Raw genomic sequence first — 57671 nt, 5'->3', positions numbered from 1 at the left:
TAAACGATAATCAAGAAGAAATTTTCTTTGAAAATATTGTTTTGGATTTTAATGATTTTGATGACCAAGATTATCTTTTAGAGATAATAAAAAATGTAATCAACAATACCTTTAAAACAGTTAATGCTTTATTTATTCAAGAAAGTGAAGATGATTATTCATATGTAAATAATAACGATACTTTCGAAGATATTTTTGAAAGAAAAATAGGAATAATGTCATATGAAATAAATGATATTTTTGATTTCTTTACTATTAGTTTTATTTCTGTATTAGAGAAACATAAATTAAGAAATGGTAATAAAAGATTTTGTTTTAATTTTTTAATTAATTTATTAGAATTTTTTGGTTTCTATTTTAAAAATAGTAAAAAAAATAATAAAATTTTTGAAAATCACAAAGATAAAGAAGAAGAAATTTTTTGTTTTGTAACAAGGTTATCAAATAGAACTTATGAAGATTTAATGTTAAATTCAGAAGATGAAGAATTTAAACAAGATAATTATAAAAATCAAATATATAAAAATTGTTTCAATTTCATAAAAGAAAATGACAAAGATATTGATTATAGAGATAGAAAAGAAAAAGTTAAAAAAGAAATAAAAGAATGAATAATAAAAAATACTATTATTTTAATTTAAAAGTAGTATAATATAATAATAAAAATAGAGAGTAGGTAAAAAAATGAGTAGAACTGAAAGAGATACATTAATTAAACAAGCTATAGAAAACTTAAAAAATAAAGACGTTTTTAATTTACCTGAAATTATGGAAAGAAATGAAAAAGGTTCCTGAAAAAGAATGCAAGAATGCATGAAAAACTTATCTAAATTATAATTTATTCATAACTAAAGAAAAGATCTCCAATATTTAATTATTGGAGATTTTATTATAAAATTGCAAAAAATGTATATCATAATTTAAATAACTTTTGAAAAATATCAAGTAAAAAGCTTAAATGAAAAACCTAAAATTCCTAAAACAAGGAACAATCGGTTAGTTTTGGTTTTTAACTGGGAAACAAAAAAGTAAGTAAGAGAAATTTACACAAAATTTCTTATATTTCCAGAATTAAATTAAAAAAGTCTTGAAAAAGAATTAGGATGTATGTAACTTGTATAAGTGTTAATTAATAAAATAAAAAAAACACACATTTCCCCGACAGGAAGAGTGTTTTCGGCTAAAAATAGCAGTTACCTATTGTTTTTATAGTGCCTAGTATAGGTGGAGGGTTGGGTCCAAATCACTTACTTACATTCTATCAGAAAATTTCTTGATTTTTATACAATAGTATAAAATTCTTTCAGATTTTTGATTATTTACCACAAAATTAACAAAAATTGAAATAGGGACGTATATATTATTTTCTATTTCTTTTAATACAAAACTAATTTTTCTTTTCTTATCAAAGTTAAAATTAATAAAAGAATCTCCATTTACTTTGAAAAAAGCATATTTAAACCATTCTAATTTAATCTCTTTAGTTTCTATAAAAAAATTCATAATCATAAAAAATGAAATAAATCTTATAATTAAATATTCAAAATCTACTTTTTTTATTTCTTTCCTACGTTTTGCTATATTATATTGTTCTTGTATCTTATCCAAACCTGTTTCTAAAATTATTTTTAATAAATTTTGAATATTATGATTTTTCAGTTTTAAAAACTTTTCAAAATAGTGCATACCAATTAAGTGTGGTATGTTGTTATATTTAATGATAATATACCTTTCTTTTCCATTGTCTAAAACTTTAAGATATATTTCAATTTCCTTTAAATCATCAATATTATTAATATTTTGCTTTAAAAGATTTGTTTTATATTTTTCACTTTCTACTTTTAGTTGTTCACTTAATTGGTATAAATTACCTTTCATTTTAACCTTATATTTTCTTTTGTTTTTTAATTAACATGAATAAAAAAATTAGCCATTATCCCCGACCGGAAAGCTAATTTTCAGTTCTATACCGTATTGTTTTTATAGTGCCTGGTATGGGTGGGGGGTTCGGGCCCAAATCACTTACTTATATTCTATCATTAAAATTCACTATTTTTATAAAAAATATTAAAATTTCCCAAAAATAAGGGTCAGTCAGTTAGTTTTAGTTTTAACTGGAAAATTAAAAAAGCAGATAAGAGAATTTTAAAAATATCTTACACTTACACTTCAAACACTTCCCCTGCACTACTTTTTCTACTACTTATTTAATTTATAAATTCTATTTTTATTAGAACCTTCTTTTATTAATAATTTTTCTTCAATCATTTTAGTTATTATTTCATTTGCTCTTGAATATTTTATTTTTAATATTTTTTCTACTTCGCTAGTTTTAAAAAAATCTTTGTTTTTAGCATAATTAATAATTAATTGATACTGTTTTTCTTTTTTATTAATTTTTATTTTTTTATCTCCGGTTTCTGTGCTTATCTCCGGTGTTTTGTCAGATTTATCTCCGGTTTGTTGATTTATCTCCGGTGTTTTGTCAGATTTATCTCCGGTTTGTTGATTTATCTCCGGTTTTATTAAGTTTTTGTTTTTTTGTTTATAATCAATTTTAAAATTTAGATTTTTTGTATTTTCCTTATATTCTTCTATTTCAAAACCTTCAATATTTTGTTTATAATTTAAATTTTTTAAAATCACAGTAAATCTTCTATTATCTGATTTAAATTCCGGTTTTAACTTTTGACTATAATTTTCTTCTTTTTGGTAATAATCAAATATTTTGAGTAAACCACTACCACGTCTTTCCATTAAATTTAATCTACTAAAAAGATCGGCAATAATTGGATTTCTTCTTTCAGAATTGATTTCTTCAATATTTTCTTCTTGTATTAATTTACCATTATACATTCCACCAGGTGAAGAAATTTCCATTCTATCATCAAAAATGTTTATAGTTACTTCAGCTCCTTTAATTGAATAATCTCTATGAATTAAAGCATTAACCAAAACTTCTTGGATTACCTTCATAGGATAATCAGGATAATTTTTACGACCAAAATCTATCTTTTTTCACATATTTTTGGAATTTCTGGAAATGAATTTAATTCCAGAATCTAATAAATATAATAAATTACCACTAAATTCTTCATCGTCTAAAGCTTCTGCAAGTGAATGTGTTTTTGTTAATCCATTTCATCTGGTTGCAAAAATTCTTGAATGTCTTACTATTTGACCATCTGCTAATAGTGCTCCACTATTATTTAAATAATTATCATTTGAAACTAATCCAAAGGATTTAAAGTCTTTTAATGTAAGTTTATGTTCTGTAATTTGATAATAAAATGAAATTAAATAACTAAAGGAAGAAACATCATAGCTGATATTGGTTTTAAAACTATCTCAAGTTTCATTAGAACCTTGAAGAATTAAAGTTTTTAAATCGTTTCCCTTTATGACTACACTTTGATTTCCTATTCTTCTATAAGCAAGGTAACTACCGCCTTTATTTAGATAATAAGGAGTTTGCTGACCTTTTTTTACATCTAAAACTATAAATTTTTTGTCTTGTTCTTCATAAATCTTTAAATCAAAAGATGGAAGTGGTTCCATAACATCTTTTATGACGCTACTAATATAATCAGAGTCTTTGTAAATATCTGTTAATCCCACTAATTTATCACTTTTATCTTCTATACCAAAAAAGATTTTTCCACCGTTTGTATTAGCAAAAGCACTTACTGTTTTTAATCAACTATAGAAATCCTTTTTTTCTATTTTTTCTTTTTTTTCATATTCAGTTGTTTCTCCAAGATATTTATCTAATTTCATTTTTATCCTTTTCTTTTATACATATTAATATTATATTACATTGTTTAATAAAATATTTTTAAATAATAAAACATTACTTTACAAGATAATATTTTTTATTCAAAAAAAATTTCTACAAAAAAATTGAATACATTGCCAAAAAGTGCTATAATAATAGTATAAATACATTTTCACAATCCTAATTAATTAAGTTCAACTTAATTAATGAAAAAAACTCCATTCCCTTAAAATGGAGTTTTTATTTAAGGTTAGTGGAAAATGTATTAATTATTTTAAAATTTAATTAATATTAGAATTATAATTATTAAAATTAAAATTCGCTCCACTTTTGAACCTTTATTTTAAATACATTTTTCACCTCCTTATGTGACTAAAGTGTTAGTCACATTTTAATATTACCACAGAATTTATTTTGTTACGAAAATACGGAAAAAATTGGGATTTTTGGTTTATTTTTCCTAAAATTTTACTCTATATTTACGATAATTTTAGTTATTTTTAATTTAAAATAATTTAAAAAATAGTACCTTAAATATGACTATAAAAATCTTCATCTTTTCTTTAAAAGAATATCGCAATTTAATCTTGTTTTTCTAAAATATTCTACTAATTTTTATTTATAATTTATTTTGATTTTAGTTTTATAACATTTTACAATTTTCACAAAGTATTTATGGATATCTCGTATATCAATGTTGTTATAAATATCTAAAATTGATTTTTTCTCCTTTCTTTTTTTTATATCTAAGTCCAATACAAGGCAGGAACCTTTAATGGACAATTTGATGCAGATAGAAAAGAAGCAGAATACGAAACAACTAAAAATAAGGCAACTGAAAAATTTGAAGAAAAACAAAATACAGCTAAAACTAGAGTTGATGGTTTAACTCATTTAACTCCAACACAAAAAACAGAATATAAAAATCAAATTGATGCAACTTTAACAACTGAAAATGCAGATATTAATTCAATTAATAGAATTGTTGGTAATGCAGAAGTTAAAAACAGAGAAGCAGAAGAATTAGCAAGCGCTAAAGCATCAGCTCTTGTAGTAGCTAATAACTTAAAACCACAAAATGAAGGTGGTACAAGAGAACAGGTTGTAAAATATATTGAAGCAGCTACAAAAGTTTCAGAAGTAAATACATTAAAACAAAATGCACAAACTTTAATTGACAATTCTAGAAAAGCAGCAAAAACTAAAGTCCTTAAACTAAGGGGGTTGGATGAAGGTAATGATCAAACTTATGATAGATACAATACCAAATTAACAGAAGCTGGTAATAATCAACTAAAACTAGATAGACTTAAAGATGAAGCTGAACATAAATTTAACACTGTAGCAAGTGTTACTGAAGGTAAAATTAATGGATTACCAGATGGTGAAGACAAAAACAATTTAGTAAGAAAATGACAACAAATGTTAAATGGACCTGCTGATGATAAAACAATTACTAAGGTAAAAGAAATTGATGCTGAAGTAACAGCAGTAATTAACAAAATCGACAGAGAAAGAGAACTTCCTTCACTTAAACAATATATAGATATGTTACTAGATGGAAATGCTATTAAAAATAATGCCAACGAATTCTATAATAATGCAATTAAACCTAATTCAACTGCAACAGGAAAAGATGTTAGAGATGTTAAAGGTCAAATAACTAATGAATTAGAAAGATTAAATAGAGAAGCTCAAACATATATAACTAATAAATTAGCTGGTGATACTAGTGGAACAAAAGAAACTTTAATTGCAGAACTTAATGGACATGTATTAAGTCAAGCTGATATTAAAGCTAAAAAAGCAAGAGCAGATGAAATATTTAATACCAAAAAAGAAGAAGTATTAGTATTTGCTGAAAAATTAAGCGAACAAAACAAACAAAATACTATTGATAAAGTAAATGGTACTTCTGATGGATCAGTACAACCAGCAGCAAGCATTGAAAGATTGGAACAAATTTTAGCTCAAGCAAAAACATTAAAACAAGAAGAAGATGAAACTAAAATACAACCTGCTTATAATGCTGCTAATAATTTTATTAAGAAAATAAAAATGAGTCTTCAAGATAGTAAAGGAAATTTTGATTATACATATTATAATAAAGGTGTTGCATTAGAACAAAGACTAAAAAGAGCAAAAAGTGAGCAAAATCTCGAAGAATTACAACATATTAAAGAAGATGCAGAAAAAATATGAAATCCTATTAAAGATGAAGTAATTGCTCAAGCTTTAAATATTCAAAATTCTATTAAAAGAGAGGAAAGAATTAATCAAATTAATAATGCATATAATATTAGTGAATTGACACAACAAATTAATTATACTAAAAATGATGTAACAAATGAAAACAAGCAATATGCTGCTTTAAGACAACCGGCAAGAGATGCAATCGCTAAACTTAATGGAGATGAAGCAGATAAAGATAGATTAACAAAACTATTAGATTCAACAATTGATAGTAGTGAAATAGAAAGAATTAAAAATGAAGCAGAAAAAATCTTTAATGATAAATTAATTGCTGTTAAAGCAAAAATTACTAATAAAAATGATTATAGTCAAGATCAAAAAACTGCTAAATATAATGAATTAAATAGTAAAACAGATATTGAAGGAATTATAAGTGTTGAAAAAGCAGTTGATTCATATAATCCAACAAACGTTCCTTTAACAAACGAAAAACAAGCAATTATAGACAGAATGTATACTCAAGGAATAACTCCACCAAGCGGTTCTTCTTCTTCTTCTTCTTCTGTAATATCTTATGCTTTACGTCCACAAGAAATTGAAACTTATATCAATAGAGTTAAAGAAGCTTCAACAATTGAAGAAGCTAATGCTATTGAACTTGAATATGCACTTAATTCAGTATTTGATACAAGAAGACTTACACATCTTAAAAATAAAGTTACAAGCGATATTAATGCTAAATTAAGTAGTAATCAAGTTGATAATTGACGTAGTTATTGAAGAACAGATATTTTACCAGCACCATCTATTAATGAACTTGGTAAAAAATATGTTAACTATAGACAAAATAATAATATAGGTAAACCAGGAAATCAATCAAGTGAAGAGTTTAGAAAAGATTTATTAAGAGATTGACATAAATGAGCCCAAGAACCTGCAATTGAATGAGCAAAAGGACTTGTTAAACAATCTACTAATATGACAATAGAAAGAAAATACACTGCACTCAATGAATTAAGTCAAGTAACATCATTATTTGACTTCACAGATTGATTGAGTAAAAATCATCCTTATGACAATATTATCCCTAATTCACTTCCACAAAATACAAATATTAGATTCTACGATGGACAAAATTATACAGAATTGAAATAATATCCAAAAACACAGAATAAATCTGTGTTTTTCTTTATTTATATATTAATAAATATTAAATAATTAAAGAGTTATAGATTTCTATACTAGGGGTTTTTAAATATTTTGTTTAATATATAAGTAATAATATTTATATCTTTATTTAAGTAAAAATAAGTATTAATAATTTATATACTAATATTTTAATTTAAAATGCTATAATTATATAAAATAATATAATATTTAGGTGATAAAATGAGTAAAGAAGAAAGAAATTCATTAATAAAAAAAGCAATAGACAATTTAAAAAATAAAGATATTAATGAATTACCACAAATAATGGAAAGAAATGAAAAAGGTTCCTGAAAAAGAATGCAAGAATGCATGAAAAACTTATCTAAATTATAATTTATTTATAACTAAAGAAACATCTCCAATATTTAATTATTGGAGATGTTTATTATGAAATTGCAAAACAAAAAAGAGTATGCAAAAATGTATATAATAGCTTAAATAACTGTTTAAAAATAGCAAGTAAAAACCTTAAATAAAAAAACAAAAATCCCTAAAATAAGGGATAATTGGTTACTTTTTGTTTTTAACTGGGAAATTAAAAAGTAATCAAGAGAAATTTACACAAAATATCTTACACTTCCGAAAAACATCTCAACAATTTGCTGAGACGTTATAAAATAATGTTAAGTTTTTGTGTTCGTGTTTATTTCTCCTTTAAAACCATTATCTAACAACATATTAATATTTTTAGCATAAATATTAAGTCAAACTGGGAAAGACGGGAAAAAATATTTGAATTTTTACTTTATAAAAAATAATGAAATATTTTAAAAAAAATGTTATAATTTAAGTACATAGATTTTAAGAATTCAATTAAGAATAGAATGAAAAAACCTCCAACTGCAATTGGAGATTTTTATTTTTTTAATTTTCCTTGAATGAATTTCTTTAAACTATTTTATATTTTAAGAACTATTATTAAAATTATAATTAGTTTTAAAAATTTCATAGATTTTCAGAATTCAATCAAGGAAAATATGAATATTTTTCTTATTCATAATTTAATTATACTTTTAAAACAGAAATTTTTAGTTTATTTTTATAAAATATTAATCTAAAAACTATATAATTATAAATAAAGAGGTGAAAAATGACTAATGAAGAAAGAACAAAAATTATTAATGATTATATAATGAGATTGAAAGAAGAAGGAATTGATAATTTACCTGAAATTATGGAAAGAAATGAAAAAGGTTCCTGAAAAAGAATGCAAGAATTCATGAAAAATTTATCTAAACTCTAATTAAAATAAAATAAAAGCACAATTTTTGTGCTGTTTTCTATATAAAAAAATTAGCCATTATCCCCGACCGGAAAGCTAATTTTCAGTTCTATACCGTATTGTTTTTATAGTGCCTAGTATAGGTGGAGGGTGCGGGTCCAAATCACTTAATTATATTCTATCATTAAAATTCACTATTTTTATAAAAAAATTTAACATAATTACTTCTTTAATTTCTTAAAATTAAGACTTAAAAAAGTTTATATTATAATTTAAATAAAACAGGAAAAACTAAAAATCACTAAAACAAGGTAAAATAAGTTAGTTTTAGTTTTTAACTAGCAAATTCAGGAAAATTTATAGTAATAAAAGTAAATATGTTAAATGCTAACTTTTATTACTCTATTTTAAATTCACTTGCTTATTTTTAATTAAAATCCTAAAATAAGGAGTTTTGCCATTAATAACTAAATCTTTATTATCATCCCCTTTTCTAAATTTAATAATTTCAAATTGATTAGGATTAAATTTATGCAAAAATGTTAAAGGTACACCCATATGACCTTTATAATCATAAGGAATATCTTTTGTTTTGTTAATATTAATAGCATTATAATTATCATATTTTGGATAATCTTGTTTATTTTCTAAATAAGATTTTTCTAGTAATAAATTTTCATTTCTTTTATAATTGCTTAAATTAGTTAATCATAAACAATTATTTGCAGAAATTATCTTATTTCCTTCTTTATCAATTTTAACTTCTGTTCCATAAAGTTCATAATAGTTAGGAACAATAAAACCTGAAATCGCTCTTGCAAAATTTATTCCAAGTCATATTTTATTTTCTTGGATAAGACTAAAAATTTCTTTATAAGTTATTGCATTAATATTAGCAATAACTAAGAACTTTTTATTATATTCTTGCATTAAATTTATAAATTTTCTAAATAAAGAAAAAGGAGGATTAGTTACAATAATATCACTTTGCTTTAATAATTCAATGCTTTCTTTACTATTAAAATCACCATCATTTTTAAAAAAAGTAACTTCTTTGATATTTGGAAATTTATTTTGATTATTTTTATTTTCATATACATAATAATAACCTTTATCATTTTCTTTATAGCAAGCTGCTATTAATTTTTTAAGACCTAATTCTTTAAAGTTTTGAACAAAAAATTTATAAAAATTACTTAAAAGTGGATCATCAGTATTACAAAAAACAACTTTGTTTTTAAAGTGTTTTTTATAATACTGTAGTTCATTTTCTATATCTTTATAGATTGTATAAAATTCATCGTTTTTATTCTTTTTTGCTTTTCTTAAAAAATCATTTTCATTTTTTCGCATTTTTTATCCTTGTAATTTTAAAATTCTTAAAGAAGTAAGTGCTATTTTTAGCATAATTGAATACATTTCTTTATAACTTCAGTTGTTAGTATCTCCTTTTGTATAAATTGAAGGAGATTGAAGCATAATATAATAATTTTTATGTTTGATAAATTTATTTTGAACTAAATTTTGATTAAAAGGCATTCCAAAATTTGCTGCTGTTAATTTATCTAATCTATTTATTTTTCCAGATCTAAAATTTAAAGTTACTTTAGTTCTATTTGGTTTTTTTATAAAAACATTTTTTGTTAAGAAATTTGAGCCTTCAAGAAAAATCACATAAGGAAAATGTTTTTCTTTTAACATATAATTAGATATTTCTTTAATGTTTTTATATGCTCTTTCAATAGCATTTCCTGCAAACATTAAATCTTGATTTTTGCTTTTACCTACTAATTTACCTAAATGTATATTATTTACATCCTTTCCTTGAAATTTTGCTTCTGAAACTAAGATAATTTTTCACTCTAAATTAAAGTCTTGTACTTCTAAAATACCTCCATCAGGTTTTATTTTAGAATTTAGAACAAATAATGTTGTTCCAAAATTAGTGCTTATGTTTTGAAGATAATTATTTATTTCTTCTTTAGTTATATATTTTCTAAATCTAAACTTAAGTCTAGGATATTCTTTTTCTAATTTTTCTTTAATTTCTAAAGTAATATTTTTCATAAAAGAATCGTTCTTTTGAGCCTCTTTGCTAAAAATCCCTTTTACTCCTTTAGATTTTTTGTGCTGTTTTGATAATCTATTTGATTGATTGTTTTTCATTTTTCTCCTTTTTATCATTTTAAAATAAAAGGGAGAATAAATTTTCTTATTTTTATTTATTTTTCCTATTTTATAAAACTAAAATATTTCATTTGCTAAATATTGCTTCTAATATATTTATTAATTAAAATATTATAGTTTTATTAATATTTAAATTATATTCTAAAAAAAGAAAATACAGGAATTTTCCTGTATTTAATTTGTTTATTAATTAATTTCAGTTCAATTATGTCCGTCATAGAATCTAATAGTACTGTTTTGTGGAATTGAATTTGGAATATTATTATCTGCATTATGTGCAACTTGTAATCAATCAGTTAAATCAAATAATGAATAAATTAATACTAATTTATCAATTAATTCATATTTTTTATTTCAATCTAAATTAGAATTTAAGACTAATCCTTTTGCTCATTCAACACCTGGTTCTTGTGCTCATTTATGTCATTCTCTTAATAAGTCTTGACGATGATTTTCTGATGTTGAACCACCAATAGCATTAGTATTTACATATTGAACAAAGTTTCTTCCAAGTTGTTTGATTGATGTTTCATTTTCCAATGTATTTTTAAAGTAATTGTATCAATTTGTGAATTTATTACTATCATTTGAAACTTTTGGTGTTACATAGTTACGAATTTGTTGTTTTAATGTAACAATTCTTCTTGTATCAAAGAATGTTGTTTGAATGTATTCTTTTTCGATTCTATTTACTTCATCAACTGAAGTTGCATTTCTAACTCTTGCACTAAATGTTTCTATTTGTTCTTGTGTTAGTATATATATAGAAGAAGAAGAAGAAGAAGGCGCTCCAGCAACAGTAGATTCTCCTTTTTGTTTCATTCTTTGAATTGCTTCTTCTTTTGCATCTCTAATTGGGTCACCAACATATGAATAGTTGTCTACTTCATGTTCAATAGTATTCAAGTTTTCAATTGTTTGAGCATCTTTAATTCTTTGTCCTAATCTGTCTCTTTCATCTTGTCTTGTGATTTTTGGATTACCTGTAACTTTTCCTTGAACTTGAACTTTTTTGTATGCAATAATTTGTCTTGCTCTTTCTTCTATTTGATCGTATTGTTCTTGAGTTGTTGCTTCATCAAGTTCTTTAGTTAATTTCTCTTTATTGTAAGCATCACCTTCAAGCTTAATAATCATTGCTCTAGCATTTGATTTTTGAGATTCTAATCTTTCTCTTTCTTTATCACGTAAATCGACTGCTTGATTTTTAGCATTTTCTATATCTAACATACTTGAAGTTGGATCATTAATTTTATTCAAGTTAGTAGTTTTAGTAGAAGCAGAATCTGGAATTTCACGGTTAGCTTGTAATGCTTCTGTTTTGAGTTTATTATACATACCTTCTGCTAAATCCTTAATTTGCTTAATTCTAGCAATAGGTGTATTTGGATTATCAAGTTCTTTTCTTCAAATTTTACCGTATTGTTGATCTCAATTTGTAAATGAAGCATTAGTAAATTTATCTACAAATGGATTTGCTTGATTAATATAATCTTGTCTTTTTGCATTTTCTTCTTCAGTTAACTTTCTATTTGCTTCATCAATAGCATTTTGAATATCTTGCACTGTTCTAGCATTAGCTTTAGCAGTATTAATTGCTTCTATATGAGCTGTTTGTGTTAATTTTTCTTTAATTAAGTTAAGTTCTGTAACTTTATTAAATGCTTCATCAGCTCTTTGTTTAATATCTTCAATATTTTGTTCAGTTATATTTGGTGAATTTAATTGATTAGATAGCTCAGTTTTCAAGTTTGGTGTTTCATTACCAAATTTATCACTAATATAAGTTTTAGCTTCATCTCTTAATCTAATTAATGCATCTGTTATACGACCTTTAGCTTTTCTAATTTGACCTGTCGATGAATTTTCACCATTAATTATTTTGCTTTCAGTTGTTTTTAGACTATTACCATCTTTAAGTTTTGCTAATTCTCTTAGTGCAAATTCTTTTTCTTGATTATATTGACTAAGTGCAGTTTCTGCTCTTTGTTTAATACCTTTTAATTTACCTACTTTATTATTTGTTTCTTTTAAGGTACCTTTTGTACCTAATTCAGTTATGAAAGGTTTTTTCTCTGCATCATTTGGTAAGTTATTAATTGCAGTTTGTACACTATCAAAAATATTATCATAAGCAATTGTCATATTAGTTATAAGTGTATCTAATGCTTTCTCTGTTGTAGTTTCTTTTAAAATATTATCAACTTTAGCAGCTTCAACATCATAATATGCTTTAGTTTGATTACCACCTTCATCTAAACCAATTAATGTATCAAGTTTATTTTGTACTTCATCAATTTTAGGTTGAATAATACCTTTTACTTGTTCTTTTAATTTTTCTACTTCTGTTTTATCAGATTGATTATTAATTGCATCTACAAATTCTTCTTTTCTACCATCATCATTTCTTGGTTTTAATTTATTAGCAATAGAGATAGCTTCTAATTTAGCTTGTGCTAATTCTTCTGCAGTAGTATTTTCAGCTCTTGCATTACCTAAAATAGTATCAATAGATGAAATATCATTGTTTTCATTTTCATTAGTTAAAGTAGAATTAATTTGATTTTTATAATCTGTTTTTTGTGCTTCACTTAAATAACTTAATCCTTCAATAGTAGTTTTAGCTGCATCTTGTTTTTCTTTAAATTTCTTAGTTGCTTCAGTTACTGTTGTTTCATATTGTTCTTCTGTTCTACCATCATCAGATTGTCCATTAAAGGTTCCTATTTTGAAAGATTTAAGAAATTATAGAAAGAGAGAAATAAAAATGAACATATGAAAATTAAACGAAGTCTTATTAGAAAGAGCAATTGGTAATTATAGACGTTTAATAAGAGAAAATAAAGTAGTTGCAGAAGAAAATTGAGAAAAAAAAGTAAATAGTGCTTTAAATGAGGTTGACTATTTATGACCAAAAGCAGCAAACGAGAAAATGATTAAAATAATGAAAGAAATAGAAAAAATTAGTTTTTATAAATGACTTAATTGAAATCATAAACAAACAATAAAACTAATGATGCTAGGAGGACTTGGGTGCCCAAGCCTTCAACAAAAAACAATGGAATTATTACCAGCATTAATTGAAGCAGCAGAAACAAACGATATTCAACCTATTATAGAAATGTATATTTCAGTTAATTTTGGTGATTTATATATTTTATTAGAAACAGAACAAGGAGAAAAATAAAAAAGAACACAGAACAATTATATAAATGACTATATAACGAAGCAGTAGAGACTTATAAATATTTAGTAGATAATTCTAAATATATGACTGCAGAAGACAATTGACAAGAAAAATTAGAGCAAGAAGGACTGAACTATTTATGACAAAAAGCAGCAAACGAGAAAATGCTTAAAGTAATGAAAGAAATAGAAAGTTCTAGTTTATATAAAAGAAAGTTAGATTTTGACGAAAAAAGACTAATAGAAGTAATGCTCCTAGCAGGTATAGGTGACCAAGAAAGACAAAAAACAATGGAATTATTACCTACCTTATTTAAGCAAGTAGGGTATGAGAAGTTCGACTCCATTATAAGTATGTATGTTGCTGTTAATTTTGACTTAAATATTGTAATAACTAATAATTTTTAAGATTATAAAATTAACCCCTTATTCGACAATAGCGAAGAGCAGTTAGTTTTTAAATATAGAGACCAAATCGACAAGAAGAGTTGGAAGAATGTAAAATATGATACAAAAACAACATACTCAATACCAATAACAGAGACAAAAGGAAAACTGGTAAGTTCATTACCTTACGGGCACTTTAAAATTATTTCAATACCCCAATTAGAGCAAATAACAAAGAAACCTTACCTTTCCTTAATAATAGAAAAATAGTAAAAATAAAAAAAGTAGCACAAACTACTTTTAAAGTGGGACAATTTATTGGGACACATTTTACCAGTGATATCACTGGTAAAATTTTTTTACTTTGAAATTCAAGAATTTCAAATTTCATTTGGGGTTTTTCAATTTAAAATTGATTGTGGTCTTTCTTCATTATATCAATTTATATAATTATTAATCATTTCTTTTAAATTATTAAAAGTTAAATTTTTAATTTTAATGTGTGATAAACATTCGCTCTTTATATTAGAAAAGAAATATTCAATTTCTCTATTATCTAATGAATTACCAACTCTTGACATTGAAATTATTCCATTATTTTTTTCAATAATTTCTACAAATTTATTAGAAGAATAAACGCTTCCATGATCAGTATGCATAATTCATTTTTCATTAAAACTTAAATCTTTATTATGTTCTATAACCAAATTTAAATCATTATTTCTTGATAAATTTCAAGAAACAATCTTTTTAGTTTTGTGATGAATTGTTGCTGAAAAATATACATGATTAGAATCAAATACATCTTTAGGAGAGATTATATAAGAAACATCTGTTGCAAAAATATTGTTGTTTTTTCCTTGAAAATCTCTATTAATTATGTTTTCAAATTTTACTTGAAGTATTTTTATCTTCTCTTCTTTTGGATTTTTTTCTAACTATGCAAAATAAATTTAATTTATTCATAATTCTACCTATTTTCCTGTAATTTATCTTTATTTTATGTTTTTTTTTCGATAAAAACTTCAAGTCTTTTTCTTCCATACAAACAGTTATTTTCAGTAAAACCTTCATAAATCAATTTTTCTTCTTGATTCAATTCTTTTGCTTCAACATTTTTATTCTTGTTTCTGTAAAAAGTTGATTTAGAAATTTTCATAGTGAAGAGAAATTTTCTAAAATTTCTTGCTTCTTTTTTTTTCTTTTTTGCTCTTCTTCATGTTCTTTTACAACACGATTAAAAATCTCATCAAAAACTTCTTTAGGTAAAACATCTTGATAAATTTTTATGGATTTAATTAAAATTTCTCTTGGGATACTATCCCAAATTTTTTTCTCTTCTTCTGGTGTTAAGATTTTTCTTTTTCTTCCAACGCCTTTATTTTTCTTAGGTGATTTTCCTGTTTGAGATTCTAAATTCATACCTAAATTATAAAGTTTAACTTTTTCTTTAAAAAACATTTTTTTAAAATTAGTTGGTTCTGTTTTTCTAAAATGAAAATATTCGGTTCAAAATAAATCTAAATTTCTCATTTTCTCACAATTAGCTAAATATTTTTTAATTCAATATTTTCATTCTTCTGGTTTTAATTGTTTTGACATTTTTCTCCTTAAATAAAAACATAAATTTGGTGTCCCAAATTTATGTCCCTGTTTATTTCTAACAAACTTATAATTTTTAAATAACAATAAAGGACTAATAATGGTAATAGAACCTGAAATTGCAAGAAAAGTACCAAGCACTGCGTTAATTGTTATAAAGTTATTAGTCATTACAATTTTAAAAGCATTTAGCACTTCTACACTATCTTTATTTCTTAAAATATCTTCTAGTAAAGAGTAGTCAATGTTGGTGAATACTTGATTTCCATATCTATCCCTAATGATTGAGTTATTTTCTTTACTTTCTTTTATAAATTTCTCTATTTTTTTATATATTTCTTCATTAAGTATATATTTAATGTTTTCATTAGTTGCTATGTATGGATGTTTTTCTGAAGTGTAATCTAGTTTAAGAACATCTGGATTATTTCCATATCATAATTCCGTTTTCGGAACATTAAGTAATATTAGAGGAATTATTAAACAAATAGAAACTGCCAACGCAAAAAGTCCAGTAATAACATAATTATTTTTTAATATTTTCATAATAAAACAATTATAAACTAAAATAATAAAGTAAAAAGGAGAGAAAATGAAAAACACATTGAAAGAAATAACGGACTTTAGACTATATTGAAAATTTATTAAAAATCCTTAATGAGTATGTTAAATTATGAAATTGACAGCATTTAATTAATTTCAAAAAAATTAAAAAAGATGAAAGTCCTTTAATTTAAAATTAAAAAACTTTCTCAATGATATCATCGAGAAAGTTATTCCACTTAGTTAAAAAAGTGGAAAGAATTTTAATCTTATTGATTATAGTATAGCACTTTTTCTGAAATTTTTATAAAAATTTGCAAATTATTAATCAAAATATCCTATTTAGTGATATATAATGATAATTAAAATATTTTTGTTTCTAATGCAAAAGTAAACCATATATTATAACTAAGTTTTAATTCTTAAATGCTGAAAAAAGGTTATTCTTCATTGAAAATAAAGAGATAAAAAATAATCATAATATTTATAAATTAATTTTAGTTAAAATGGAAAAAATTTTAGGAAAAATAAATCAAAAATCCCAATTTTTTCCGTATTTTCGTAACAAAATAAATTCTGTGGTAATATTAAAATGTGACTAATATTTTAGTCACAGAAGGAGGTGAAAAATGTATTTAAAATAAGGGTAAAAAATGGAAAGAATTTTAATCTTGTTGATTATAATTTTAGTATTAATTAAATTATAAAAAAAAGTTAATACATTTTCCACAACCTTATATAAAAACTCCATTTTGGCCGAATGGAGTTTTTTTCATTAATTAAGTTAATCTTAATTAATTAGGATTGTGAAAATGTATTTATACTATTATTATAGCACTTTTTTGCAATGTGTTCAATTTTTTTGTAGAAAATTTTTTTAAATAAAAAACATTATCTTTGAAAACATTATTTAAATTTAAAAAAATAAACTTTATATTAACAAAAGAAGCATAACAAATTTCTTCTGTTTTAATAAAAAAAACAATAAAAATTTGATATATTTTTAATTTTTGTATAAAATTAGATTAACTAATTATTAATATTTTTATAAAAATATCTATAAAAATATATTTTTAGTATAAAATTATATATATTTAAATTTTATAAAATAAAGCAAATTAAAGGAAAATATGACAAAAAAAGAATTTATAAACGATGTAGTTGATAGATTAGATGAAAATTTAAAAGTTAGTCCAAAACAACTAGATCATATTTTAGAAACAATGTTATTTGTTTTAAAAGAACAATTATTAGCAGAAGAAAAAGTTACATTAGCTGACTTTGGAATCTTCTCAACTGTTGTTAGATCACAAAGAAAAATTGTAAATAGTTTTACAGGTGAAGAACAAGTTGTTCCACAAAAAAGAGCAATTAAATACAAACCATCAAAATATTTACGTGATTTAGTAGACTTTAAATCATAAAATATATCAATATATTTATTAAATAAGCATAAACTGCATTTGTGGTTTATGTTTTTTATTTTTATCAAAAAATAAAAAACACTTATTTTGCCCATTTTTTTGAGCATTTTTCAAATAAAAAAATTATTTGTTCATTATAAATAATATTTTTTGAACAAATAAAAGAAAAATTTGAATTTTTATCAATTTTTATATATAATATTATTACCACAAAAATTGGGAGGTGGTATTGTGAAAAACGAAAAATACGATGTAATTATTATAGGTGGGGGAATCATAGGTGCATCAATTGCTTATGAGTTGTCTCAATATAATATGAAAAATCTATTATTAGAAAAAAATCCAGTATTTGCAGATGAAACTTCCAGAGGAAACTCAGGTGCAATACATGGTGGTTTTGATCCTGATCCAGGAAAAATCGAAGCTAAACTAAATGTTCTTGGAAATCAGTTATGAAGAGAGAAAATTTTTAAAGATTTAGATTTTCCAAGAGCACAAGTTGATTCATTAATTTTAGCTTTTAATGAAGAAGAAATGAAGCATGTACATATGTTATATGATAGAGGTTTAACAAATAAAGTTCCAAAAGAATTTTTAAAAGTGCTTTCTAAAGAAGAAGTACTAAAAAAAGAACCAAATGTTAATCCAAAAGTTCACGGAGCACTTTTATGCACAAGTTCATGAGCAATTGATCCAGTAAGAGCGACATATGCTTTTCTTGGAGCAAGTGAACAAAATGGTACAACATTAAAAAACAATTCTGAAGTTACAGATATTAAATATGTAAATGATGAATTTGAAATCACTTTAAAAAGTGGCGAAAAATTACATTCAAAAGTTGTAATTAATGCTGCTGGTCACTATGCAGATGTGCTTGCACAAAAAGCAGGATACGGTGACTTTAAACAAACAACAAGACGTGGAGAATACAGAATTTTAGCACGTAGTGAAGGTGGAATAGTAAACTCAATTTGTTTCAAAGTTCCTACAATTCACGGAAAAGGTGTTATTGTTGCACCGATGCTTGATGGACATGTTTTAGTAGGACCTACTGCTGAAGAAGGTGTACCAAAAGAAGAAACAAGACTTGTTACAAAAGCAAAATTTGACTATATTGGAGAAATTGGAAAAGAAATTATTCCTTCAATTAGACTTGAAAAAACAATTATGACTTTAGCAGGTTCCAGACCTATTGATGTAGAAACAAACGATTTTGTTATTAGAGCTGCTAAAGATAATAAAAAATTTATTAATGCAGCTGGAATGCAATCACCAGCTATAGCCTCAGCACCTGCAATTGCTATTGAAATTGCAAAATTAGTTGAAGCATCAGGACTAAAATTAACTAAAAAAGAAAACTTTAATCCTAAATATACAGTTAGATTCTAAATTTTAGGAGGGCAAAATGTTAGCTAAATTAAAAGGTTTAACATTGAGACAAATTATTGCCTTAATAATTTTAGCAGCAGCAGATGTTTTTGTTATAGCAGCCCCTTACTATATAAAAAACATTATTCCAAATTTACATGAATATTTAAATATTAAAGAAGATCAAGTTGCTACTTTGACTTCAATTATAGGATATGTAACATTGATAACACAACTACCTGGAGGTTTTCTTGCTAACAAGTTTAGTTCAAGATGATTATTATCAATTGCTGTGTTTTCAACGGGAATAATTACAATTTGATTTGGACTAACTATTTGATTTTCTAAAAGTTTAGATCCAAATTCATTATTTATTCAATATTCATTTATTTGAGCATTATGAGGTGTTAGTTCTACTTTAGTATTTTGAACACCTTTATGAAAATTAGTTTCTCAACAAACAACAAAAGAAAACCAAGGATTAGCATACGGAATCCAAGGGACAGCAAACGGAATTATTGGTTTATTTTTTGTCTTTTTACTTGGTTTATTAATTACTAACGTTTGATCACCAAGAGTAGTAAAAACAGCACAACAAACTGTACCTTTTGCTGTATATGCATTTTTAATTGCAACATTTTTAATTGCAACTTCTATCTTTATTTTGATTTTAGTCCCTGAGAAAAAAATGGAAAAAAATACAGAAAAATTATCTTGAGCTAGAATTAAAAATAACATAATTTCCATATTTAAAGCATTAAAAAATTGAAAATTATGAGCATTATCCTTCTTTGTAATGGGAATGTATACATTCCAAAGTGTTTTTGCTTATTATTTAATTCAATTAATGCAAAATGGATATTTAGCACCAGTAATTTTAGTAACTATTTTAGGTGGTGTTAGAACTTATGGACTTAGAACTTTAGTTTCTACTTTTATAGGAAGATGAGCTGATAAATTTAGATCCTACGTACTTTTCTTAATAATAGTAACTGCAATCGGTATTGTTTTACTTGGTGCAATTATATTATTTGGATTTATTCCTAAATCAGCAAATATTTGAGTAATAGTTTTAAGTTCTATTCTTTACTTAGCAGCAGGAATCCTTTCATGAGCTATGGTAACATTAAGATATGCCCAAATCGGGGAAATCCATTTAGAAAAAAATTCTTACGCTTCTAGTGTTGCTGTATTATCATTTATTGGATTTTCAACTGATGCTTGATTATACCAAATAACAGGAGCAGTTGGAAAATATTACACACCAGAAGGTGCTGATAATACTTCCATTAAAGGTTATCAAATTATTTTAATAATTACATTAGCAATCGCCTTAATTGGATTACTTGCAGGACTTGCTGTTCATATTTCTAATACAATTGAACTAAAAAAACTTGGAAAAACAAATTATAGATGGAGAACTTTAGAAAATGCATAATAAAAATCAATTAATTTTAGGACATAGAGGTTATTCTGCAATTGCTCCAGAAAACACTGATTTAGCTTTTGAAATGGCATATCAGTATAATTTTGATGGAGTGGAATTAGATGTTCATTTAACAAAAGATAAACATTTAGTTATTATTCACGATGAAACTACAAATAGAACAGCGCTTACAAATAAAGAAATTGAATTTTCTACATTAGCAGATTTAAAAAAAGATGATCACAGTTTATTTTTTAATAAAAGTACAAAAAAACAAGCAATTTTAACATTAGAAGAGTTTTTAGATAAATATCTCAAACTTTTTAAAATAATTAATGTTGAAATTAAGACAGATCAAAAAGAATATAAAGGAATAGAAGAAGAATTACATAAACTATCTTTAAAATATAAAGATGAATATTTTGAAAAAATTGTATTTTCTTCCTTTAATTTCCAAACATTAAGAAATATGAGAAAACTTAGTTCAAAATATAAACTTGGCTTTTTATTTTGAACTAAAACTCAGTTTAATTCAGTTTCTTTAACAGAAATTAAAAATGTTTGTCAATTTTTAAACCCTTGAACTGTTTTATATGATAAAGACAAACAAATGTATCAAAAAATTAATATGCCTTTAATGCTTTGAACATTAAAAAAACAACAAAAATTTGATGAATATGCAAAAGAAAAAATAGTATATGCTCAAATAAGCAATTATAAATTTGAAACAAATAAGGAGAAAAATGAAAGATAAATATATTATTACTTTAGATTCTGGGACAACTTCTTGTAGAACACTTGTAGTTGATCACGATGGTAATATTAAAGCAAGTAGTCAAAGTGAATTTACACAATACTTCCCTAAATCTGGTTGAGTGGAACACGACCCATTAGAAATTTGAAATACTCAATTATCTACAATGCAAAGTGCAAAACACAAAGCAAAAATTAAATCTCATGACATTGTTGCACTTGGAATTACAAACCAAAGAGAAACTATTGTTTTATGAGATAAAGAAACAGGATTACCTGTATATAATGCTATTGTTTGACAAGATAGAAGAACAACAGATTATTGTGAAACTTTAATTGAAAAAGGATTATCAGAATTTTTTAGTGACAAAACAGGTTTAATTATTAACCCATACTTTAGTGGAACTAAAATTCGTTGAATCTTAAAAAATGTTGAAGAAGCAAAAACTAAATTAAAAGAGAAAAAACTCCTAGCTGGAACAATTGATACTTGATTAATGTGAAAATTAACAGATGGAAAAGTTCATGCAACTGATGTCTCTAATGCTTCAAGAACAATGTTATTTAACATTCATACTTTAGAATGAGATAAAGAAATTCTAGAACTTTTAGAAATTCCAAGAGAAATTTTACCAGAAGTAAAATCTTCATCAGACAACTACGGAATCGTAAGTCCTCATCATTGATCTAATAAAGCAAAAGGAGAAGTACCAATTACCGGAGTTGCTGGTGATCAACAATCTGCACTTTTTGGACAATTATGTACAGAAGTAGGAATGGTGAAAAATACTTATGGAACCGGATGTTTTACTCTTGTTAACACAGGTGAAAAACCAGTTAAAAGTAAAAATAAATTATTAACTACTATTGCCTGAAAATTAGGTAAAGGTAAAACAATTTATGCTCTTGAAGGATCAGTGTTTATTGCTGGTGCAGCAATTCAATGATTAAGAGATTCGCTAAGAATTTTATACAACTCAGCAGAATCAGATTTCTTCGCTTCACTTGTTAATGATGATCAAAGAGTTTATATGGTTCCTTCCTTCACAGGATTGGGAGCTCCTTATTGAGATTCATATTCAAGAGGCGCAATCTTTGGTTTAGAAAGAGGAACAAAAAGAGAACACTTAATTAAAGCAACACTTGATGCTATTGCTTATCAATCAAACGATTTAATTAAAGCTATGGAAAAAGATTTAGAAAAACCCATTATTTTATTAAAAGTAGATGGTGGAGCATCTAATTCTAATTACTTAATGCAATTCCAATCTTCAATTTCTAACTTAAAAGTAGAAAGACCATTAAACATCGAAACAACAGCTTTAGGTGCTTCATATTTAGCTGGTTTAGCTGTTGGTTATTGAAAAGATCTTGAAGAAATCAAAAAAATAAACAAAATTGACAAAGTATTTAAACCTCAATTAGCTCAAAATGAAATTGATGCATTAATTAAAGGTTGAGATACAGCTGTTAAAAAAACTTTAAACTGAACAAAAGATATTGAATAGGAGAAAAAAATGAGATTAGACATTTTATCAGAATTTTTAGGAACATTAGTTCTAATTCTTCTTGGTAACGGTGTTGGATACAGCGTTTCTATGAAGAGAATGTTTGCTAATCAGCAAGGAAAATGAATTGTTATCATTTTAGGTTGAGGATTAGCAGTGTTTACAGGTGTAATAGTTTCATTATCTCTTGGTGGTTCTGCTCACTTAAATCCAGCAGTCACAATTTTTGCTGCTGTAAGTAGTAAATTAAATGATCCATTAATTTTAACATATATTCCTGTGCAATTTTTAGGTGCAATGACAGGACAAATGCTTTTAAACTTCATTAACTGAAAACACATTCAAGAAACAGATTTAGCTACATTAAGAGGAGTACACTGTACAGGACCTGCTTTTGCAAATAAAGAAAAAGCAACTATTTTTAACTTCTCTTATGAATTAGTAGGAACATTATTACTTGTTGGATTAGTATTAGCATTTGGTAAAGGTGGAAATCAAACAGGATTAGCATCACTTGGTCCAGTTCCAGTAACATTAATTGTTGTAGCAATTGGTGCTTCACTTGGTTCATCAACAGGTTATGCAATTAACCCAGCAAGGGATTTAGGTCCAAGAATGGTTTATGCTTTAATGGAAAAAACATTATTAGCAAATAGAAAAAGCGAACATGTTGGAGGAAACTGATCATACTCATGAATTCCAGTTGTTGCTCCTTCATTAGCTGGTGCAATTATTGGTGCTTTAGCTTTAATTCCAGTTGCAGCTTAATTACCAACTTATAAAAAATAAAATAATTAATCAATAAAGGAATTTATTATATGAAAAAAATATTAAATAAAAAAGAAGATATAGTTTTAGAAATGATTAATGGGATTGTAAAAACTAACAAAAAAGTTAAAAAGGTTGAAAACTTTAATGTTATTTACAATACTGAATTTAATAAAAATAATGTTGCTTTAATTTCAGGTGGTGGTTCAGGACATGAACCAGCACATATGGGATTTGTAGGTAATGGTATGCTTAGTGCTGCTGTTGCAGGAGAAGTATTTACCTCTCCTACACCAGATCAAGTTGAAGCAGCAATAAATGCTTTAGATTCAAAAAATGGTACTTTATTAATTATTAAAAATTACACAGGAGACAAACTAAACTTTGAAATAGCACAACAACTAGCTCAAGCAAATGGTAAAAATGTAGAAACTGTATTAGTTGATGATGATGTTGCAGTAGAAAATTCCACTTGAACTATTGGAAGAAGAGGGATCGCTGGAACAGTATTTGTACACAAAATTGCAGGAGCATTAGCTCAAAAAGGAGCTTCATTACAAGAAGTAAAAAGAGTAGCACAAAAAGTAATTCAAAATGTTAGATCATTTGGAATTTCTTTAAACTCTATTTATATTCCAACAACAGGAAAAGAATCATTTTCATTAGCAGCAGATGAAATTGAATTTGGTCTTGGAATTCATGGTGAACCAGGAATTAAAAGAGAAAAAATTAAATCATCAAAAGAAATTGTTAAAGAAATGTTAGATTTAATTTTAAAAGATTATGATTATAAAAACTCAGAAGTTGCTTTAATGGTGAACGGTTTAGGTGGAACACCTGAAATGGAATTATTTATTGCAACAAATGATATTCATGATTATTTAGCAACTAAAAATGTTTCTATTTATAGTTCTCATGTTGGAAATTTTATGACTTCACTTGAAATGCAAGGTTTTTCAATTTCTTTACTAAAACTAGATGATGAGCTTAAATCATTATTAGATGAACCAACAGAGGTGAAAAGTTGAAAATAAGTTATTCTAATTTAACTGATGCAATGAAAAACATTGCTAAAGAGTTAAAAGAAAATGAAGATTATATTTCTACTTTAGATCAAACTATTGGTGATGGTGATCATGGATTTAATATGGTTAGAGGATTTACCGAAGTTTCCAACATCCATTTTGAACAAGTAGATTTATCTACATATTTAACTTTAGTTGGAAGATCACTAATGTCAAAAGTAGGAGGTGCTTCTGGTCCTTTATATGGAATGGCATTTATGAATTCTGCTAATACACTAAAAGGACATGAAACTTTTACATTTAGCGAATTTAAAATTTTAGTTTCCAGTTTTACAAAATCACTTGAAATGCTTGGAAAAGTAACTTTAAATGAAAAAACAATGTATGATGTTTGAAAACCACTTGAAACTTATTTAGCTTCAAAAGAAACATTAGATGCAAATGAATTTGATTCAACAATTGATTATGTTTATTCTTTAGTGCAAAATACTAAAGATTTAGTTGCAACCAAAGGAAGAGCATCATACTTAAAAGAAAGATCATCTGGCACAATTGATCCAGGTTCTTATTCAAGTTATATTATTATTAAAAACTTAATTAAAGGATTATAATGAAGAAATTATTTATTATTATTTCTCATTACAATAAATTAGCACAAACAATTAAAGAATACTTAACTAAAATGCTTCCTATTGATGAAAATAATATTAAAATAGAAGCATTAGGTGGAATTAATGATGGAAAAGATTTAGGAACTGAACCTTTAAAACTACTTGAAATCATCGAAGCAAACAACGATATCAAAGAAGTAGTAATATTTTCTGATTTAGGTTCAGCTACTTTAAGTGCACAAGCAATTATCAGTATGGTAAGTGACAAACAAATTCACGTTTCTCACGGTTCTATTGTTGAAAATTGTTTCTCTGCTTATGTGCTTGCAAACTCTGGAGCGAATTTTGACTCCGTAGTATCAGCAAGTGAAGAACAAATTGTAAAATAATCTTACTTTTAAGCCCACTTTATAGTGGGTTTTTCTATTTTTAGAACCAAAAAATGATATAATTAAAAAGTATTAAGGAGAAAAATGAAAAATGAAAAAGGACTATCTCTTAAAATAACTCATATATATATATATATATATATATATCTTAGCAAATTAAAATTTGCTAATTTTTCATTCAAATTTTATAATACAACCAAATTAAATTATATAAAAACCTTATTAAACAAATTAATAGGGTTTTTTACTATTATTAAAGGAGAATAATATGGAAAATATAGATTTTAAAAAAGAAAAAGAAAGATTAAAAGAGTTAGGTATAAAATTAGAAAATGAACAAACTTTAACTGATGAAGAATTCGTTTTTAATGTATTAACTAATAAAAAAATTGGATATAGTGAAAAAGGATTATATTTTTCATTTTTATCAGACCAAGCAAAAGAAAATAAAAATTTCATAAATAATTTATTTCAGATAACTAAAAATAACTTATTTATATTTTATGCTTCAAATAAACTAAAAAATGATAAAAACTTTATGTTGAAAGTTATAAAAAAAGATAGATGAATTTTTGATTATTGTTCAGATGAACTAAAAAACAATAAAGAATTCGTTTTAAAAATTGTTCAACAAAATGGTTTAAATCTTAAATATGTTGCTGATGATCTGAAAAATGATAAAGAAGTAGTTTGAGAAGCTGTTAAACAAATAGATTATGCATTAAATTATGCTTCAGATGAAATAAAAAATGATAAAAAATTTGTTGTAAAAGCACTTAAGCAAAATATAAGAGTTGCTAAATATATTTCCACTAGTTTAAAAAACGACAAAGAATTTGTTTTAGAAGGAATGAAAAAACTTTATTTTATGTTTGAATATGCTTCAGAAAAACTGAGAAATGACGAAGAAGTTGCTTTAGAAGGATTCAGACAAAATGGTTTTGCTTATAGATATATTTCTGATAAGTTAAAAAACGACAAAGAATTTGTTTTAAAAGTAGTTAATGTTGCTAATTTTTATGACTTTCCTGATAACTTAAAAGATAATAAAGAATTTATTTTAGAACTTGTAAAGAAAAAAGGTGAATATTTTGAACATGCTTCTGATAAGTTAAAAAACAATAAAGAATTTGTTGTTGAAGTTATTAAACATAGTTGAGAAGCTTTGGAATATGCATCAAATAAAATTAAAAAAGAATTAAAAAATAATAAAGACTTAGTGATTTTACCATCTATTAAAGATGATGCAAGAAATTTTGAACTAATTGCAAGTGAATTAAAAAACGATAAAGAATTTGTTTTACAAGCATTAGAAGTAAATCCTTATATTTTTGCTTCTATACCAGCAGAATTAAAAAATGATTTAGAAATTAAAGAACTATTTAAACAAAAAATGAAAAATATTGTATTAAATGCTTGAGAAAAATAATAAAAATATGAATAATATAGATTTTAAACAAGAAAAACAAAGATTAAAAGAATTCGGTTTAAAATTAGAAAATGAAGGTGCTTTAACTGATGAAGAATTTGTTTTTAATGTCTTAACTAATGAAAAAATAGGATACAGTGAAAAAGGGTTATATTTTTCGTTTTTATCAGACAAAGCAAAAGAAAATAAAAATTTCATAAATAAATTAATTAAGAAAACAAAAAATTTTTGATTTTTATTTTATGCTTCAAATAAACTAAAAAATGATGAAGAATTTGTTTTAGATTTAGTTAAATCAAGTTATGAATACAATTCTAATTACTTTAAAAACCAGAAAGAAGTTATTTTAAAAGCAGTTAAAGAAAAAAGTGGTTATTTATTACAATTTATTTTAGGTGATTTAAAAAATAACAAAGAAGTTAGTAGGAATTTAAAATACGCTTCTTATAACTTAAAAAACGACAAAAAATTTGTTTTAGAGGTTGTTAAACAAATTGGTTATGCATTAAAATATGCTTCAGAAGAATTAAAAAATGATAAAGAAGTTGTCTTAGAAGCAGTTAAACAAATTGGTTATGCATTAAAATATGCTTCAGATAATTTAAAAAACGATAAAGAATTTGTTTTAGAAGCGGTTAAAGAATCTGGTATTTCATTAGAATTTGCTTCAGATAGCTTCAAAAATGACAAAGAAATAGTTTTAGAAGCAATTAAAGAATCTGCTTGAGCATTACAATATGTTTCAGGTGAACTAAAAAATGATAGAGAAATAGTTTTAGAAGCAGTTAAAAACGTTGGTAAAAGTTTTCAATATACCTCACATAATTTAAAGAATAATAGAGAATTTATTTTAAAAATAGTTAAAACATCAGGTCTTGCATTAAAATTTGCTAATAATTTTAATAATGATAAAGAAGTAGTGCTAGAAGCAATTAAACAAGATGCTCACGCATTAAAATATGCTTGTGATAACTTTAAAAACGATAGAGAAGTTGTTTTAGAAGCTGTTAAAAAAGATGGTCTTGCGTTAAAATATGCTTCTAAAGAATTGAAAGATAATAAAGAAGTTGTTTTAGAAGCTACTAAAGACTATTGAAAAGCTTTTGAATATGCTTCAGAAGAATTGAAAAAAGAATTAAAAAATAATAAAGAATTAGTTATTTTACCTTCTATTAAATATCATGAAAGAAATTTTGAATCAATTCCTAATGAACTAAAAACTAACAAAGAATTTGTTTTACAAGCATTAGAATTAAATCCTTATATTTTCCCTTTTATACCTGTAGAGTTAAAAAATGATCTAGAAATTAAAGAATTAATTAAACAAAAATTGCAAAGTATTTCACTAAATACTTGTAAAAAAAAGGACTAATATGAATAATATAGATTTTAAAAAAGAAAAAGAAAGATTAAAAAAATTAGGTATACAGTTAAAAAAAGAAAATGCTTTAACTGATAAAGAATTTGTTTTAGAAGCAATTAAAACTAATTCCTTTTATTTTTCTTTATTATCTTCTGATATAAAAGACAATGAAGAATTCATTTTATCATCACTAGATGAATATATGGAAGCAATCTTTCTCTTTATTTCAGATAGATTAAAAAATAATAAAGAGTTTATTTTAAATTTATTAAAAAAAGATGTTTTATCTATTGAATTAATTCCAAATCATTTTAAAAACAATAAAGAAGTAATGCTGCAAGCAGTAAAACTAAATGGAATTAATTTATATGCTGCTTCACAAGAAATTAAGCATGATAAAGAAATAATTTTAGAAGCTATTAAAAATAACGAACAAGCATTTAAATATATACCTTATTGTTTGAGAAACAATAAAGAATTTATGCTTGAATTAGTTTCAAAATATGGTTATCATGCCTTACAATATACTTCAGATAACTTAAAAAATAATAAAGTATTTATTTTAGAAGAAGTAAAAAAACATTGATTAAATATTAAATATGCCTCAGATAAACTCAAAAATGATAAAGAAATAATACTAGAAGCTATTAACAATAATTGATTTGCTCTTGAATATGCTTCAGATGAGTTAAAAAATGATGAAGATATTATCAATGCAGCTATTGATAATGGAATGAAATATTTAAATCTTGCTTCAAAAAGAATAAGAAATAATAAACAAATAGTTAAAAAAGCAATCACAGACAAATTCTGAATTGAAATAGAAAATAAAAACATAATTGAAGTATTATCTAAATTTTATGAATATGCAACCATTATTTATTTTCTAGATTCAGAATTAATACATAATAAAGATTTTATGTTAGAACTAATTGCATTAAATCCATTAATTTTTAACTTTGTTCTGCCTCAATTTAAAAATGATGAACATTTTATAAAAGAAGTAAAAAAGATTTGCTCAAAAAGAAAAGATTTATTAACGATTCTATTTGGAGATAATTAAAATATGGAAGACAATAAAATTAAATTATTAGCAAAAACATCTCTTAGTGGTGGAACAAAAACTTTACTAGAAGATCTTTATTTATTTTTTAAAAGACTATGAGAATTACAAGTTACAGAAGAAGATATTTTAGTTACTGAAAAAATAAAAATAGATAAAGCAAACTCAAAAACAAAATTTTATATTGAAAGAATTCCAGATAAACAACTTAAAATAAAAAACAAAAACTTTAATAATAAAAATATTTATTGAGATAATACTTTTCAAAGATATAAAATTCCATTAATTGCTTTAAAAATGATTATTGAATTAGAACAACAAGAAAAAAATGTTTCAAAATATAAAATTAATCCTGAATTATTAAAATCAATTGAAGAAAAAGAATTTAAAAATTATATTAATGATTTAATTGCTAAAAATAATAAACTAAGAGAAGGAGATAAAATTTCTTTAAGATTTTGAAAAACCATTATTGAAGAGCAAAATAATAAAGGAACTACAATTTTAAAAGACTTTTTAGAACAATTAAAATCTGATTATTCTATAATAAAATCAAATAAAACTGAAAAAAACAAAAATACAGTTCAAGAAATTGATTGAATAAAAATTAATCTATCACAAAAAGAATATAAAGAATATTTTAATAAAGAAAAAGAAAAACAAATTTTTAATACTTTTGATAATGATTTAAAAGAGAAAGGTATTTTTTCAGAAGTTATTAATATAAGAAATTATTTACATTTTTATTCAGATAAAAATATAGATATTCCTATATTTCAAAGAAATTTTTCATGATATATAGAAAACATAGAAGCTTTACTAAAAGAAATAGATAATAAAAAAAATGAAGAAGATATTTCTTGAATTTTTAAAGTTTTTCTAAATAACATAGTTATAACCCAAACTAAGAATGAGAAAAATGAAAACTTTTATAATATCATTGATGGTCAACAAAGAACTATTACATTTTATTTAATTTTCATAGCTTTTGCTAAATTTTATTTATATAAAAAAGAAAAAGAAAGAAATAAAAAAAATAAATTATTTTTTTCTTTCTTAAAAATAAATAATTTAGATTATAATGATATAAAAGAAGAACAAATAAAATTTTTAAAACAAATATTTGAATGAAATTTTAAAAAAGATTCAAAAATATCTAGTAAACTTTATCATTTTAAAGAATCATTCAAATTTATTTGTGATTTTATAAATAAAAAATATGAAAATTGTGATATAGAACAAATTGAAAATATAATAAATTTCTTTTTAGATTCTGTATCAATAAATTTAACTGTAATAAAATTAAATGATCTAAATGAAGCAAATAAAATCTTTAAAAATATTAATTTATATACAAAACCTTTAGAAATTTTAGATTTATTAAAAAACCAAATTTATTTAAATCTAAAAAAGAAAAATTCAAATTTAAAAATAATTGATAATTTTATAAACCTTTATGATAAAACTTGAAATATTTATTTTAGAGACAAAAATAAAATTGAAAATAAAGTAACTGAATTGTTTGATGTATTTTTATATTGTTTATCAATTTATTATAATAAAGATTTTGATAATCCTAATAAGAAGAATTTGAATATTTTAGATACTCAAGAAAAAGTATTTTCTGAAATTTTAGATAATATAATGAAAGAAAATAATAAAAAATTAATTTATCTATTATTAGAAGATTTTCTTATTTTTGATTTTATAAATTATAATAAAAAATGAAATGATGAAAAATGAAAAGAAAACTTTCCAAAATCAATTGATGAAAATCCAAACTCAGAGTATAAAGAAATTTTAAACAAATTTGATGATTCATCAGTTAATTTTTTTAAATATATAAAAGAACAAATAAGACACATAACAGCAAATTCAAGAGTTTTTATATATCCTATATTCATTATTATTAAACATAATAATATATTTGATAATAAAGATAAAGGAAAATTAGTTAGTGAATTATTATATAAACTTGAAAAAATTTCTCTAAATTGAAAATGATTTTCAACTATTCATACTAAAAGAGAATATATTCTAGATTTTACAAATGATTTAAATAATATGTTTTATGAAAAGAAAAAAGATATCCTTTCTGAATTTAAAGAAATTTTAAAAAAACATTTTGGTGAGACAGGAAAAATAAATATTTTAGATTTTTCAAAATTAAATAATTTAACTAAATTTGAATCAGAATTTTTAAATAAAGGGTGAAATAATAGTAATGATGCAAAAACAACTATTTTAAGAAGAATAATGGCTCATTTTTATAATGATATGAAAACAATATATGAATATAAAAAAGATAAATCTAAAAATGATGAATTTATAGACTTTGATAAAAATTATTCTTATGAACATGCTTTACCACAAAAGTTAGATAACACAATTAATGAAGAAATAAAGAATCAATGAGAAGTAGAAAATAATTATGATGATATTCAATCAAAAATCGGTAATGGAATACTTTTAACAAGAGAACAAAATTCTTCTTTAAGCAACAAATTTATTAAAAAAGTTTCAAAAGATTTAGATAATAAAGTAGCAAATAGTAATTATAGTTATCATGGTTATTTAAATAAAAAATTTTTCAGAGCTGGTGAAGAAATATATAAAAATTTAAATAACCCCCAAGAAGCAAAAAAAATTATTAAAAAACGAACCAAACAAATATTTAAAATTTATTTTGATATATTCAATGAAGAAAGTGATAATAAAGAAATAGAAAACTCACTAGATTAGTAGTGAGTTTTTCTCTATTGAATTTTTAATTAGTTATTAGTTTTATAACTTTTATCCTTTATTTTTCTTTTTAAATCCTTTAAATAGCAATTATTTTTGTTGTATGTTATTCTATATACTGCTTTTCAAAATAGACCTAAAGTCATTGGAATAAATAGTGCAATAATAAACATTAATATATCTAAAAATATTACTACTGCAATATTTCCACCTTTATAGAAAAATGGTTTAGTAAAGTTTAAAAATGTATAAATAACAATACCATCATTGTATTCTTTTGCATAATATGCATAAGAAGAAAAATATAAAATTAAAGCAAATAAGAAATAACCAAATACATATAAAGAAGCAAGAAATAAAAGTTTATTATCAATAGTGAAAGTTTTTCTTATTAAAAATAAAGCAACAAAACCTAAAATAGGATTAATTAAGTGAGTAATTAATGACACTGTACTTTCATACACTTTAGTTCAATCATTAGTATATGAAATTAAAGCTCAATAAATTATAAAAGTTATAGTAATTAAAGTTGTTGCAGCAAAAAGTCATCTTTTTAATTTATGACTTTTTGGACTTGCTGCTAAAAAAAGTAAAACAATTCCAAGTAAGAAATTACTTTGATAAGTAAAGTAAATTAAAGAACTTGCGTTTTTAAAAATAACTTGCATCTTAATTGCTTTTCCAACTTCTGCTGTTGATGGACTAAATTGCACCATATCAATAATAATAAAAATTAATGAAGTTAATAATATAAATAATCCCATAATAGTAAAGGGTAAACCTTTATTACTTATCATATTTTTTAAATAATGTTTTTTCATCATTCTCCTTATTTTTTAAATTTGAATTTATTTTCGTTTTTGTTAATTAATCTTTTGATATTAGACTTATGTGAATAAATAACAAAAATATGGGAAATCAAGATTATTAATGGATTTATTCAATATAAATCTGGATATATTTTTCAGTTAAATCAAGATAACTGTCCAAGGGCAAATCAAGGAATAAAAGATAAACCTATTAAAATTAAAGGAACAAAAATTGAACCTACTGAAATATATCTTGTAAAGTATACAACTGTTATAAAAATTACTACTCCAATTGCAACAATTACTAAATTATAACCAAAGAATAGTCCAAGCAAACTTGCTGCTCCTTTTCCGCCTTTAAATTTAAAGAAAATTGGTCATATATGACCGATAATCACTCCTAAACCGGCTATTTGCGGAATTAAGTATTTAAGTGATGTATCATGAATTGGTGAGCTTTGAATTTGTGAATGTATTATTCAAGCAATTATGACTGTTATATAAGCTTTGAATATGTCGAAAATAAAGATTGGAAGTGCTATTTTAACTCCATAAACTCTTAAGGCGTTTGTAGAACCTGCATTTTTAGAACCTCTATCGCGAATATCTTCTTTTCTTTTTGTCCTGCTAAAAATAATCGAAATGTTCACAGAACCAATTATATAACCGATAATTAAAGCAATAAAATTAGTTATGATGATGTTAAATGTCATTATACCTCCTTGTTATCCAATTGTAACATCTTCTTCAATATATTCATATTTTGAAAACTTGTGATTGTGACTTCCTCAAATCAAAATTGTGGAAGATATTCCAAGTTGCCCTACAAACATAATGAATATTAAAGCAATTTTACTAATGGAATTTAAATGACTTGTAATTCCTGTAGACAATCCTGTTGTTCCAAAGGCTGAAGTTATTTCAAAAAGAACATTAATAACTCCATATGTTCTTCCTGAACTTTCACTTACAGCAGTACTTATGGTTGTGTTGTCTCATGGAATTTTACCACCAAATGTATTAAATGATGTTGTTAAAAATAAAAAAACTATTAAATTAAGCAAAATTGAAATAATTAATACCACAGAAGATTGATTTACAGTTTCATCTTTTATTTTTCTTTTAAACATATGAGTGGAATTTTTTCCACGCATTTTGGAAATTAAATTTAATAAAATAATTGCAAGTGTTGTTGAACGAATTCCCCCACCTGTTGAAGAAGGTGCAGCTCCAATAAACATCAAGATAGAAAGAATTCCAAGTGATGTATCAGTTAAATTATAAAGATCAAATGTAGCATATCCTGCGCTTCTTGTAGAAAAAGAAGTAAAGATAATTGCAAAGACTTTATCAAAGTGTGTTCCATAACTATAACCTATTGTACTTGTTTTACCTCAATAAGTAGGATCGGATTGACTAAGATTTCAAAAACTAGATTGATCTTTGCTTAGAAGTTCAAAACAAAGCACGAGCGCAACCCCAATGATTGCAACAGCAAAATAAGTTACTAACGAAATTTTTGAAAATAAAGAGAATTTGTGTCTTTTTCTTTTGGTAATAAGACAATAAAAGTATTTATAAAAATCATAAACAACTGGATAACCAATTCCACCAATAATAAATAATAGTAGTAATCATACTTGTAAAAGATGATTGTTATAATAAGGTGCAAGTGAGTTATTACCAATAATATCAAATCCTGCATTATTTAAAGCGGTTATAGAGTGAAATATCGCAAATCTTAAAGATAAATTAAAGTTATGATAAGGATTATTGAATTCTGTATCTATAGCAAAATCACCTTTGCTATAGTAAAAAAGAAAAGTTAATCCAAAGGAAGAAATTACTAAAACAGTAAACATTATTGTTACAGAAACTAAAATTACCTTTTTAATATCTCCCATATTATTAGAACTTCTTTCTAAAGCTAGCACATCTCTTGAAAATATCCCTAGCTTGAGTCCAAAAATATAATTAAAGATATAGACTTTAATAGCAAAAACCCCAATTCCCCCTATTAAAATCAAAATTGCAATTACAGCTTGCCCAAACATCGTTCACGTGCTATGAGTTGCTTTAGTTACAAGTCCTGTATCACTAAAAGCGGATGCTGAAGTAAATAAAGCATCTACATAGGAAACAGAACCAGGTTCAGTTTGCGAAACGTTTCAATACAATAATAATGAACCAGTAATGGTTATTATTATGTAAATAAGAAATAAGTATCTAATTTTTCCAACTTTTTTGTTGAATTTAGATCTTAAATTCCCAAGAGCATTTCACAAATGGATTCATTTAAATTTATTCAATTTTTTTGTTTTTTTTGAAAAAATTCTTTTATTGTTTCTTTTCATATTATTTTATTTTATAATAATAATTACAAAAATAGTAAAATTATTTTAATTTAAAATTACATTTAAGGAGAAAAATGAGAAAAAATAACGGAATTTGTGTAATTGGTGCTGGAAGATTTGGTCAATCTGTTATCACACAACTTTCAAAATTAAATAAAGAAGTTATTGCAATTGATAGAGAAGAAAGAAATTTAATTTCCATAAAAGATTACACTGTAGCTAACTATGTTGCTGATGCAGCTGATTTAAAAGCTTTAGAAGCTCTTGGAGTTGGAAACATCGATACAGTCATTGTGGCTTTATCAGAAAATATTGAAATAATTGCAGCACTTTTAGAACTAAAAGTGAAAAATATTATTGCAAGAGCTAATAGTCATAGACATGCTCGTGTTTTACAAAAAATCGGTATTCAAATGATTATTAGACCAGAAGAAGAAGCGGGAGTTAGAACAGCTTTATTTGCTACAAATAAAAGTTTTATTAAATACACTAATGACTTGCAAGAATTAGGGGATGGATATGTTGTTGGTTCTGCTGTTTTAACTGCTGATAGTTATGATGGTTTAACTTTAAAGAAAACTAATTTCACTGCATTAAACGTAATTGCAGTTATGGTTAAAAGAAAAAATAATTCTTATTTACCGGATGGAAATTTTAAATTATTAAAAGAAGATTTAATTACTTTTATTGGTAAAATCGATGACGTCACAAGAGTTTTTGAAATGATTTCAAGTCAGGAAGAAAATAAATAATTCTTAGTAATAAAAAACCGTTTATCTGCTTAAAACAGGCATAAACGGTTTTTTAATTCAATAAAATTAAGAGTTAGAATTATTTTTGGATTTGACTCTATCCATATAATCTCTAAGTGCTAATCCTACTCCATTTTGCATACAAGTTGCTGTGTAAAATTTAGATTTTTCTCTTGTTTGATCAGTTCCATTTTCCATTGCATAGGAAAAATCGCTAATTTCTAACATTGACCAGTCGTTAGGACTATCTCCGATTGTCATTGCATTTTTAACATCTTCATCATAGAGATTTTGACTAAATCATTTAGCTGCATTACCTTTGGAAGAACCAAAGTTTGTGATTTCTAAATGATTTTTTCTCATAAATACAACATTAATAGGTAAGTTTTTGATTTCATTATAGATTACTAAAATGTCATTTTCATTTCCAAAAACTTCAATTTTAACAACATTTTTTTCACTTTGAGAACTATTAATAACTTGATCTCTTGAATATAAAGAATAGTCATAACTGTAGTTATATTCTTCTTTAGAATTAAAACTAAAATAGTTTTTATCGTTTCAAAAATTTACTTGTGCATTATATTTTTTTGCTAAATTGAAAATTTTTTCTTGTATTTCAATAGGAAAAGGATTTAAATAAATATATTTTTTTTCTTTGTTGTCGAAAATTCCTGCTCCATTTGAAGTAATTAAATATCTTATTGATAATTCATCTGCAAGATTTTGATGTCTTTCAAAAGCTGGATTTCCTGTTGAAATAACAAATTCTCCCCCGTTTTTAATAAATTTTAAAATATCATCTTTAGTTTCTGATGAAACTTTAAAGTCTCTTCCATAGATGGTTCCATCTACGTCTGAATAACAAATCATTTTCTTTATCATACTTTTCAATTATATACTTTTTATGCTTTTAAATTCAAGATATATAAAACTTTTTTATTTTTTTGAATTATTAATTATTTTTATTTTATAAGAAATTTTCCTAAAAACTTGGAAAATTGTAAAAAAAGTGTATAATTTAACATATTAATATAAAAGAAAGGAATTTATCATGAATAAACGTTCATTAAAAACTATTGCGATGAAAAAAGTATTTTTTGGTAAAAAAAATACTAATGTTTATTTATATGGTTAATTTCTGTAAAAATATTATTAATGAATTTATAATACACATAATTTTAAATTAAATATTAATAAAATCTTTATTAGAAATTAGGGTTCTGATTTTTAATAAAGATTTTATTTTTTAGAAAAAGAAAGAGAGAGAAAATGTTAAAAAAGAAATTGAGTTTAACTGCTAAAGTATTAATTTCTGCTGGAATTATTGTAGGAGGTTCAACGGCTGCAATCGGTGGTGTTTTTCTGCACAGTTATCTTTCAGATGAAGTAAATGGATCTAATTCTAATTTAAGTAAAGAAGATTTAAAAAATGATTATTCAAAAATTTATGATGAAAATAGGAATTTAAAACCTATTTTAGCAATCAAAGATCCTTTAAAGAAAAAAGACGTTGCATTTTTAAATGAAAACGGAACAGAATTTTGATTTAAAGAAAATCCAAAAGAAAAATACGATTTTGATACATTTTTTAAAAAATACTATCAAAAATATGAAGAAAGCTTTATTTTAGAAGTTAAATATGGTTCATTTAGTTTTTATGATGAATACGTTTTAGCAGTGCAACCAGAGCAGTTTATTGAATTTACAAAATGATTCTTTAAAAATGTATCTTGAGGACCTGATTTAGTTACCCTTGAAAGTTTTAGATTAGTTCCAGGAGTAGAACAAAATGGTAATGCTATTACTTTAGGTTCTCATACTACTTTAAATAAAGAAGTTAGTGAAATTAAATTTTTCCCTGATGCATTTTTCGGTTCAATGCCTTTATATTCAGAACTTTCAGGTTCAGGAAACGCTTCAGATTCTCTAGCTTATTTAGCATTTAGAAATCTTGAAAATAAAAAGACAGTTGACACCTTTTTACAAAGCATACCTTTAGCAAGTGCTATTAAAAATTCAATTGCACATAATGCTAATGATAACGCCTTTCTCTCTTTAAACATTCCTTCTAAATTAAAAGATAAAGAGTTTTTAGCATATATAAATCGTGAAGAAGGTGAAAACGGAAGAGGAACCTTACTTTTTGATAAAAATATTAGTGAACAGCAATTTAAAGAATTACTGAAAAAACACTCATTAGAAAAGGAAAATATTGCTTTTTCAGCTCTTGAAAAAGTTCAAATATCAACTATTTCTTCTGAATTAAACGATAGTAATCCAATTTTAGCTTTAGGTTTAAAAGTGTTAAATTCATCTAAAAATGAAGTTGTAAACTTTAGAATGTCAGAAGGAGAAATTAGTAATAAATGACTTTTAACTTATCAATTATTAAAAGAAACTATTGATTCTCAAATTGTACACTTTTTAGATTTTTATGACATAAAAGCATATGAAAATAAAAAACTTTATAAATTTACAAATGCAGGAAAAACCTTTTTCTATAAAAATAAAATAGAAGCATTAAATAATAATGATGCACTAAAAAACTATGCATCTTTAAGTGATGAAATTAAAAATAACTTAAAGGAATATACAGTTAAAAAATTAGAAGTTATTGATGGAAAATTACACGTTACTTTAAGTAATAATAACCAAGATGAAACTATAATTTATGAATCTAAAAATATGTCAGATGCTGCTCATGAACAATTTATTGAATTTAAAGAAGCAATTGGTTACCAAGGTTCAATTAACCCTATTACCATTTCATATGGTCCAGAAAATTTAGGACTAAAAGATGAAAATGGTAAAGACTTAAAAGGAATGGATTCAAGAAATTATCAAGTTTATTATGAAACTTATAATGGATTAATTGAAAAAGTAACTAAAAAATATCCACACTTATTAAAAAGACAATTTGGACCACATATACAGAAAAAACTGAATGAAAAAGGATATTATGAATATTCTCTTACTGATGGAGAATATTATGGATTACAACACACCGATAGAATCGGTTTACCTTTAGTTTTAGGCGCTACTATTGAAAACTTTAAAGGTATTTCCATTGACTTTTTAAAATACGTAACAGCTCATGAATACGGACACCACTTTACTTTAGAGCAAAATCAAGCTTTAAATAATAATGAAAATGCTTTAATTGTTGGTGGATTATCAACAAGAGGTGGAATTAATATTTCTTCATACTATTCATACAAAGGTTTAGAAAATTACTTACTTGCAAGAACTAATTTATCTATAGAAAGAGTAAACGCATTAGGAAAACCTTCTGCAAAAGGTGAATATGTAAGATTTAAATACTTACAAAAAGATGGTGTAGAACATTTAGAAACTGATGATGAAATTTGAGGAGATGCAAATCCAAAAGCAAGTATTTTTGAAGTAGCAAAAAATACCAAAAGAAGATTTTTACAAACTTTTGAAGGTCTTATGGAAGCTGCTAAAGAAAGAAAAGTTGATCTTAAAGATTTATTTTTAGCTAATTCCTTTGATGAAAATTCAGGAACCTTAAACCCATTTATTACAGGAAACACCAAAGCATTTGCTAAAAAAGAAACCGATGTTAATGGAACTAAAAAACAAGTATATAAATTAGAAGAAATTTCTCTAAAAAATATTCTTAGCGAACTTAAAGATGGTAAAGGGAAAAAACTTTCAGAAATTGTAACTTTAAATGCTGCAGAAACTGATTTTACTTTAGAAGTTGTTAAATTAGAAGAAGTGAAAGAAAACAATCAAACTATCACTTATGCAAGAGAAATTAAAATGTTTAACAATGATGGTTCTCCTGTTATTAATGTTCCTTTAAATGAACCACTTGATAAAGCTACATTAGACTTTATAACAGCAAAAACACAGGAAATTAAAACAGCGATTGAAAATGCAGTAATTAGAAGATTCTCTCAAAGTGGATGAAATGATTTAAGTTCTTCACTTGGTGGAGTTGTTTCTCCAAATCTTAGAAATGTTTTAAATGCATATGATACTGATAATATTGCAAATAACATTATTAACAGAAGTGCAAATGATGAACTAAATCCTGAATACAACGTAGTAACAGCTGAAAATAACCCAAGAAAAGCAAAAGAATATTTTGCTTTAAATAGTTCAGATTCACTTGCAAACCAAATTAAAGACACTTTAAAAGGAGCAAAAGCTTTTGTTGATCTAATTAACTCAAATCGTGGTTATGAAGGACAATTAACCAATGTTTTAAGTTTTGTTACTAAAAATGGAGACAATTATTCCAGTGATGTTCGTTTCACTTTCCCAAATGTAGCAAGAGCAGAATCAAGATTTTTAACAAGTGTTTATACAAGTAATATTGAATCTAACTTAAAAAACGCTCTTGAACGATTTGAACTTAATCTTGAAGGAAAATTACAAATTAATCCTTTAATGGTTTTCGCAAGAGAAGGAACAAGAATTTTAGGTTCAACCAATATATTACAAAGTGCTGATTTTGTCTTTATAAACGATCAAAATAAAGTATCAGATCACGTTGCTATCAATGATGCTTTTACTAAAAATAATGATGCTGAATTAGCTAAATTAATAACAAAAATTGGATTTAATACTAAAGATAACATTTTTGATGACAAAAGAAACGGAATTTCCCTTTATGAAGCATTCAATTCTTCATTAGAAAAACTAAACATTTCTACAACTGCAACTGAATATAATACTGTTGTATTTAATAACTTTAAAAACTTCTTTGAATTTGCTTCATTAGATTATTCCAAAGCAACTTTAGTTTCTGTAACCAAAGATGTTGCAACAGGCAAAGAAAGTGCAGTGTTTAACTGAAATATTGATTATGTTAAAACTAAATTTGATCTCAATAAATTTAAAGAAGAATTACTAAAAAGTTCTGCCGAAAGTGCTAAAACAAAAGAAATGATTCAAAATGGTGATGATCAAGTAATTGCTAATGAAATGATGTTTAGATTTAGAAAAAGTCATTACTTTTTAGCAATTAAAGACTTTAATCCACTAACTGAATTAGAACAAAATAAAGCTATTTTTTCAGAAAAATACGGAATTTCCTTTTTAAGTTCTTCATTTAAAACAGGTCTTGTTTATGATTTAAGTAAATATTCAAAAGATGAACAATATATAAAATATGATGCAAATAAATTGCAAACAATTTTAAAAGAATACGTTACTAAAATTTTAGGTAAACGAGAAAATATTGATCAAATATTAGCTAATGTTAATTCTCAAGATTTATATTTACTTGTAGGAAATATTATAACTTGAAATAACAATGGACTAATCAATCAAATAACTTTAGGTGATGTCATCTTTAATGAATTCAATAGCGGGCAACCAAGTTCTGATGTTCTTAACTATAATCTTTCCAGAGTTGAAGCATCTATTGGTGATAAATTTACAGATTATATTTACAACATTGCTGAAACTTTAACAAGAGATTATGTACAAACAACTTATGTTCCAAGTTTTAAAGATTTTGGTAATCTACCTGGATATTTGAGTAATTTAAATGAAGCAACTACTGGTTTAGACTATATTGTCGATGCAACTAAATTAAAAATTTGAAATGACAGAAAAAATAATTTTAACAACTCTTCTTCAAGTATTACTCAAGCTGGGAGATCATTAAAATTCGAAGAATATTTACCAAAAACAAAAGATACTTATGTTGAAATTTCAAATCAAATAGACAGATTAAAAGATTTGGCTAAGTCTTTTGTAGAACAAATTTTACTAATAGCAACAACTTACACAGGAGATAAAGAAGAAGAAGGTAAAAAATTAATAGAAAAATTAAGAGAACAAATTAACAAAATTAATGAGCAAAATAGCGACTTAACAAATAAAAGATTCAAAAAAGTTATTGACATTAAAAACAAAGTTTATGGGTCATACATTTCTAGAACTACCTTCTCACCAAGAAATGAAGATAGAACTTCTTCTTATTTTGGAAGATTCATTACAAGAAATAATGGATATTTCAAAGATACAGTTGAAAAAGAAAAAATTGGTTTAGAGTTATATGATGAAAATAGAAACGAAATAGTGGATGATTCAATCAGATTAAAAGACTTTGATGGAAATAAAATTAATACAAGAGCAAAAGCATTCTTTGTCTCTCAAATTTTAAACTACGGAGTAGGAAGTAGAAACATTTCAGGATTATTTAGAAATAAAGAAAAAGATGCTGTTGTTCTTTATGGTTTTGTAAAAAATGAAAAAGCAAATAAAATCAAAAAAATTAGATTTACTGATGTTATTACAAAAGAAATTAAATATCTAGATGTTAATTTTAAAGATACAAATAATTTATTTTATTTATCAAAACTAGGTGATGAAAGTTCCAAAGTTACTTTAGCAGACTTAGGTTACTCTTCATGAGTTTCAGACTATGCAATTATGGCTAAATATCGTGATACCTTACTAAAACCAAAACACAAATATTTTGTGGAATTTGTTGATGAAAATAACGAATTTGTGGAAGAATTATCACTTGGTGATTTAGAAGTAATTTCTGAAAACGGAAAAACAGATACACAATCTTCAATAAAAATTTATAAAGATAAAACAAAAGAAAATAAAGCAATAATAGATATTGACTTCCAGTTCAATATAACAGGATAATAAAGGAGAAATATGAGAAAAAAATTTAATAAGAATCTATTAATTTCAGGTTTAGTTTTATCATCAACTTTAAGTTTATCTATTATTTCTTGTTCAACAAATAATGAAAATCAACATTCTTCAACAGTAAGTAAGAAAAATTATGACTTTGGTTTAGCAACTGAACCAATTAACAACTTAAACTACATTAGATATAAATCAATGGACAAAATTTTACCTGCTTTAATTGATCCTTTTGTTAAATCAGGACCCACTTCTAGTTTAAAGTCAATTATTCGTGTTAATGATTTTAATATGGTTATGATTGATACAAGTAATACTAAAGATGCTAATGGTAATGATTCTAATAATTTCAATGATTTCTTTAAAAATAAAGGAGAATTAGAGCAAACTGATGGTTATGGAAGAGTTACTGGATCATTTTTAAGATTAGCTGATTTTGGGTTTGTTGGTGGTCTTGGTAAAGGATCATTAGGTGATTTAAGAAGAGGTGCATCAATTTATGGTTTTAGAAGTCCTAAAAACTCAAATAACTATTTCGCTTTTACAGGTTCTTTAAATAATAAACAAAATTTATGAAGTAATAAGGATGTTATAAATGCTCAAGATTTAAGAGACTATCTAGAATATATTTTAGACTTAAACACCGGTTCACAAAGACTAGATCAAGTTAAAAAATATGGTTTTAGAAGTGCTGAAAGATTTATTAACGCTCAAAAAGACTATTTACAAAAGTTTAATGAGAATTATAAAAATCCTTGAGGTCGTAGAAAATACATTTTAAACGATAAAAAGGAATGAATTCAAGATCCAAATCAAAAAGTTTGAGAATCTCAAGTCAAAAACGAAAATGGCGAACCTTTAGATACAAAAGAAATTGAAGAAATTAAAGCAGCTGCTCTTGATTTTGGATTTTACACAGGTCAATTATTTTTAGATTATACTAACGAAGAAATTGAAAAAAACTTAGAACACAATCCTTCTTTCTTTATTCCGAATAAAGATAAAAAAGATAATCAAACTTTTAAAATTTTAGTAGATGCAAATGCAACTAAAGAAGCAGATAAGTTTAAAACAGTGACTTTAGTAGCAAATCCTTTTGTTAATCCTTATCAAGAATTTTCACTTTCAGATAACAAAATAAAAACTAAATATAATCAAGTTGCAAATAGTGAAAACAGTTTTACTGCAATTTTTGATGAAAATAAAACTCCCAACTTAAGTTATTTACTTCAAAATATTTTTATGAATTTATATCCAGCAAATAGAAAATATATTGAAACTGTTGCTGGTGGAATTGATAAATTCGGTTCAGATACTAAACAATTTTTAACAAGTGGACCTTTCAATATGAATAAAGATGATATTATTTTAGGACCACAAGGACAAATAGTTTTAGAAAAAAATAAAGACTATTATGATGCTAAAAACACCATTACTAACAAAATAAAAATTTATTTTTCAACTGATAGAAATACTAACGCAACCTTTTTTGAAGATGGTTATGTTTCACAAACATACATTCCAGCTTCCAAAATTAATAAGTATTGATCAAATGAAGAATATAAACAATATTTAAATAAAAATCAAGGTTATGGAACAATCGCTTTTGGATTTAACTTAGATAATGAAACAAATGCATCTAGTTACATTCAAGATCAAGATTTAAGAAATGCAATTTATTTTGCTGTAAATAGAGAAGATGCAATTAAATTTGTTGGTTGAGATTTCTCTTTCCCTGTAAATACTTGAACTTCCTATGGACAATACAGAACTTTTGATGGAAAAAACATTGAAACTTACTTTAGTGATTTAAATTCAAAAGCTAAAAACAAAAAAGAATTTAACCTTTTAAATTATGACTTTTTAGTGCATTTATCAAAAGGTTACACCTTTGAAAAAACTGTTAGAGGCGATCTTGCTTATGACGTTAATACAGCAAAATACTATATAGAACGTTTCAAAGCAAAACATCCAAATCTACAAAAAGTGTACTTAACATTTTTAAATAACTCATCAGATGAACAGAAAAAAGCAGGTTTATTTTTAAAAGAATCTTTAAACAAAGCTTTCAATGGTTATGTGGATTTAGAAATTAAAAGTCTTCCTGAAAACACCTTTGCTTCCTTTATAGAAGAAGGTAAATATGACATAATTTATCAAAATTATGACAAAATTGGTGGAAGTGGTGCTCAAGATTATGTTTCTGTATTCTTCTTTACTGATGAAATTGATTCTATATCACAAAAAAATATTGCTTTCAAAGACAATCCGGTTGGTTCATATACTTATGCAGAATACATAGCTGATTTAGTGTTAGAAAAATCCGATTATAAAGGAAATAATAGAGAAAAAATTACACAAGCTTTAAATGTATATCTTCAAAAAATTCAACAATATATTAATAATAACATTAGTGAAGAATTTAATAAATTAAAAAATAAAGATTCCATTAGCAATTTAGAAATTTCTAGTTTTAGCAATAAATATGCAGAACAAGTTGCTAAAGATTTAGAAAAATTAGAACATAAAAGCGTTTATAATGTTAAATTTGCTAAAAATGCTTTAGAATACTTTTTAACTAGAAATGAAAATATTAAATATGGAAGATTAAAAAGAATGTACATTAATTTAATAACTAATGAAATGATAGTTGAACAAATTGCTAAGTTAACTAATGATACAAAAACTAGACTTGCTTTCAATCAAAGTATTGATATTTCTAAAGTTAAATTTGATTTTTGAAACAAATTTATAGAACTTGCTTTACAAACAAATACAGAAAACAGAAGTACTTATTCAGATAGAATTGCTGCATTCTTTTCAGGAAACTTTACAACCGATGAACTACATCAAGGATGAACACAAGAATACGTTTATGTTTTCATAGGAGAATTAGAAAAAATAATAAGAGATGGTGCTTTTGTAGTTCCACTAATGGAAGTTGATACTAACTGAGAAATTACTAAAATTGCAGGGGTTAGTTCACTATACACCTTTGCTTTACAATATGCTTATGACTATACTAATCCACCACTTGCTGGATTACCAAGAAAGAGAGACTAAAATATGGAATTTATAAAGAAAAAAGAAAATAATAAAACTGTTTATTATGATAATAATTTAGTTTATTTTACTCACAGTAGAAATAAAAAACTAACATTAAAAGATAAACTTTTAGCAATGGATTCTCCTTTTTTAAAAACTTTATGAAGATTTTTAAAAATAATATTAGAGTTTTTTATCATTGGTTTAATAGTTATAACAATCACTTTCTTTTTAATAAACGCCGTTCCTGGTTCTAATACTTTAACAGCAGGACTTGATGAATCAGCAAGAAAAACAGTTGAAATTAAATATGGACTCAATTTACCAATTTGACAAAGATATTTCAACTATTTAGGTGGAATTTTTAAAGGTGATTTTGGAATTTCATTATCGCTTTTCCCAGGTCAAGAAATAAATTCCTTTATTTGAGAAAGATTCTATAAATCCTTTTTAGTTGGTATTTTTTCAGTCTTTCTAACTGTTTCTATTGGTATTTCTATAGGAATTTGAGTTGGAAAAAATCCAGGAGGAATTTTAGATAATGTTTCAACCATATTAGTAAGTATTTTCTCTTCTGTTCCTTCAATTATCTTTGCATTAATTTTAGTATTTTTAGGAAGACTAGTTCACTTACCTTACATCTTTGATCACAAAGATTTATTAACATACGTCTTACCAGGACTTGCATTATCGCTAGGAAGTATTATTGTATATATTAAATATATAAGAACTGAACTTAATAGAGAATTAAATTCAGTGCATGCAAAATTTGCTTATTTAAAAGGGCTATCTAAAAGTCGTTTTGTGTGAAAACACGCATTAAAACCTTCTTTATTCCCAATTGCAACATTCTTCCCTGCTGTTATTTTCGGTTCATTTATTGGAAGTGTGTTTATCGAACAAATCTTCTTTATTTCTGGTTCTGGAGCAACTTTACTACAAGCCATTCAAACTAAAGATTATAATGTTATTTTATTCTTGATTATTATTTTCTCTTTCTTAACAATTATTTCTTATGCTACTCGTGATATTTTATACGAAGTAATTGATCCAAGAATAAGAAGAAAGGGAGCGTAGAATGTCGCTTTTTAGTAAAATTAAACAAAAAATCAATAATAAAAATAATAAAGTAAAAGAAATGGATCAAATTGATAGAGAGTCATTAAAAATGGCTCCCAATCCAGTTTTAAAACCATTTGAATATCAAGCTTGAAAACTTATTGGAAAAGCTTTTGAATATCACACAGATTCACAATTAAAACCACAAACTAAAAAATTTAAAGAATTTGTTTATCGTTATTCTAACAACTCATCTGGAGTTTTAGGATTTATGATTATTTTTATCTTAATCATCTTAGCTCTTATTTTACCTTTTACCACATTAGATCCTAATTTTAGTGATGTTAATAATAGATCATTAACCTTTAATCAAACAGATTCAGAAGGAATTTACCACTTTTTTGGAACAGATAATCTTGGAAGAGATTACTGAGCAAGATTATGACATGGTTTAAGATATTCTCTATTATTAGCTCTTGTTGTAACTTTTATTGAAGTTATAATAGGATTAACTTTTGGAATAATGATGGGACAATTTGACAAATTTGATAAGTTTCTAACTTTTGTAATTAAGATTTTATCTGTTGTTCCAACAATCTTAATCTTAATTTTAATTACTATTGTTGCTAAACCTACTTTTTGAGTTATTGCACTTTCACTTTCTTTAACTTCATGAACAGGAATGGCAAACCAAATTAGAGCTCAAGTAAAAAGAGCAAAAAACTTTGAATGAGTTTCAGCTTCTAAAGTTTTAGGAACTCCTACTTATAAAATATTATTAAATTATATACCAGTGATTTTACCAATTTTAATTACACAACTTGTATTTACAATTCCTGGAGTTGTTTTATCAGAAACTTCATTATCATTCATTGGTCTTGCTATTGAAGATATTCCAACACTTGGAAACTTAATATCCGATGGTCAAAAAGATTTCCCTAATTATTTAAGATATGTTTTTGTACCTTCAACATTCTTAATTTTAATTACCACAAGTGTGCAATTAATCGGTTCAAGTATTCAAGACTCTTTAAGAAGACAAAGATAGGAAAAACAGTATGCAAAAGAATTTAAAAATCCTTCGTTCAAGATTAAAAAGAAAGAAAAATAAACTTAAAAGAAAAGTAAAATTATTCTTTAAAAACAAAAAAAATAAGAGTCAATTTGATTTTAATAAAATCTCTAAAAATGTAAAATATCAATCTTTTAAAGATGGTAAACAACTTAAAATTGCTGCTGAAATTAATAATATTCATCTATCATTTTTAAACCCAGCAAGACCTGGAGAAAAAAATAAGGTTTTAAGAGGAACTTCACTAAAAATTTATGAAGGAAAAGTTCATGCAATCATTGGTGAATCAGGTTCTGGTAAATCAGTAATCACATCATTATTATACGGATTACCAGGAAATAACGCTGTTATTGATTCAGGTGAAATCAAGTTATATAACAACAATGTTGAAAAATTCTCTCTTAAAGACTGAGAAAAATCTCACTTTAGAGGCAGAATTGTTTCAGCTGTATTTCAAAACCCAATGTCTACTTTAAATCCAACTATGAAAGTTGGAGCACAAATTATGGAAGGTATGCTTTTAAATAAAATTGTTAAAAACAAAAAAGAAGCCTACCAAAGAGCTGTCGAGTTCTTAAAATTAACAAAAATTAATGATCCAGAAGCAGTTATGAAATTATATCCACACGAAATGTCAGGTGGAATGGTGCAAAGAGTTGTAATTGCTGCTATTGTTGCACTTGAACCTAAAATTTTAGTAATGGATGAACCAACAACCGCACTGGATCCAACAGTACAAGCGCTTGTGCTTGATGTTATCAAAAACTTACAAGAAAAACTAAAATTAGCAATTGTCTTTATAACTCACGATTTAGGTGTTGTTGCTTCTATTGCTGATTATATTTCTATTATGTATGCAGGTCAAATCATTGAAGAAGGACTTGCAACAGAAATTCTTAAATACCCACAACACCCTTATACATGAGGATTAATTCTCAGTATGCCTGATTTAAATAAAGGAGAAAGACTTGCTACTATTCGTGGAAGTGTTCCTTCTAATTTAAATAATATTAAAGGAGATGCTTTTGCGATTAGAAATGATTATGCTTTAGCAAGAGACTTTGAAATAGAACCTGATTTTTACTTTGTTTCTGAAACTCACAGAGTTAAATCAGCACTTTTAGATAAAAATGCTCCAAAATACAATCCACCAAAAACTATTTTAAAAATATGAAAGGATTTTTTAAATGAAAACAAACAACAATCATAGTGAATCAGTGTATACAATTAAGAAAAACCCTTTTGTAAAATCTAAAGTAGTTAGAAAGAATTTAAAAGGATTAGAAGATATGTTATCTCCAAAACATAACGAAGAAATCCTTTTAAAAATGCGTAATGTTGACATTACTTACGGAAGTGGTTCTAAAGCATTTCGTGCTGTTTCAGACATAAATTTAAACATTTATAAAGGTGAAGTACTTGGACTTGTAGGTGAATCTGGTTCTGGTAAAAGTACAATCGGAAAATCTTTAGTAGGTCTTGTTCCTTATTCTTTTGGACAAATTACTTTATTAGATAAAGTTTTACCTAAAAAAATGCAAAAAGGATTCAAAGTCGGTAAATCTTTAAAAAACTATAAAGAAATAGAAAACTTTTTAGTTAATAAAGTACAAATGATCTTCCAAGATCCAGCTAACTCCTTAAATCCGCACGTTACTGTTGAAAAAGTAGTCTCAGAAGGGTTAATCAACGCTAAAAATGCTAAAGAAATTTACTTACTTAACTTCGATCAAGATGTTAAAAAAGAAATTTATGCTTTATTAAAATCTAAAAATTCTGCTTCTTTAAAAGAATATTTACTTTTTGAAAAAGAATTAGATTTAAACATTTTAGAAAATTCATCTTTAGCTTTTGATTTTCTTTATAACCAATTAGCTACTAAATTAAATAACAATAACGATCTTGAAGTTTTAGAAAAACTTAATTTTTATAAAACAGAAAGAGAAGAGAAAAACAAAATTTCAGAAAAAGATGCAAGAAGTGAACTTGTTAAAGAAATTTTAAAATCAGTAGGACTTGATGACTCTGTTTTACCAAGATACCCATTAGAGTTTAGTGGTGGACAACAACAAAGAATTGGAATTTCAAGAGCTGTAGTTTTACGACCACAATTACTTGTAGCAGATGAACCAATTTCTGCTTTAGACGTTTCGATTCAAGCACAAGTTGTTAATATCTTTAACGACTTAAAAGATAAATATAATTTAACCATTCTTTTCATTGCTCATGATTTAAGAATGGTAGAGTATATCTCTGACCGTATTGCTGTAATGAATAAAGGTAGAATTCTTGAAATTGGTAAAACCGAAGAAATAATGAATAAATCATTACACCCTTATACCAAAAGTTTATTAGATGCTGTTCCTTCAATTGAAGGTAAAAAAGGAAGTCTAATAGGATATGTATATGATATTAATATGCATAATTATTCTGAAACTAATCAACCAGAATGAATTAAAATAAATGACGATCACTATGTTCTTGGAACAGAAGAAGAGATCGAAAATTGAAAAAAAGGAATATATTAAAATATGAAACAACAACAAAATAAAAAGAAGAAATTACTTTTATTAAGTGCTCTAACAACCATTTCTTCTTTACCTGTTCTTTCTTTTTTATCATGTAATGTTGAAAAAAAAGAACCAGTAAAAGAAAATGAAGAACTATCTAATAAGAAAAATGAAGAAAAGTTAAAATTAGATATTTTATCAGAAGAAGATAAATTAAAATTTACTAAAAAAATAGAAGATTCAAAAACAATTGATGAATTAAATGAAATTTCAAATGAAATTCAAAATAAAATTTCTGAAATCACAGAAGAATTTTATAAAAATCTAAGAACTGATATTGATGAAAAAATTTCTGACATTATAAAGAAAAATGAATTAACAATCAATTCTTTATCCAATAAAGATAATTATTCAAAATTAAAAGAAATTGAAAAAGAAATTAAAGAATACTTGCAAGGTTTAAAATCAGAAATAGAAACAAAATGAATATCCATTTTAAGTGAACAAGAACAAAAAACTAAAAAAGAAGAATTAACTTCTTTAACAAATGAAGAAAAAATAATAGATTTCAGAACAAAACTAATTGCTACAATTGATAAAGAAAACGAAAATACTAAATATCCAGAAAAAAAATCAGAATTTACTAATAAAATTAATTCTTTTAAATTAGAAAAAAGAAAAACTAAATGAAAAGAAGATTTAACTAAAATTAAAAAATATTCAGAAACTTTTGATTTTGAAATTTTATTAAATGAAGAATATGAAAAAGATTTATTAGAATTTAAAGAAAGAAATGAAATTTTATTTAGTTTATTTTTAGATTTTTTACAAAATGATTCAGATAAAGATATCTATAAAGCAAAAATTTCTAATTCTTCAACAGGCGAAGAAATATCTAAAGTAATAGAACAAATTAAATCTTCATTAACAAAAACAGATGAAGCAGTTATTAATAAATTTAAAGAATTAGTTTCTACTTGAATTGAAACAATAGATAAAGAATCTATTAAAAAAACATTAAAAACAGAAAAAGAAAAAGCTACAACTTTTGAAAAATTAGATTTACTCTTAAATAAAGTTATTGAAGAATATCAAATAGAGTTAATTAGTGTAAAAAATACAGTTAATTCTAGATTAAAAACATTAAATAGATATGATTCTGAAAAATCAAAAGAATTTGAAACAGAATCTCAAAAAATAGCAAAAGATAAAAAACAATTAAGTGTTCTGGCTCAAAATATCTTAATTGAATTTAAAAAATATAAACCATATATTGAATTACAAAAATATTCTAACGAAGAAGAAAGTAGCAAATTTCCCGATAAAAAAGAAATTAAAGAATTATTTTACTATAGTGCCAAAAAATATCCAAATGGTTTCTTTTCAATATCTCCAAGACCATCTACTAAAGTCACAACTTCTACAGAATTCAAAAAAGGCGAGTACAAAGTAGAAACATATAGAACTGGAAAAATAAAAGAATATATTAATTCTGGATTACCAGTTATGGATAGAACTTATACATTAACTAGTGAAGATAAAGCAATAAAAAATAAAATTTTTGAATTAAAAAGTAAAATATTAGATGAATTTTATACATTAAATTCTAATTTTTTAGGTTCAAAAGAATACTTTTTAAAAACAGATATATCCATTGGATTGAAGGTAAAAATTTCAAGATTACTTTATACAATAGATAAAGCATTAATTGATGGATATTTTTATTCAGAAGTTTATGAAGCTTTAAGTGGAGAAACATTAGATGGTGAAGTTCTTAAGAAATCAAAAGATAGAAAAGCTGAATTAGAAAAAAATATTCCTGCTGATTTATCAGAATTAAAATCAGAATACGAAGGTACTAAAAAACTAAATCCTTAATAAAAGATAATCGCATTCAATGCGATTATTTTATTTAATTCAATAATTAAACATAAAATTACTATCACTTGAGAACAGGACAACCTAGGGAATTTAGTTTCTATTCAAAATGGAAAACTAAATGCAAATAGTATGGAAAATAATGGAAAATATAATTTTTATACATCAGGAAAAGAAATTTTTAAAATAAATTCATGGAGTTTTGAAGGTGATGCAGTAACTATAGCAGGTAATGGTGCTAGTATGGGTTTTATTCATAGAGCAAAAGGAAAATTTGATGCTTATCAAAGGACTTATGTGCTGAAAACGGAAAAATTAAATATTGATTTCCTTTATTTTAATTTATGGAATAACTTATGAAATGATGTTCAAAAAAAGATATCAAATGGTGGAATTCCTTTTATTGTATACGATGATATTAATCTTTTTCCTTTTAAAACCCCTTCTTATAATGAACAAACAAAAATAGCCAATTTATTTACACATCTTGACTCTCTCCTTTCACTTCACAAGCGTAAAAGACTATTGATTAAAAAGGTAAAATGATTTTGTAAAAATAGTGTAAAAATGCTTATAAATCTAAATATTTCTAAAAAATTAAATATAGTTTTAATAAATGTATCTATATTTTTGATAAAAAGATAGAATAAATATGAAAAATATAATAATCTTAATTGTTTTATTGATATTAATATTATTAATAAATAAAACAGAATAAAATTTGTAAATTTAAAATAAAAATCCCTTTTTCTAAGGGACTAATGTTATTTAAGATATAGTACATTTTAATAAAATAAGAAAAATAAATTTATTCTTTTTTAAGTTTTTGTATTAAACAAACATTTTTTCTAAGAGTTTTGCTTTTATATTTTCTAATGCTGTTAACTTACGCTTGTGAAGTGAAAGGACTGAATCAATTAAAGTAAAAAGTTTACCTACTAAAATATTTTCTTTATTTTCTTTTGATTTAAAAATTATTTCTGAATTAACAGTTTCTGAACTTAAATTAGGCTGTGTTCCGGTAGATAAAACTTTATTTCAATGTTTTTTAAAATTTTTATAAGTTAAATTATAGAAGTAAAAATCTAATAACTCTTTTTCTTTTAAAATAATGCTAAAAATTGCTTGACTAGTTGCTAAATTTACTTTATTTATAGTGATTTTACCTATAGATGCATAAATTGATAAGTTCAAAGAATCTTTAGGAACTAATCATGCACTTGAGTTAGCAATCCCTTCTTCAGAAATGTGTTTTTCTGTTTCGGTTAAATATTTTTCAGAATTTGTTATATCTTTAATAGTTAAAAAAGGAATTTTACCATTATAAAATTTTTTATTTGTAGTTAAAGGAGTTCCGCCTGTCTTTCCAAAAGCATATATATTCTCCATAACGTCCTGTTCTCAAGCGTGAGTAAATTCTTTGAATCTTATACTTGGAATGTTTGAATTTTGAGATGGAAACATCTTGTCAAGTAATGTGTTTTTAATGTTTTTTAGAAAATTATACTTACGCTTGTGAAGTGAAAGGATTGAATCAACGGTTTCTAATAAATTAGCTATTTTTGTTTGTTCTCTTAAATTTGGGAACTTTATTTTCATTTCAGTGATTGTTGTCATTCTCAAGGAATCTACCGTTCCTTTTGCTGACATCGATATTGCTCTTTCATAAAAATTAGCAGAAAAATAATGAAAAAAATATTTTCCTAAAATCTTATTTTTCTCTAAAAAATCAAAAATTTGATAACATCTTTGGTGTAAATTGAATTTTCCATTTATATAATGAAAAATTTTTCCTATATTCCCATCACCAACAGTAATAACTGCTTCTCTATCATATAAATAATTTTTGCTTTTTACAGGAAAATCAGATCTTATGAAAAAAGGAAATTTTCCCTTTTCATTTTGATCTTGAGTATTACTTTTTCCGTTTGAAACTGTTGCTAAATTTTCTAGGACGTCCTGTTCTCAAGCGTGAGTAAATTCTTTGAATCTCAAAGAAGGGACTAAATTATTTTTTGTATTATTTGACATTTTTCTCCTTTTATTGTTTATTTAATATTTTTGTAATAAATTCCAGTTTTTCTTTTTGTACATGCATAGTTGAGAGAAATTTCATTGTTTGTATTAAGTTAGGTAAGACTCATTTATAATCTTTATCTAAAAAATTTAAAGATTTGTCATTGTTATTAGAAACAAATAATTCTAAGTCTTCAATTATTGCATGAGTTAAATAACTTTCTGTTTTTACTGTTAAATCAGTTAAATAATTGGCTCATTGAAAAGCAAGATAATTTATTAATTCTTGATAGTTTTTAATTTCATTTAAAGAATCAAGAGTAGTTTGAAATATTGTTTCTTCTAAAGAACTAATATTGTTGTCAAGTCTTCTTAGATAATTTAAATAATCATAAACTTCAGCTATTTTGAATTTAATTTCTTTTTCTGTTTCAGTTTGAGTGCTTGCAGGATTTAAAAGTTTTTTAATTCTTTCTAAATCACTTGTTTTAATTTTACTTGATTTAAATAAAGTTTGACATTCTGGATAAGTAGAAATTTCTAAGAGTAATGAGTTCATTCGCTCTTCTATTTTGTCTCTTAGTTCTTTCATATGAATTAAATCTTCAGCATTTTCATCTGCTTCTACAGAAATAACTAATAAGAAATTAATAAGATCTGATTCTTTTTCTCCTTCTGAAAATTTTCTTATATAACTATCCATTAATCTATCAAAATTCATTTTTCTTTTTTCTTTAAATACAGATATTTCAGGAATAATAAATTCATCTACTGCTTTTTGTAATTCAAACATTAATTTTTCCTTATCTAAAAAAGGAATGTTTTTAATTGAAGCGTTAGCAAATCTATCTATTTCACTTTTAATAATTTCTTCTCAATTTTCTGGAAATTCATCGATTTCAGTGAAAAAAGGAATAAAGTAGTCAACGATTTTTTCTCTAACTTTTTCCATTTTAGTTTCTATTTTTTTAATTATTTTGGACTCTAAAACTAATAATGTTATTTTTTCAGCATTAACTATTTTATAACCTGAATTATTTACTTTAATTGCTATTTGATCTTGTAAACCACTAATTTCATCAAAATATTTTTGTACAGGTCTAAAGTCTTCTACTGTTAGTAAATTATGAATTTTATTAAATTCTTGATTGGAAGAGTTAACATCTTCTTTTGTTATGTATTTAGAAATTTGAAGATCAAAATTATTAGAGGTAATTTCTTGGATAGAAACCTGTTTTGAAAATCCTTTGATTTCTTTTTTATCTTTATAAGTATTTAAAATATTCTCAATGTTATCAGGACTTAATTTGCAAATATCATTGTTTAATTTTACAAATAAATTAGTTGCATTAATCATAAAAATATCTTTATTTATTTTATTCTTTTTAAAGATTAATAAAACATCAGTGTTGGAGGTTCCAGAAAATAATTTATTTTGTAAATAAATAATTGAGTCTAAATGATTTTCAAGCACAAGTTTTTTTCTAATCTCTTTTTCTACTGAAGCACTTGTTAAGATTGATTCTGGTGCTAAAATAACCATAATTCCTTCATCATCTAAATTGTATAAACCTTGTAAAATAAAAGCTCAATCTGCTTTGGTTTTAGGTGGTGTACCATATTCTTTAAAATAAGGGTTGAAATTTTTAGATATTTCTGAATTTCAACTTTTAGAATTAGGAATATGTGATAATACTACATCTGCTTTAGGATTATTTGTTTTATATAAATCATTTGGTGAATAACTGGTAAATGAATCAGCATTTTTGATTTTTCAATTTTTAAAATCAACATTATTAATTATAAAATTCATTCTACTTATGTTGTAATTTCAACTATCAATTTCAATTGCATTATATTGAACTAAATCTGATTCATTTTTATATTTTTCAAAGGTTTTACCTACATTTAACATTAAAGAAGAAGTTCCGGCTGTTGGATCATAAATCTTAAGTTCATCTTTATTTTTAACATCTTCTAAAACTATTTTTGAAACTATAATTGAAGCATCATTAGGTGTATAAAAACCTTCATTTGCATTTTTATTTTCTTCAGAAAATTCACTAATTAAAAATTCAAATATCTCTTTAAAAATAAAATGATCGTTTTGATAATCAATATTTATTAGTTCAACAACAGATATTGCTTCTTCTATTAGCATTTTTAAATCTTTTTTATTTTTTCAGTTTTTTTCAATTTCATTTTTAGAAATATAAAATATATCACTAAATAAATAGGTATATTTATCATTTTTTTTAATATGATTATGAAAGAGTTCAAATCTCTCAAGTATTTTTTCAAAAGTAATATTTGAACTATGACTTGCCATATATTCTTTATATAAAGTACTAAATAAATTATCGTTAAAAATGAAGTAACCAAGTTCATTTTGAACTGTTTTGTAAATGTTTTTAATTTCTTCAAAAGAGTTAAAATATTTAGTTTTTCTGAATAATGATTTATATTTAAAATAAGAATAATCAAAATACTTGAATGCATTTTCATCTATCTTTAAATTTTGTTTCATAAAAACTTCTTGTTTTCTTGAAAGATATTTGTAAAAAGCAAAATATAAGGTTAGATGTTTGAATTTGTAAAAATCAGTTGCTGTTAATTTTCTAAAAATATTTCAATTTTTTATGAAATAATCAATTTGAGTTGTTCAAAAAGATACTGCTTTGATTTTATTTTGTTTTTGTTCCATTTTATACTCCTTTGAATTTTAAAATAAGTTTCTACTATTATAATTATATTTTAAAATTCGTTTTTTATTTATAGTTATAAAAATAAAAAATCTAATTATAAAATTAGATTAATTATTAATTAATATCCCATTTTTTTAATTACTTTTTCGTTATTTACTCAATTTTTACTTACTTTCACATTGGTAGAGAGAAAAATTTTACTATTAAAAAGTTCTTCAAGTTCTTTTCTTGAATTTATTCCTATTTGTTTAATCATTGCTCCGTTTTTACCAATAACAATTCCTTTTTGTGAATCTCTTGAAACATATATTGTTACATCTATTTGCATTGAATGTTCTTTTTCAATAAAATCATTAACTATAACAGCAATGTTATGAGGCACTTCATCTTCTAAAAGATTAATAGCGTTTTTACGAACAATTTCTTTAGCAAGAAAACGCATACTTTTATCTGTTATATCTTCAACTGGATAAAAAGGTTCAGATTCATAGCTATACTTTTTAATTTCATTAATTAATTCTTGAATTGTTTGTTCATAAGTGATGGATGTACCTAATACAAGGGAAAATCCTTTTGATTTAAGTTGTTCTGCTTTTCTTTTGAGCGTTTCTTTATCAGAAACAAGATCCACTTTTGTAATAAGAGCAATTTTA

The 57671-nt window shown here is 24.5% G+C and carries 43 protein-coding genes and 1 pseudogene (2 of these 44 only partly in view); 29 read left to right on the top strand and 15 right to left on the bottom strand.

Annotated elements, in window-relative coordinates:
- Positions 1–641, top strand: the 3' portion of a protein-coding gene (locus ACR34G_RS02330; protein ID WP_436358356.1) for a type II toxin-antitoxin system death-on-curing family toxin. It extends 112 nt beyond the left edge of the window; the window shows 641 of its 753 coding nt (coding positions 113–753); the start codon falls outside the window, past its left edge; its stop codon occupies positions 639–641.
- Positions 642–684: 43 nt separating this feature from the next.
- Positions 685–837: a hypothetical protein gene (locus ACR34G_RS02325; RefSeq protein ID WP_436358355.1), complete on the top strand. Its 153-nt coding sequence runs from the start codon at positions 685–687 to the stop codon at positions 835–837.
- A gap of 414 nt (positions 838–1251) precedes the next feature.
- On the opposite strand, the gene ACR34G_RS02320 is transcribed toward ACR34G_RS02325, so the two are convergent.
- Complete coding sequence (locus ACR34G_RS02320; protein ID WP_436358354.1) at positions 1252–1878, bottom strand: hypothetical protein; 627 nt, start codon at positions 1876–1878, stop codon at positions 1252–1254.
- Positions 1879–2199: 321 nt separating this feature from the next.
- Positions 2200–3777: an ATP-binding protein gene (locus tag ACR34G_RS02315; RefSeq protein WP_436358353.1), complete on the bottom strand. Its 1578-nt coding sequence runs from the start codon at positions 3775–3777 to the stop codon at positions 2200–2202.
- Between the two features lie 1222 nt (positions 3778–4999).
- Between ACR34G_RS02315 and ACR34G_RS02310 the strand changes: the two genes are divergently transcribed.
- The 3 genes from ACR34G_RS02310 to ACR34G_RS02300 all read left to right on the top strand — a co-directional run bounded on the left by ACR34G_RS02310 (position 5000) and on the right by ACR34G_RS02300 (position 8420).
- Positions 5000–7123 carry a hypothetical protein gene (locus ACR34G_RS02310; protein ID WP_436358352.1) on the top strand — a complete coding sequence of 708 codons (2124 nt, stop codon included), beginning with the start codon at positions 5000–5002 and terminating at the stop codon, positions 7121–7123.
- 234 nt (positions 7124–7357) lie between these two features.
- Positions 7358–7510 carry a hypothetical protein gene (locus ACR34G_RS02305; protein WP_436358351.1) on the top strand — a complete coding sequence of 51 codons (153 nt, stop codon included), beginning with the start codon at positions 7358–7360 and terminating at the stop codon, positions 7508–7510.
- A gap of 757 nt (positions 7511–8267) precedes the next feature.
- The gene (locus ACR34G_RS02300; protein WP_436358350.1) at positions 8268–8420 is read left to right on the top strand and encodes a hypothetical protein; all 153 of its coding nucleotides are present in this window, start codon (positions 8268–8270) and stop codon (positions 8418–8420) included.
- A gap of 381 nt (positions 8421–8801) precedes the next feature.
- Here ACR34G_RS02300 and ACR34G_RS02295 read toward each other — a convergent pair whose 3' ends face one another.
- The 4 genes and pseudogenes from ACR34G_RS02295 to ACR34G_RS02280 all read right to left on the bottom strand — a co-directional run.
- On the bottom strand, positions 8802–9752 hold the full coding sequence (locus ACR34G_RS02295; protein ID WP_436358349.1) for an adenine-specific methyltransferase EcoRI family protein: 951 nt from the start codon (positions 9750–9752) through the stop codon (positions 8802–8804).
- Between the two features lie 3 nt (positions 9753–9755).
- On the bottom strand, positions 9756–10565 hold the full coding sequence (locus tag ACR34G_RS02290) for an EcoRI family type II restriction endonuclease (protein ID WP_436358348.1): 810 nt from the start codon (positions 10563–10565) through the stop codon (positions 9756–9758).
- A gap of 207 nt (positions 10566–10772) precedes the next feature.
- Positions 10773–12731: a hypothetical protein gene (locus tag ACR34G_RS02285; RefSeq protein WP_436358347.1), complete on the bottom strand. Its 1959-nt coding sequence runs from the start codon at positions 12729–12731 to the stop codon at positions 10773–10775.
- 408 nt (positions 12732–13139) lie between these two features.
- Positions 13140–13313 (bottom strand): annotated as a pseudogene (locus ACR34G_RS02280) (hypothetical protein); the annotation flags it as partial.
- A gap of 40 nt (positions 13314–13353) precedes the next feature.
- On the opposite strand from ACR34G_RS02280, the gene ACR34G_RS02275 reads away from it, so the two are divergent.
- Together ACR34G_RS02275 and ACR34G_RS02270 are read left to right on the top strand one after the other, a co-directional pair.
- Positions 13354–13773: a hypothetical protein gene (locus ACR34G_RS02275; RefSeq protein ID WP_436358346.1), complete on the top strand. Its 420-nt coding sequence runs from the start codon at positions 13354–13356 to the stop codon at positions 13771–13773.
- A gap of 83 nt (positions 13774–13856) precedes the next feature.
- On the top strand, positions 13857–14180 hold the full coding sequence (locus ACR34G_RS02270; protein WP_436358345.1) for a hypothetical protein: 324 nt from the start codon (positions 13857–13859) through the stop codon (positions 14178–14180).
- 338 nt (positions 14181–14518) lie between these two features.
- On the opposite strand, the gene ACR34G_RS02265 is transcribed toward ACR34G_RS02270, so the two are convergent.
- Positions 14519–14866: a transposase gene (locus ACR34G_RS02265; protein ID WP_436358344.1), complete on the bottom strand. Its 348-nt coding sequence runs from the start codon at positions 14864–14866 to the stop codon at positions 14519–14521.
- Positions 14867–15032: 166 nt separating this feature from the next.
- Positions 15033–16307 carry a hypothetical protein gene (locus ACR34G_RS02260; RefSeq protein ID WP_436358343.1) on the bottom strand — a complete coding sequence of 425 codons (1275 nt, stop codon included), beginning with the start codon at positions 16305–16307 and terminating at the stop codon, positions 15033–15035.
- Between the two features lie 1127 nt (positions 16308–17434).
- Between ACR34G_RS02260 and ACR34G_RS02255 the strand changes: the two genes are divergently transcribed.
- The 13 genes from ACR34G_RS02255 (at position 17435) to ACR34G_RS02195 (ending at position 32173) form a co-directional block, all read left to right on the top strand.
- Positions 17435–17728: an HU family DNA-binding protein gene (locus tag ACR34G_RS02255; protein ID WP_436358342.1), complete on the top strand. Its 294-nt coding sequence runs from the start codon at positions 17435–17437 to the stop codon at positions 17726–17728.
- Between the two features lie 231 nt (positions 17729–17959).
- Positions 17960–19117, top strand: a complete 1158-nt coding sequence (gene glpO / locus ACR34G_RS02250; RefSeq protein ID WP_436359211.1) for a type 2 glycerol-3-phosphate oxidase — start codon at positions 17960–17962, stop codon at positions 19115–19117.
- A gap of 16 nt (positions 19118–19133) precedes the next feature.
- Positions 19134–20534 (top strand): MFS transporter, encoded by a 1401-nt coding sequence (locus tag ACR34G_RS02245; protein WP_436359210.1) that lies wholly within the window; start codon positions 19134–19136, stop codon positions 20532–20534.
- Positions 20527–21276, top strand: coding sequence for a glycerophosphodiester phosphodiesterase family protein (locus tag ACR34G_RS02240; RefSeq protein ID WP_436359209.1), 750 nt, complete (start codon positions 20527–20529; stop codon positions 21274–21276). Before ACR34G_RS02245 ends, ACR34G_RS02240 begins: the two co-directional genes overlap by 8 nt.
- On the top strand, positions 21266–22783 hold the full coding sequence (gene glpK, locus ACR34G_RS02235; protein WP_436359207.1) for a glycerol kinase GlpK: 1518 nt from the start codon (positions 21266–21268) through the stop codon (positions 22781–22783). The genes ACR34G_RS02240 and glpK overlap by 11 nt, the downstream gene beginning before the upstream one ends.
- Before the next feature lie 9 nt (positions 22784–22792).
- Positions 22793–23551: an MIP/aquaporin family protein gene (locus ACR34G_RS02230; RefSeq protein WP_436359205.1), complete on the top strand. Its 759-nt coding sequence runs from the start codon at positions 22793–22795 to the stop codon at positions 23549–23551.
- 50 nt (positions 23552–23601) lie between these two features.
- Positions 23602–24585, top strand: a complete 984-nt coding sequence (gene dhaK, locus ACR34G_RS02225) for a dihydroxyacetone kinase subunit DhaK (RefSeq protein WP_436359203.1) — start codon at positions 23602–23604, stop codon at positions 24583–24585.
- A complete protein-coding gene (gene dhaL, locus ACR34G_RS02220; protein ID WP_436359202.1) occupies positions 24576–25187 on the top strand; it encodes a dihydroxyacetone kinase subunit DhaL in 612 nt (203 codons plus the stop codon). Before dhaK ends, dhaL begins: the two co-directional genes overlap by 10 nt.
- Positions 25187–25576, top strand: a complete 390-nt coding sequence (locus tag ACR34G_RS02215) for a PTS-dependent dihydroxyacetone kinase phosphotransferase subunit DhaM (RefSeq protein ID WP_436359200.1) — start codon at positions 25187–25189, stop codon at positions 25574–25576. The genes dhaL and ACR34G_RS02215 overlap by 1 nt, the downstream gene beginning before the upstream one ends.
- Before the next feature lie 268 nt (positions 25577–25844).
- Positions 25845–27005, top strand: a complete 1161-nt coding sequence (locus tag ACR34G_RS02210) for a DUF4116 domain-containing protein (RefSeq protein ID WP_436359199.1) — start codon at positions 25845–25847, stop codon at positions 27003–27005.
- Between the two features lie 7 nt (positions 27006–27012).
- Entirely contained in the window at positions 27013–28377 is a 1365-nt protein-coding gene (locus ACR34G_RS02205) for a DUF4116 domain-containing protein (protein ID WP_436359197.1), read from the top strand.
- 1 nt (position 28378) lies between these two features.
- Positions 28379–29431, top strand: coding sequence for a DUF4116 domain-containing protein (locus tag ACR34G_RS02200; RefSeq protein ID WP_436359195.1), 1053 nt, complete (start codon positions 28379–28381; stop codon positions 29429–29431).
- A 3-nt stretch (positions 29432–29434) separates the two neighbouring features.
- The gene (locus ACR34G_RS02195) at positions 29435–32173 is read left to right on the top strand and encodes a DUF262 domain-containing protein (RefSeq protein WP_436359193.1); all 2739 of its coding nucleotides are present in this window, start codon (positions 29435–29437) and stop codon (positions 32171–32173) included.
- A 29-nt stretch (positions 32174–32202) separates the two neighbouring features.
- Here ACR34G_RS02195 and ACR34G_RS02190 read toward each other — a convergent pair whose 3' ends face one another.
- From ACR34G_RS02190 to ACR34G_RS02180, 3 genes are read right to left on the bottom strand one after another with little or no spacing between them, the layout of a single operon-like run.
- Complete coding sequence (locus ACR34G_RS02190) at positions 32203–32994, bottom strand: MAGa3780 family membrane protein (protein ID WP_436359191.1); 792 nt, start codon at positions 32992–32994, stop codon at positions 32203–32205.
- Between the two features lie 8 nt (positions 32995–33002).
- Complete coding sequence (gene plsY / locus ACR34G_RS02185) at positions 33003–33695, bottom strand: glycerol-3-phosphate 1-O-acyltransferase PlsY (protein ID WP_436359189.1); 693 nt, start codon at positions 33693–33695, stop codon at positions 33003–33005.
- 12 nt (positions 33696–33707) lie between these two features.
- Positions 33708–35336 (bottom strand): potassium transporter TrkG, encoded by a 1629-nt coding sequence (locus ACR34G_RS02180; protein ID WP_436359188.1) that lies wholly within the window; start codon positions 35334–35336, stop codon positions 33708–33710.
- Positions 35337–35410: 74 nt separating this feature from the next.
- Here ACR34G_RS02180 and ACR34G_RS02175 point away from each other — a divergent pair, with 74 nt between their 5' ends.
- Positions 35411–36088 (top strand): potassium channel family protein, encoded by a 678-nt coding sequence (locus ACR34G_RS02175; RefSeq protein WP_436359186.1) that lies wholly within the window; start codon positions 35411–35413, stop codon positions 36086–36088.
- A gap of 66 nt (positions 36089–36154) precedes the next feature.
- Here ACR34G_RS02175 and ACR34G_RS02170 read toward each other — a convergent pair whose 3' ends face one another.
- A complete protein-coding gene (locus ACR34G_RS02170) occupies positions 36155–36973 on the bottom strand; it encodes a Cof-type HAD-IIB family hydrolase (protein WP_436359185.1) in 819 nt (272 codons plus the stop codon).
- 387 nt (positions 36974–37360) lie between these two features.
- Here ACR34G_RS02170 and ACR34G_RS02165 point away from each other — a divergent pair, with 387 nt between their 5' ends.
- The 8 genes from ACR34G_RS02165 to ACR34G_RS02130 are packed head-to-tail and all read left to right on the top strand — an operon-like array spanning position 37361 to position 52942.
- Positions 37361–42730, top strand: coding sequence for a PDxFFG protein (locus ACR34G_RS02165; RefSeq protein WP_436359184.1), 5370 nt, complete (start codon positions 37361–37363; stop codon positions 42728–42730).
- A 12-nt stretch (positions 42731–42742) separates the two neighbouring features.
- Positions 42743–45796 (top strand): ABC transporter substrate-binding protein, encoded by a 3054-nt coding sequence (locus ACR34G_RS02160; RefSeq protein WP_436359183.1) that lies wholly within the window; start codon positions 42743–42745, stop codon positions 45794–45796.
- A gap of 3 nt (positions 45797–45799) precedes the next feature.
- Positions 45800–46855: an ABC transporter permease gene (locus tag ACR34G_RS02155; RefSeq protein WP_436359181.1), complete on the top strand. Its 1056-nt coding sequence runs from the start codon at positions 45800–45802 to the stop codon at positions 46853–46855.
- Position 46856: 1 nt separating this feature from the next.
- Positions 46857–47885, top strand: a complete 1029-nt coding sequence (locus ACR34G_RS02150) for an ABC transporter permease (RefSeq protein WP_436359180.1) — start codon at positions 46857–46859, stop codon at positions 47883–47885.
- Positions 47886–47895: 10 nt separating this feature from the next.
- On the top strand, positions 47896–49119 hold the full coding sequence (locus ACR34G_RS02145) for an ABC transporter ATP-binding protein (protein ID WP_436359178.1): 1224 nt from the start codon (positions 47896–47898) through the stop codon (positions 49117–49119).
- The gene (locus tag ACR34G_RS02140) at positions 49097–50437 is read left to right on the top strand and encodes an ABC transporter ATP-binding protein (protein WP_436359177.1); all 1341 of its coding nucleotides are present in this window, start codon (positions 49097–49099) and stop codon (positions 50435–50437) included. The genes ACR34G_RS02145 and ACR34G_RS02140 overlap by 23 nt, the downstream gene beginning before the upstream one ends.
- 3 nt (positions 50438–50440) lie before the next feature.
- A complete protein-coding gene (locus tag ACR34G_RS02135) occupies positions 50441–52297 on the top strand; it encodes a hypothetical protein (protein WP_436359175.1) in 1857 nt (618 codons plus the stop codon).
- Positions 52298–52303: 6 nt separating this feature from the next.
- Positions 52304–52942, top strand: coding sequence for a restriction endonuclease subunit S (locus ACR34G_RS02130; protein WP_436359217.1), 639 nt, complete (start codon positions 52304–52306; stop codon positions 52940–52942).
- A 186-nt stretch (positions 52943–53128) separates the two neighbouring features.
- On the opposite strand, the gene ACR34G_RS02125 is transcribed toward ACR34G_RS02130, so the two are convergent.
- The 3 genes from ACR34G_RS02125 to era all read right to left on the bottom strand — a co-directional run.
- Positions 53129–54328 carry a restriction endonuclease subunit S gene (locus tag ACR34G_RS02125; RefSeq protein WP_436359173.1) on the bottom strand — a complete coding sequence of 400 codons (1200 nt, stop codon included), beginning with the start codon at positions 54326–54328 and terminating at the stop codon, positions 53129–53131.
- 10 nt (positions 54329–54338) lie between these two features.
- Positions 54339–57017 carry an N-6 DNA methylase gene (locus tag ACR34G_RS02120; RefSeq protein ID WP_436359171.1) on the bottom strand — a complete coding sequence of 893 codons (2679 nt, stop codon included), beginning with the start codon at positions 57015–57017 and terminating at the stop codon, positions 54339–54341.
- Positions 57018–57136: 119 nt separating this feature from the next.
- Positions 57137–57671, bottom strand: partial view of a GTPase Era gene (era, locus tag ACR34G_RS02115; RefSeq protein ID WP_436359169.1) — the 3' portion only. 335 nt of this gene lie beyond the right edge of the window; 535 of the gene's 870 nt are visible here — the last part of the coding sequence; its start codon lies off the right edge, out of view; it ends in the stop codon at positions 57137–57139.

Origin of the sequence: Mycoplasma sp. 480 (assembly GCF_051353065.1) — a bacterium.
Lineage (GTDB): Bacteria > Bacillota_I > Bacilli_A > Mycoplasmatales > Metamycoplasmataceae > Mesomycoplasma_A.
Note: the sequence above shows the minus strand (reverse complement) of the source record. Positions and strands in the feature narration are given on the sequence as shown.